Annotated in this window: 35 protein-coding genes; 18 read left to right on the top strand and 17 right to left on the bottom strand. The window is 62.2% G+C overall.

Annotated elements, in window-relative coordinates; translation table 11 throughout:
- Positions 1-149 precede the first annotated feature (149 nt).
- The gene (locus Pla123a_RS23605; protein WP_146591669.1) at positions 150-1028 is read left to right on the top strand and encodes an integrase core domain-containing protein; all 879 of its coding nucleotides are present in this window, start codon (positions 150-152) and stop codon (positions 1026-1028) included.
- A gap of 179 nt (positions 1029-1207) precedes the next feature.
- Here Pla123a_RS23605 and Pla123a_RS23600 read toward each other — a convergent pair whose 3' ends face one another.
- From Pla123a_RS23600 to Pla123a_RS23585, 4 genes are read right to left on the bottom strand one after another with little or no spacing between them, the layout of a single operon-like run.
- A complete protein-coding gene (locus tag Pla123a_RS23600; RefSeq protein WP_146591667.1) occupies positions 1208-2653 on the bottom strand; it encodes a DUF1501 domain-containing protein in 1446 nt (481 codons plus the stop codon).
- A 5-nt stretch (positions 2654-2658) separates the two neighbouring features.
- Positions 2659-5901, bottom strand: coding sequence for a DUF1553 domain-containing protein (locus Pla123a_RS23595; RefSeq protein ID WP_231956613.1), 3243 nt, complete (start codon positions 5899-5901; stop codon positions 2659-2661).
- A gap of 13 nt (positions 5902-5914) precedes the next feature.
- On the bottom strand, positions 5915-7357 hold the full coding sequence (locus tag Pla123a_RS23590; RefSeq protein WP_197528242.1) for a DUF1501 domain-containing protein: 1443 nt from the start codon (positions 7355-7357) through the stop codon (positions 5915-5917).
- A 39-nt stretch (positions 7358-7396) separates the two neighbouring features.
- Positions 7397-10429 (bottom strand): DUF1553 domain-containing protein, encoded by a 3033-nt coding sequence (locus Pla123a_RS23585; RefSeq protein ID WP_197528241.1) that lies wholly within the window; start codon positions 10427-10429, stop codon positions 7397-7399.
- A gap of 1079 nt (positions 10430-11508) precedes the next feature.
- On the opposite strand from Pla123a_RS23585, the gene Pla123a_RS23580 reads away from it, so the two are divergent.
- From Pla123a_RS23580 to Pla123a_RS23550, 7 genes are all read left to right on the top strand, one after another.
- Positions 11509-14286 carry a LamG-like jellyroll fold domain-containing protein gene (locus tag Pla123a_RS23580; RefSeq protein WP_197528240.1) on the top strand — a complete coding sequence of 926 codons (2778 nt, stop codon included), beginning with the start codon at positions 11509-11511 and terminating at the stop codon, positions 14284-14286.
- Between the two features lie 198 nt (positions 14287-14484).
- Complete coding sequence (locus Pla123a_RS23575; protein ID WP_197528239.1) at positions 14485-16176, top strand: PQQ-dependent sugar dehydrogenase; 1692 nt, start codon at positions 14485-14487, stop codon at positions 16174-16176.
- A 92-nt stretch (positions 16177-16268) separates the two neighbouring features.
- Positions 16269-17399, top strand: a complete 1131-nt coding sequence (locus Pla123a_RS23570) for a DUF1559 domain-containing protein (RefSeq protein WP_261342780.1) — start codon at positions 16269-16271, stop codon at positions 17397-17399.
- A gap of 13 nt (positions 17400-17412) precedes the next feature.
- Entirely contained in the window at positions 17413-17829 is a 417-nt protein-coding gene (locus Pla123a_RS23565; RefSeq protein WP_146591655.1) for a hypothetical protein, read from the top strand.
- A gap of 98 nt (positions 17830-17927) precedes the next feature.
- Positions 17928-18437: a sigma-70 family RNA polymerase sigma factor gene (locus Pla123a_RS23560; RefSeq protein ID WP_146591653.1), complete on the top strand. Its 510-nt coding sequence runs from the start codon at positions 17928-17930 to the stop codon at positions 18435-18437.
- Positions 18438-18511: 74 nt separating this feature from the next.
- The gene (locus tag Pla123a_RS23555) at positions 18512-20113 is read left to right on the top strand and encodes a LamG-like jellyroll fold domain-containing protein (RefSeq protein WP_146591651.1); all 1602 of its coding nucleotides are present in this window, start codon (positions 18512-18514) and stop codon (positions 20111-20113) included.
- 488 nt (positions 20114-20601) lie between these two features.
- Positions 20602-21681, top strand: a complete 1080-nt coding sequence (locus Pla123a_RS23550; protein ID WP_197528238.1) for an integrase core domain-containing protein — start codon at positions 20602-20604, stop codon at positions 21679-21681.
- Here the strand turns inward: Pla123a_RS23550 and Pla123a_RS23545 are convergent.
- The 4 genes from Pla123a_RS23545 to Pla123a_RS23530 all read right to left on the bottom strand — a co-directional run bounded on the left by Pla123a_RS23545 (position 21653) and on the right by Pla123a_RS23530 (position 27678).
- Positions 21653-23248, bottom strand: a complete 1596-nt coding sequence (locus Pla123a_RS23545) for a hypothetical protein (RefSeq protein WP_146591649.1) — start codon at positions 23246-23248, stop codon at positions 21653-21655. The two genes, Pla123a_RS23550 and Pla123a_RS23545, sit on opposite strands and share 29 nt — an antisense overlap.
- A 177-nt stretch (positions 23249-23425) precedes the next feature.
- A complete protein-coding gene (locus tag Pla123a_RS23540; protein ID WP_146591647.1) occupies positions 23426-24637 on the bottom strand; it encodes a hypothetical protein in 1212 nt (403 codons plus the stop codon).
- 297 nt (positions 24638-24934) lie between these two features.
- Entirely contained in the window at positions 24935-26044 is a 1110-nt protein-coding gene (locus Pla123a_RS23535) for a DUF1559 family PulG-like putative transporter (protein WP_197528237.1), read from the bottom strand.
- 572 nt (positions 26045-26616) lie between these two features.
- Positions 26617-27678: a LacI family DNA-binding transcriptional regulator gene (locus Pla123a_RS23530; RefSeq protein WP_146591645.1), complete on the bottom strand. Its 1062-nt coding sequence runs from the start codon at positions 27676-27678 to the stop codon at positions 26617-26619.
- A gap of 254 nt (positions 27679-27932) precedes the next feature.
- Between Pla123a_RS23530 and Pla123a_RS23525 the strand changes: the two genes are divergently transcribed.
- From Pla123a_RS23525 to Pla123a_RS23515, 3 genes are all read left to right on the top strand, one after another.
- Positions 27933-28961, top strand: coding sequence for a glycoside hydrolase family 18 protein (locus Pla123a_RS23525; protein WP_197528236.1), 1029 nt, complete (start codon positions 27933-27935; stop codon positions 28959-28961).
- A 98-nt stretch (positions 28962-29059) separates the two neighbouring features.
- Positions 29060-30067 carry a glycoside hydrolase family 130 protein gene (locus Pla123a_RS23520; protein ID WP_231956612.1) on the top strand — a complete coding sequence of 336 codons (1008 nt, stop codon included), beginning with the start codon at positions 29060-29062 and terminating at the stop codon, positions 30065-30067.
- Positions 30068-30117: 50 nt separating this feature from the next.
- Positions 30118-31962 (top strand): sodium:solute symporter family protein, encoded by a 1845-nt coding sequence (locus Pla123a_RS23515; RefSeq protein ID WP_146591641.1) that lies wholly within the window; start codon positions 30118-30120, stop codon positions 31960-31962.
- Positions 31963-32376: 414 nt separating this feature from the next.
- Here the strand turns inward: Pla123a_RS23515 and Pla123a_RS23510 are convergent, their stop codons facing one another.
- The 3 genes from Pla123a_RS23510 to Pla123a_RS23500 form a co-directional block, all read right to left on the bottom strand.
- A complete protein-coding gene (locus Pla123a_RS23510) occupies positions 32377-33444 on the bottom strand; it encodes an integrase core domain-containing protein (protein WP_146591639.1) in 1068 nt (355 codons plus the stop codon).
- A 317-nt stretch (positions 33445-33761) separates the two neighbouring features.
- Positions 33762-34790 carry a hypothetical protein gene (locus Pla123a_RS23505; RefSeq protein WP_146591637.1) on the bottom strand — a complete coding sequence of 343 codons (1029 nt, stop codon included), beginning with the start codon at positions 34788-34790 and terminating at the stop codon, positions 33762-33764.
- Positions 34791-34913: 123 nt separating this feature from the next.
- Positions 34914-36188 (bottom strand): hypothetical protein, encoded by a 1275-nt coding sequence (locus Pla123a_RS23500; protein ID WP_146591635.1) that lies wholly within the window; start codon positions 36186-36188, stop codon positions 34914-34916.
- A 426-nt stretch (positions 36189-36614) separates the two neighbouring features.
- Here Pla123a_RS23500 and Pla123a_RS23495 point away from each other — a divergent pair, with 426 nt between their 5' ends.
- The 4 genes from Pla123a_RS23495 to Pla123a_RS23480 all read left to right on the top strand — a co-directional run bounded on the left by Pla123a_RS23495 (position 36615) and on the right by Pla123a_RS23480 (position 44261).
- Positions 36615-37838 carry a M48 family metalloprotease gene (locus Pla123a_RS23495; protein ID WP_146591633.1) on the top strand — a complete coding sequence of 408 codons (1224 nt, stop codon included), beginning with the start codon at positions 36615-36617 and terminating at the stop codon, positions 37836-37838.
- A complete protein-coding gene (locus tag Pla123a_RS23490) occupies positions 37835-43348 on the top strand; it encodes an AAA domain-containing protein (RefSeq protein ID WP_146591631.1) in 5514 nt (1837 codons plus the stop codon). Before Pla123a_RS23495 ends, Pla123a_RS23490 begins: the two co-directional genes overlap by 4 nt.
- Positions 43349-43493: 145 nt before the next feature.
- Complete coding sequence (locus Pla123a_RS24865) at positions 43494-43835, top strand: hypothetical protein (protein WP_197528235.1); 342 nt, start codon at positions 43494-43496, stop codon at positions 43833-43835.
- A 153-nt stretch (positions 43836-43988) separates the two neighbouring features.
- Positions 43989-44261, top strand: coding sequence for a hypothetical protein (locus Pla123a_RS23480; protein ID WP_146591629.1), 273 nt, complete (start codon positions 43989-43991; stop codon positions 44259-44261).
- Positions 44262-44393: 132 nt separating this feature from the next.
- On the opposite strand, the gene Pla123a_RS23475 is transcribed toward Pla123a_RS23480, so the two are convergent.
- The 5 genes from Pla123a_RS23475 to Pla123a_RS23455 all read right to left on the bottom strand — a co-directional run bounded on the left by Pla123a_RS23475 (position 44394) and on the right by Pla123a_RS23455 (position 50899).
- On the bottom strand, positions 44394-45737 hold the full coding sequence (locus tag Pla123a_RS23475) for a Gfo/Idh/MocA family protein (RefSeq protein WP_261342779.1): 1344 nt from the start codon (positions 45735-45737) through the stop codon (positions 44394-44396).
- A gap of 143 nt (positions 45738-45880) precedes the next feature.
- A complete protein-coding gene (locus Pla123a_RS23470) occupies positions 45881-47062 on the bottom strand; it encodes an alpha/beta hydrolase-fold protein (protein WP_197528233.1) in 1182 nt (393 codons plus the stop codon).
- Positions 47034-48284, bottom strand: a complete 1251-nt coding sequence (locus tag Pla123a_RS23465) for an endo-1,4-beta-xylanase (RefSeq protein ID WP_146591625.1) — start codon at positions 48282-48284, stop codon at positions 47034-47036. Before Pla123a_RS23465 ends, Pla123a_RS23470 begins: the two co-directional genes overlap by 29 nt.
- Before the next feature lie 11 nt (positions 48285-48295).
- A complete protein-coding gene (locus Pla123a_RS23460; RefSeq protein WP_146591623.1) occupies positions 48296-50263 on the bottom strand; it encodes a non-reducing end alpha-L-arabinofuranosidase family hydrolase in 1968 nt (655 codons plus the stop codon).
- A 216-nt stretch (positions 50264-50479) separates the two neighbouring features.
- A complete protein-coding gene (locus Pla123a_RS23455; protein WP_146591621.1) occupies positions 50480-50899 on the bottom strand; it encodes a MarR family winged helix-turn-helix transcriptional regulator in 420 nt (139 codons plus the stop codon).
- A gap of 241 nt (positions 50900-51140) precedes the next feature.
- On the opposite strand from Pla123a_RS23455, the gene Pla123a_RS23450 reads away from it, so the two are divergent.
- On the top strand, positions 51141-52421 hold the full coding sequence (locus Pla123a_RS23450; protein ID WP_146591619.1) for an endo-1,4-beta-xylanase: 1281 nt from the start codon (positions 51141-51143) through the stop codon (positions 52419-52421).
- A 490-nt stretch (positions 52422-52911) separates the two neighbouring features.
- Here the strand turns inward: Pla123a_RS23450 and Pla123a_RS23445 are convergent, their stop codons facing one another.
- Positions 52912-53742: a fumarylacetoacetate hydrolase family protein gene (locus tag Pla123a_RS23445; protein WP_146591617.1), complete on the bottom strand. Its 831-nt coding sequence runs from the start codon at positions 53740-53742 to the stop codon at positions 52912-52914.
- Between the two features lie 180 nt (positions 53743-53922).
- Here Pla123a_RS23445 and Pla123a_RS23440 point away from each other — a divergent pair, with 180 nt between their 5' ends.
- Complete coding sequence (locus Pla123a_RS23440; RefSeq protein ID WP_146591615.1) at positions 53923-55311, top strand: GntP family permease; 1389 nt, start codon at positions 53923-53925, stop codon at positions 55309-55311.
- Between the two features lie 174 nt (positions 55312-55485).
- The gene (locus Pla123a_RS23435; protein ID WP_146591613.1) at positions 55486-57429 is read left to right on the top strand and encodes a YjhG/YagF family D-xylonate dehydratase; all 1944 of its coding nucleotides are present in this window, start codon (positions 55486-55488) and stop codon (positions 57427-57429) included.
- Positions 57430-57671: the final 242 nt, after the last annotated feature.

Genomic DNA, 57671 nt, shown 5'->3' with positions numbered 1-57671 from the left:
GGCGGTCGGCTGGGTCAACCGGCAGCAGATCGTAGCGATCGACTACCTCTGCACGGAGAACCGCGTCTTACGCGAGCAGATTGGAAAAAAGCGGATTCTGCTGACCGACGACCAACGCCGAAGGTTGGCGGTCAAAGGGAAGGAAGGGCTTGGAGTCGATCACGACGATTTTCACGCCGGACACGATCCTGCGTTGGCACCGGAAACTTGTGGCGCAGAAGTGGGACTACAGCGAGCGGCGGAAGAAGGCAGGTCGTCGCCCGATCTCCCGGGAGGTCACGGATCTGATTGTCCGCTTCGCCAAAGAGAACCGCTCTTGGGGCTACCACCGGATTCAGGGAGCGTTGGCGAACGTCGGCCACGAGGTCTCCGATTCGACCGTCGCCAATGTCTTGAAGGCCCACGGCCTGGAACCCGCACCGCTCCGGAAGAAGCGGACGCCTTGGAAGGAGTTCCTCAAAGCCCATTGGGACCAGTTAGCCGCGGTCGACTTCACAAGTGTCGAAGTCTGGGCGCCGCGGGGATTGATCACCTTTTACTTGCTTTTCGTGATCCAGCCAAAGACGCGGCGGGCTTATTTTGCAGGATGCACAACCGCACCAAACGACGCGTGGATGCAGCAGATCGGCAGGAACCTGATCGACGACGAAGATGGCTTCCTGAAAGACTCACGCCTGCTCATCATGGATCGAGATACGAAGTTCTCCGCCGCGTTCCGAAACACGGTCGGCCACGGCGGTGTGCACTCGCTTCGGCTGCCTCCCAAGACGCCCAACCTGAACGCGTACATTGAGCGGCTTATGCGGAGCATCAAGGAAGAGTGTCTCGATCGAATGATCTTCTTTGGCGAGGACGCGTTGCAGAATGCCGTCTGTGAGTACCTCAAGCACTACCACGCGGAGCGAAATCATCAGGGGCTCGACAACCGATTGATTGCAGACCCAGAAGAGCCGCCGCCGGACGGCTTGACTCGGTGTTGTGAACGGCTTGGCGGGATACTCAAGCACTACTACCGGGCGGCGGCGTGAACTCGCAAAATCTGGCGTCGGACGAGTTTCTTGACCTTACGCCGGCGAATGGGAATCCGAGAGGAGATCGGCGGGACGACTCGAGCGCAACTCGGGACCGCAGGCAGCACCCTCGCCAACCGTCCGAGAGTCGTTCCTTAGCGGGCGAGGGATCCTAGGGCCCGACGGCCCCGCGGCCGCTAGGCCAACCAGTCCCGCATGATGTTTCCGTGTACGTCCGTGAGTCGGAAATCGCGTCCTTGGAAACGGTGGGTTAGCCGAGTGTGGTCGATCCCGAGCAGGTATAGGATCGTTGCGTTCAAGTCGTGAACCTCGACGGGCTTTTCGACGATGTTGTACGAGAAGTCATCGGTTGCTCCGTAGGTCACCCCGCCCTTGACGCTACCGCCAGCCATCCAGATGCTGAAGCACCGGGGGTGGTGGTCGCGGCCGTAGTTGTTCGCGGATAGCTCGCCCTGACAGTAGACCGTGCGGCCGAACTCGCCGCCCCAGACAACGAGGGTATCATTGAGCAAACCCCGTTGCTTCAGGTCGGCAATCAGGGCGGCCTGTGGTTGATCGGTGTCCTTGCACTGCTTTCCCATATGGTTGGGCAGGTCGTTGTGCTGGTCCCACCCCATGTGGTAGAGCTGAATGAAGCGGACGTCGCGTTCGGCGAGACGCCTTGCTAGGAGGCAGTTGCGAGCGTAGGTGCCGGGCTTGTGGACGTCTTCGCCGTACATATCAAGCACGTGCTTCGGCTCGTCGGAGATGTCGGTGAGGTCGGGAACGGACGACTGCATCCGGAAAGCCATCTCGTACTGAGCGATGCGCGCCAGCGTCTCGGGGTCGCCAACCTGTTCGTGGTGGTAGGAATTCAGCTGCCCGAGGTCGTTGAGTAGGTCTCTCCGCTGCGCGCGGTTGCAACCCGCTGGATCAGTCAGGTAGAGGACTGGGTCCGCGGCGGCGCGGAGCTTGACACCCTGGTAGCTCGAGGGGAGGAATCCACTGCCCCACAGCCGATCGTAGAGCGGCTGCCCCGCGGCCCGCCCACTACCACGCGACAGCATCACGACGTACGACGGCAGGTCGTCGTTGAGGCTCCCGAGACCGTAGGCAACCCAGGCGCCCATGCTCGGACGCCCCGCAACCTGCGAACCGGTCTGACAGAACGTGATCGCTGGGTCGTGGTTGATCGCCTCAGTCTTCATCGATCTAACAATGAGCAGGTCGTCCGCGACCTTTGCGGTGTGTGGAAAGAGGTCGCAGATCTCGGCGCCAGACTCGCCATGCTTCCGAAACGGGAACAACGAAGGGACGATAGGGAAACGGTCCTGCCCGCTGGTCATGCCCGTAAGTCGCTGCCCGTCGCGCACTGAGTCGGGCAGGTCTTTGCCGGCAAGTTTGGCAAGCGCGGGTTTGTAGTCGAAGCTCTCAAACTGCGAGGGGGCCCCCGATTGGAAGAGGTAGATGACCCGCTTGGCTCTCGGCGGATTGTGGAGGTTCAGGCCGCCGGCGCTAGACGACGTGGCCGATTGGCTGGTAAGGGATGCCAGGGCCGCCCCGCCCAAACTGCCGGCGGTCTGAAGCAGGAAGCGGCGGCGGTTGCATTGCTGTGCGGAATGGAGGGCGCTATCGGTTTGCATCAGGGCTATTCCGTAGTGATCGACTCGTCGAGATTTAGCAGCAGGCTCCCAATAATCGCATAGGCGGCGAGTTCCGGTCGGTCCAGTGAGGGATCGGGGTGGGCGTCGCCCGTAACAAGGAACTGGTCGACCCGTTCTTCAGCGCCCGCAAAATGGGCTTTTTGTTTCTCCAGCGAAGCACACAGTTGGGTGACTTCGAGCTCCGAGGGCCGCCGCGACGTGACCAGTCGGAAGCCATAACTGACGCGGTCGCGAGGGTTTTGGCCCCCCTCGAGGATCATCCGCTCGGCCAGCTTTCTGGCGGCCTCGACGTAGGTCGGGTCGTTGAGCAGGGCCAACGCCTGGAGCGGGGTGTTTGTCAAAGACCTCTTAACGGTGCAAATCTCGAAACCCGGCGCATCGAATACGGCCGTGGTCGGGTGGGGCACGGTCCGCTTACGATAGGTATACAAAGAGCGTCGATAGAGGTCCGGGCCGCGTGACTGTTTGTAGGACCCCTCGTTGGCGCCACCGGCAAGCTCGTCCCACAACCCGCTGGGCTGGTAGGGGAACACCGAGGCCCCGCCTATTCGGTCGGTGAGCAAACCCCCGACCGACAATGCTTGATCGCGGACAAACTCTGCCTGCAGACGGCGCCGCGGACCCCGCTCGAGTAGACGATTGTCCGGTTCTTCTCGGTACCGTTCGGGGTCGGCGACGGTCGACTGCTGATACGTTTTGCTCGTGAGCACCAGCCGCGTAAGGTGCTGGAGGTCCCAACCCGAGTCCATGAGCTCAACCGCTAGCCAGTCGAGCAGCTCGGGGTGGGACGGAGGGTCGCATTGGACGCCCAGGTTTTCCTCCGTCTTGACGAGTCCCCTCCCGAAGAATCTCCCCCAGAGGCGATTCGCCACGACACGGGCGGTCAGGGGGTTGTCGCGGGAGACGATCCACTCGGCAAGCGCCAGGCGATCGGCGCGACCCGACGGCAGGGCCCCCAGAAACGTCGGTACTGACGGAAAGACTTGGCGCTGCAGGTCTGGTTGATTGTACTGGCCCCGGCTCAAGACAAACGTCTCGCGGGGAGTCTCACGTTCCTGCATGACCATACAGGTTGGGATGTTTTCGCGGAACTCGTCTGCCGCGCGCCGGGCTTCCTCGAGTCGGCTGCTGGCCTTGGCGTACTCGTTGCCGCCGTTGGGATCGACGATCGCGGAGTACTCAGCGAGCAAGACATTCTCGACGGACGTCTTGGTCTCTGCGGCCTGGCTCCCTGTCGACGCCTCGGCGAACTTCCTCGTCGCGGGCGCACTCAGCAGATCGCTGGCGATAATCTCACTCAGCTCATCGCCCGACAAGACGTAGTCAAAGACGCGAATACGCGCAACGCTGCCGTGCAGCATCGAGCCACCCGAACGCCGCCCGATGCGGAAGGGCTGGCCCGTTTGCAGCGGGCCCGAGAGGGAGTTGTTGTTCGTGATCGTCGGCTGCGGTTCGGCCCCGAAGAAGATCGAAACGCCCGACGGCTTCGAGCTCCCGTCGTAGGCGACCGCGACGTGGGTCCACACACCCTCGGCCAGGGGTTTCTTGGTCGTCATCTTCAGTGCGCTCTCTGGCCAGCGGTCAATGAAGTGGGTGACAAGGTGGTTCCCTTCGTCCAGCATCCAGTCGATGCCCCGATAGGCGTCGCTGTCGGCCATCTTGGAAAGTATCACTCCTCCCCCCAGTCGCTTGACCCACGCGGTCAGGGTGAACGGGCGGTCGGCGTGGGGCTCGAACAAGCCCTCGTACTCCAGCCACTGATCGCCCTCGAGCGTCGCGACGGGTCCCAGGAAGGCGTTTTCGGTCTTGGGAAGATGGCTTGCCGCGTTGGGCGAGACGACCTTTTCATGTTCGGCCACCGCCGCAAATGGAGCGCCGTCCAGCCGCACCGCGGCAGTAGTGGGAATCGCTCGGGGGAGTGGCGTCTCGACCGCCCATTCCCTCAACGAAGCTATCGCCGACGACCGGCTTTCGGCTAGCGACTTGGTCTCAAGACGCACTCGCGACTCCAGGCGAGCGAGTTCGAGCCGGTCGGCCTCGCTTAGGCACTCAACTACCGGGCCGACATTGCCGCGCACCTCGGAGTAGACCCCTTCCTCTTCGATGTTGTTGAAGAACGCGTAGAACTCATAGAACTCTTGCTGCGATATGGGGTCGAATTTGTGGTCATGGCACCGCGCGCAGCCCATCGTTAGCCCAAGAAACACGGTCGATGTGGTTTCGACGCGGTCGATCACGTTCTCCACGAGCCATTCTTCAGGGATCGATCCGGCCTCGGTGACGGTTCGGTTGTTGCGGTTGAAGCCGGACGCGATGCGTTGCTCATTAGTCGGCTCCGGAAGGAGGTCCCCCGCTATCTGTTCGATCGTGAATTGGTCGAACGGCATGTTGCGGTTAAAGGCGTTGATCACCCAATCACGCCAGGGCCACATCGTGCGACGGAAGTCGTTCTGATACCCGTTGGTGTCGGCGTAGCGGGCCCCATCGAGCCAAGAGACCGCCATCCGCTCGCCGTAACGTGGTGAGGCGAGGAGGCGGTCGATCACGCGCCCCCAAGCGTCGGGCCGGGTATCCTGAACGAAGTCGTCGATCTCTTCGATCGTGGGCGGCAGTCCGTGAAGGTCGAAAGTGACGCGGCGGATCAGCTTTTCCCTCGAGGCCCGCCCGGAGGGCGCGAGGCCCTCGCGATGCAGGCGGCGACGCACGAAGGCGTCGACCGGATGGGCGGAATACTCTCTGGGGGGTTCGGCCTTGACTGGTGGGACGAACGCCCAGTGCGGCGACCAAACCGCGCCCGCTGCGACCCAATCCTGGAGCGTCTGCTTTTCCGCGGCGGTCAATGGCTTGTGCGAGCCGGCCGGGGGCATCCTATCGGCATCGTCGTCGGCGGCAATCCGGCGCCACGCGAGGCTCTTTTTCAGGCCGCCATCGAATGCTTGGCGGATCCCCTCCGGGGTATCCATACGAAGGTCGGTCGGGCGATTCGCTTCGTCGGGCCCGTGGCAGTAGAAGCACTTATCCGACAAGATCGGCCGCACGAGGTGAGAGAGCTCGGGGACGCTGTCGTCTGCTTGCGCCGCTTCGTTTGCGATGCAGGCCGCCGCCGCAGCCAGTACGGCGGCGAGCGATTTCAACAGTAGACGACGGCGGGACGCGCGCCATTCGCGACGGGCCGCTCTGCGGGGCATGACCACCAAACCATTGTCGTAAGGGCGTCGCGAAATCATCGAGGATTCATTATTAGGAGAGTAGTTCATGCCGCACCTCGCCGTGGACATCAGTCAATCGAAAGTCGCGTCCGAGGTAGCGATACGTCAGTCGAGTATGGTTGATCCCCAAAACGTACAACAACGTCGCGTTGAAGTCGTAGACCGAAACCGGGCGGTCGACGATGTTGTAGCAAAAATCGTCGGTGGCTCCGTGCACGGCGCCGGCCTTGAACCCGCCGCCGGCCGCCCACAGAGTGAAGCATTTGGGGTGGTGGTCCCGCCCAAAGTTGTTAGGGACGAGCTTTCCTTGGCAGTAGTTGGTACGCCCGAATTCCCCGGCCCAGACCACTAGCGTATCCTCCAGGAGCCCCCGCTGCTTGAGGTCGGATACGAGCGCCGCCGAAGCCCGGTCGGTTTCACGGCAGAGGCGGGGCAATTGCTTCGGGAGGGCTTCGTGGTGGTCCCAATCCTGGTGGTAGAGCTGGATAAATCGCACGCCACGTTCGGCCAGACGCCTCGCCAATAGGCAGTTCGAGGCATAAGTCCCCGGCTCGCGGGCATCCTCACCGTAGAGGTCGAAGGTTGATTGAGACTCGCCGCTCAGGTCCAGCACCTCGGGCGTTGCCATCTGCATGCGGTACGCCAGTTCGTACTGGGCGATCTGAGATTCGATCTCGCCGTGCGGTTCGCCCCGCGCCTGGCTTTTGTGGAGGCTCGCTAGGGCGTCGAGGGTGTCACGGCGGCACTCCGCGTCTACCCCGGCTGGGTTGTCGAGGTAGAGGATCGGGTTGTCGCCGCTGCGGAACCTCGCCCCCTGATGCTCGGACGGAAGAAATCCATTGCCCCAGTAGCTCGATACGAGGGGCTGCCCCCCCTTGTGCTTGGTGGTCAGGACAACAAAGCCCGGGAGGTTCTTGTTCTCGCTTCCTAATCCGTAATCAACCCACGCCCCAATGCTGGGGCGCCCGGGGAATGGGGAACCAGATTGGAAGAAGGAAACACCGGGCCCATGGTTGATTGCCTCGGTGTGCATCGACTTCACGACACAAAGATCGTCGGCGATCTGAGCGGTGTGCGGAAGCAATTCGCTAAACCACATCCCCGATTGGCCGTGCCTCGCGAATCGGTACGGTGATCCGACGAGTGGCATGCTCGACTGGTTGGCGCTCATGCCGGTGAGCCGCTGTCCTTGGCGGACACTGTCTGGCAACTCCTGCCCCTGACGCTCGTTGAGCAGCGGCTTGTAGTCGTAGAGGTCCATCTGCGAGGGGGCGCCAGACTGGAACAGAAAAATGACACGACTCGCGGTGGCGGTCAAGTTCTTAGTAGCGGCGCCCCCATTGGCTTCGCCGGCCAGAAGTTGGTGCAGCGCGGCGGCGCCGAGCCCGTAGCAGCTCCGGTGGAGCATCTCACGGCGCGACATCCCCACCGTTGCCTCCCGGCCGGTGCAGCGTGTGTTCTGTTGGTGTTTCATTGACATCCTCTAGGCTCCGCCAGCCGGTAGATGCTCTCCTTACTGCCGCGTCACGCACTTGTCGCAGTTCATGATAACCTGCGTCACAATGGTCGCTGCCGCTACCTGCGCGACTTCCAATTGCTCGTCTCGCTTGCGATCACCTACCGAAAGGAGGGCGCGGGCATCGTCGCCTCGCTCACGGAAGTGGTCACGCTGTCGGTCGAGCAGCTCAGTGAGCACCCCCAGTTCATCTGAACTGGGCCGCTGACTTGTGTACAACCTAAACAGACGCTCGACAACCGCTGCTCGGTCAGCGCCGCACTCGGATACTGCACTCTCGGCAGAAACCCGGGCGGCCTCGACGAACTGAGTGCCGTTCAGGAGCACAAGCGCCTGCATTGGCGACTGCGTCTGCTCGCGAGACATCCTGCATACCGAGCGGTCGGGGGCGTCGAACGCGGTGAGCACCGGCACAGGCGCCGACCGCTTAAAATAGGTGTAGAGGCTCCGACGGTAGAGCCCCTCGCCCGTCTGTCTTGGCGCCGGCGAGAATGAGACCTCTACCTCGTAGGGGCGGACCGGCGGGCCCCCGACCGACATGACGAGCAAGCCGCTAACGGCCAAGGCGTTGTCGCGGAGCATCTCCGCTGGCCAACGCCGCCTCGTCGATCGACCCAGGAGGCGGTTCTCCGGGTCGATTGCGATCGACTCCGCGTCGGTGTGGGTTGATCTCTGGTAGGTCTCGGAGAGCACCATCTGTTTGATAAGCTTTTTGATATTCCAGCCGCTCTCAACGAAATCTACCGCCAGGTAATCGAGCAAATCCGGGTGAGACGGCGGATCTCCCTGGGCACCGAAGTCGCCAGGGGTGCGGACGAAGCCTTCACCAAAAACTGCCTGCCAGAACCGGTTGACCGCTACCCTAGATGTAAGCGGATTCATCGGATCGACCATCCACTTCGCCAATGCAAGCCGATCAGCGGGCGTGCTATCCGGGAGCGCTGGCAGGAACGCCGGGGTGTTAGGCTCTACAACGTCGCCGAGCTGATCGTAAGCCCCGCGCAATCGGATTCGGCTCGGCTCCGCCCCCGGGAATTGCCGCATGACCATGATGTCATCTACCGTATTCTCGACTGCGAACAACTCATGGCGACGATCGCGTAGTCTCTCGAGCGCGCGCGCGTACTCGTCGCATTGCGTCAGCAGATAGTGTTCGAGCAATTCGTCGGTCGTCGCCGCGGCGGCTCCGTCAACCGATCCTTCGCCAGCAATCGCTGAGATCTCTAGGGCTGAGAGCCGACGGTCGTAGAGCAAGAGTTCGTCAACTTCCCCACCAGTAAACCCGCGGTCGCGGTAGCGAGCGCCGACCGCGATGCGATTGACCTCGGGGTCGACTGGGCTCCTGGTTAGGCAGTCACGAACAACCTCCGTCGAGACCAGACCGCCATCCACATAGAGACGCATCCCCTCGGCGCGGCTTGATCCGTCGTACGTGACCGCCACGTGAACCCAATGGTCGAGTGGGATCGGGGAGACAGCCCGCACGCGGATTGCGTCGCCGGGCCAGAAGTGCGTCAGGGACGCGCTGAGCCGCCCGTCCTCGAGGATCAACTCGTGACCACGGCTACCCGAGTCGAGGGCGGCTCTGGTCGCGTGAACAATCACCGCTCGCTCGTGCTTCTGGTCGGCTCGCACCCAAACACACAAGGAATAGGGGTCCTCGCGATCGAATGAACCGCCCTTGAAGGCGGCGAGCTCGTCGTCACCCGTCAGGCGAACCGCCGACCCATGTCGGCCTTCGACAAGCTGGTTGGGCGGAGCAACATGGGCGTCAAAACTCGCCACCGCGGTAGGTTTGGGGAGGGGCCAGTCGGCGCTCGAAGATGGTCGCCGGACACGATCTTTCTGCTGGCTGGCTACGCGAGCGACTCCCTGCTCGGCCTCAGTGACTGCCTGGCAAAGCCGCGTAATTCTTGCCTGCTGTTTGTCGCTTGGCATCTTCAGGGTTGGCGGCGGAGTGGTCGGAGTAAAGAAGGAGATGATTCCGTTCTCGTCGATCTTGTCGAAAAACGCAGACAGGGCGTAGTAGTCTTTTAACGATAGAGGGTCGTACTTGTGATCGTGGCAGCGGCAGCACTCCATCGTGAGCCCGAGCATTGAGGTCGCGACGGTCTGAGTACGGTCTGCGACGTGCTCCATGCGAAACTCCGCGGGGATGCTCCCCCCTTCGGTGTTCTGCCCATGAAGGCGGTTGAAAGCCGTCGCTAAAATGGATTCCTTTGTCGGCGATGCAATGAGGTCCCCAGCGAGTTGCAGTCGGAGGAATTCGTCGTAGGCGATATTCTTGTTGAGTACCGAAACGACCCAATCACGCCACGGCCAGACACGCCGGTCCTCGTCGCGCTGGTAGCCGTAGGTGTCGCTGTACCTCGCCGCATCGAGCCAAAGCGAGGCAAACCGCTCTCCAAAATGCGGAGACGCCAACAGCCGATCGACCGCCCTCTCGTAGGCGTCCGGAGAATCATCCTTCAAGAAGAGGTCAATTTCCGATAGTGTCGGCGGCAGACCGGTTAGGTCGAAGGACACACGCCGCAGCAGAACCGCTTTCGAAGCAGTTGGTGAGGGGCTCAACCCTGCTGCTTTCAGTCGATGGAGAACGAATGAGTCAATCGCACTCGTCGGATCGCGTCCGGCTACGATCGGTGGGGTCACGCGACGAGGAGGGCTAAACGACCAATGCCCCGACCAAGGCGCTCCCGCAGAGACCCAGGCTTCGATTTTACGGATCTCCGATGCCGTGAGATCTTTGCCGGAGGTTGGTGGGGGCATCACCTCCCACTCATCCGTGGAATGAACCCGCCGCCACCCCTCGCTCGATTCAGCATCGCTACGGAAAGCCGACTCGATCCCTTCATCCAAGTCGAGCCTCAGGTCGGCTTCGCGGGACTCTTCGTCCGGCCCGTGGCAAGAAAAGCAGTTGTCCGAAAGAATCGGGCGGATGTCACGCGCCTGATCGTAGGCGTTGCCTTGGGCCGCGTTCAGTCGCGCCGCGGCGCTTACTAGCAGAAGACACGCCGTGGCAATCCTCACCCAGGTCAGGCACGTCCACGGTGAGCCACGATGGGAAGCCTGTCGGCAGTCTCTGCGCCGCATGAATACCCCAGGGGGAGCCGGTGGAATCGCACGAGGGTATCTCCTCGGTGCGATCCCACCGCGTAGCCCCTGCCCCACGAGCGCACAAAAAAGCTGTATGAACCGAAGGACGCCGCTCGTCGTTGAACGGGAGATAGATCGCAGACGCGTCGGCCGTCTGAGTTTTTGCATCCGTTTGTCGACGATGATACTTTCCATCGATGTGCTCAGTTAGTCCCACGTCAGCGCGCTATAGGCGAGTCTGGTATGACGCTATCGATTTGCCATGGACCATCGTCAACCGCTCGTTGGCAGCTGTGCCCTCCGACGCCCGGCTTCGAGCGCCCACTCATCGGGGCGATATTCTCAACGCTGGCCGTTCACGACACGAGCCTTTTGCTTCGCCCCCATTCGTCCCGCCAACAGCAAGAATCCTGGAAGGAGGCCCTTCCTCTTAAACGCGTGCAAGACCCGCTCAGGCTGAGTGAGTGTCTCGTCGCAACCGACGACAGCAATCAGCGCAACGGCACTGGCGGGTGGCTCGCGGCCGGATGAAGCAAGCCCGAGTAGAGCAACCGCAAACAACTGGCGTGATGTAGCCCCCACCTCAGGGTAGGGCCCAGGTAGCCTTTTCCTTACGCCCTCCCTCTGATTCGGCGGGATCCGGACCTATTCCTTCAATGGATAGTGAAATTGCCCGCGGCATTTCGTCGCATTTCTGGGAGGAATCCCCGTAAGGCGGGCGGGGAATTCGCCCTGTACGATCCGAGAGTTCATCCGCCAAGTCACGTCATGCGGTTGCTGCGAGACGCTAGCGATAGCTCTGTACCTCTCCACCAATTCCCTCTTTTCTCTCTTGAAGGCCGGCGTCAGTGAACAGCGGGATCGGGTGTCTCCCGACCTGCTGACCTCGGTCGTTGTCTGCAATCTGAAAAGGAACTCCTCCGATGTACTGCAGCTCTTGGCGAAGTCTTGCTGCCACGTGTTCAATAGCGCTGGTTTGTTTCGGTGCGTTTATCGCCCCCACGGACCGGTGCTTGGCTCAGAGCCTGGTGCATCGTTGGAGCTTCGAAAACGACTACAGCGACGCGTCAGGAAACGGCAACACGGGAACCCCGGTGGGCTCCCCCACATTCGTGCCGGGCAAGTTTGGTCAAGCCGTTGCGCTCGCCGCGACGCCTGATGAAGGAGTCACGCCAGGAGACGGGGTGGCAAACGATTTTGCGGATGGGCTACCAACGCTGGGCGACGAGAGTTGGTCGCTCAATGTCTGGACAGATTCCGCCGGGGGGTTCCTGACCCACGTCGCGGGCTTCGGCGTCAACTGGCAGTACGCCGGCGGGATCGACGACGGACGCGCCCGGGCCATCATCGACTTCAACGGTTTCCATTTCTGGGGCGCCAACGTCGACCTCAACTCCGGGGTTACCTATCCGACCGATGGCAATTTCCACATGTACACGGTGACCTACGAAGGGGCGTCTTCCGTCGTTTCGATGTACGTCGATGGGGCGGCTGTCCAGTCGAACGAAGTCGCGCCGCTGGTTGATACGTTCCCCTACATCCAGGTAGGGAACCGCTCGTTCTGGAGCGAAGGGTTCGACGGCGCAGTTGACGAGTTTTCGGTCTTCAGCGGAACGCTCAGCGAGCAGCAGATCGGGGGCCTCTACTTCTTCAACGACCACACCCAATCGGTGACGATAGACCCCACCTTCACCGTCGACCGCGACTCGGGCGAAATCGTGTTCACGAACGACTCCAGTTTCGACATCGATTTGCTGGGTTACACAGTGCGGTCGGCGTCGGGCGCGCTCAACCCGTCGATGTGGGATTCCGTGGCTGGCCGCTTTGACGGCGCCGGCGACGAGTCCATCGACGACGACACCTGGACCGTGCTGACCAATTCCGCCAAGGAGTACAGCATTGAGTTCAGTGAGGGGGCGCCGGGGACCGATGGCGGGACCATTTCGATGGGCAAGACGGTTAGTTTCGGCGCCGACACTTGGATCGCTAACCCCGGCGAGGATGTCTTCATCGACCTGCTCCTCAACGACGGCCAGGGGACGATCAAAACGATCGCGGCGACCTTTACCGGCAACGCGGGCGAGTCCTATGCCCCAGGCGATTTCGACGCAGACGGGGACATCGACGCCACCGACTACGCCCTTTTCCGTTCCGGTGCGGATGCGGACACTTCGGGCTTTCTCGCCGTGCAGACCTATCTCGGCGGGGACCTGAACGGCGACGGACGCAAGAATCTGACCGACTACGGCATCTTCCGATCACTTTATGACAACGCGAACGGGGCCGGCAGTTTCATCGCGATGGCCTCCGGCGTGCCGGAGCCGACGACCCTCGCTCTCCTGATTCCCTTGGGCGCGTTGGCGTCGAGCCTGGTTCGCCGTCGGGCCTGCCTGCTCGCGGTGCTCTGTCTCGGAATGGCCGTCGCAGGGGACGCCCACGCTCAGTTCCACGCCTACTACCCGCTCAATGGAAATGCCGACGAACTCAGCGGCAGCAACATCGATCTCCAACTGGTCGGGGGCGCCACCTTCGAGGGGAGTCTCCACCCGGGTCTCGGCAATGCCTTCAGCGGAGACGGCGTGGACGACGCCGCGGTTGGGCAGAACTTTGTGCGGGTGAGTGGAAACAGTATGTCCGCCGTCGCCTGGGTCTTCGCCAAGTCGAATACCGGCGACTGGGAGTCGATCGTCAAGAATTGGGGCTCCACCATCCAGGGGCAGTTCCACTTTGGTCTGGGATTGGCGGACGCCAATACGCTCAACAGTCAGTACGCGACCTCCGACCCCGTGGAGTTTGTGAGCGACGTCACGCCAGAAGACCTGCCGGTCGGTCAGTGGGTCCACACGGCCTTTGTTCTCGACGCCGACGCCGGTGAGCACCGGCTCTACGTAAACGGGGCGGTGGTCGCGACCTCGCCGTACGCTGGTTCGCTGCTTCAACCGGGAGACGCGGGCTGGGCCACCGGCCTTGGGATCGGCGCCAAGCCCAACGACGACGGCTCTGCAGCCACCGGCGGTTTTGGATTTTGGGACGGCTACATCGACGAGGTCGGACTCTACTCGCGGGCGCTGAGCTCTGCCGAGATCTCTCAAATCGTCAGCAACGCCCAGCAGGGAATCCAGTTGGACGGCACGACCAATCCCTACGTCGAGATCGAGGTGAACCGATCGTCGGGGCTGGTGACGCTGAAAAACAACACCGCCGGGGCGGTCAACCTCAAGGGCTACGAGATCGAGAGCCTCGGTGGGAACCTCGACGCAACCGAGCTCGACCCGCTCGCGGGTAACGCCGGGTTCCCCGTTGGGAGCGGCACGGGGAACGGCTGGGAGTCTGATGGCGCCAACGGGCCGACACAGATCATCGAATCTTACTTCGACGGCGCCTCGACCTTCGCCGCTGGAACAACGCCGCTTGGTTTTATCTACAAGGGCGCCTCGGCCGCGGACGAGGACATCCGCCTTCGCTTCTCGACCCCCGGTGGTATTGTTTCGAGTTTCGTGACCTATGTTGACAACTACCAATCACTCTTGGGGGATTTCAACGGCGACGGCATGGTCAACGCGGCGGACTACACTGTCTGGCGGGACAACCTGAACGCCCCCACGGAAGACCTGATAAACAACTCCGGAGACGGAATCAACGGGGTCGACGCCCAGGACTATGTCGTCTGGAAGAACAACTTCGGCGCCCAGGCGTCGGGGGTCTCCGCCGCGGTCCCCGAGCCATCGGCGTTGGTCCTAGGGATGTTGATCTTGACGTCAATGGCGGGCAGGTCGCCGACCCGCCAGTAGGACCATCGCGTTCCCCACTCCATCTATCAAGCGTGCTAGATGCAACTCCTTGAGCTACCCATGGACCATTTTGTTAGACGCCGTTGGATGCCGACCAGGAGGTGCACACGAACGCTCCGGCGCGTCGTTATAGGGATAGCTCTTGCGGTGCTGTCGGGCGTATCGCGGGGGCAGACTCCGATTCCGGAGGGCCCGCTAATGGTGCGACTCGAGCCGGTCGCCACTGGCATCAGCGGCGTGCTCAGCGGCAACACCGCCAATGAACGGCGGCAATTTATCCCGATCGACATGACCCCTCTCGGGGACGGTCGCCAGTTGATAATGACGCTAGGGGGCCACGTCCGGCTGCTGAACTCCGATGGAGGCCTTGCCGCTGGGGCCTACCTCGACACCTTCGACACGCAGCGTTCTCCGCTGCCGGGCGATCTCGATTTCCGAGACATCGGCAACACCGGCATTGCTGCGCACCCCGGGTTCCTCGACCCGCTGTCGAGGGGCTACGGGAAGTTTTACACCCTAACCGCTGAACTGCCGAACCTTGTCTCGGCCGACTTCGATGACGGTGTCGCGTCGGTTATGGACAGCGTCGTTACCGAGTGGACAATCACCCCGAACGCTGTGACCGGCGCCACGCAGCTATCCCTTTCACAGAACGTCACGAAGCGGGAGGTGCTTCGCTCGGCAAGGCCCGGGATCATCCACACGCTCATCGACATTGCCTTCACCAACGACGAGTATCTAATCATCCCGAGTGGCGACGGGGGCGGAAACGCCTTCCCCAACACGGAAGGGAACGCCTTTGGCGCCGATCGCTTTGCGAACGCCCAGGACCCGACCAACATCATGGGCTCGGTGCTGCGTATTGACCCGCTTAGCCTCCCAGGCGACACCCGCCCCACCGGGGGTCAGAACCAGCAGTACCGTCTCCACCCCGACAACTGGGGTCTCACCGACGGCAACCCGGCCACGCCGGGCGAGACCTTCGCCTTCGGCGTGCGGAGCCCCTACCGGGTCTCTGTCGATAGCCTGACCAACGAAATCTACCTGGGCGATGTCGGCGAGTCGAGCCGCGAGGAAGTCAGCCGGATCGAGAACGGCGGCAACTACGGTTGGGGCGCCTACGAGGGGACCCTATTGGTCCGGCCCAACCTGATCCCCGGCCCCGGCGAGCAACCCCACTCGGCCCCGCTCTGGGACCTCTACCACAACCTCAACGGAAGCAGCGAGGCCGTCAACGTGGTCGGAGGTTTCGTTTACCGTGGAGCGCAACTACCGCAACTCCAGGGCAAGTACATCTTTGCCGACACGGGAGAGAGCGAGTTCACGCAACCGACCAACCTACTTGAAATCTACTACGGCGACCCCACCACGACCGCTTCCTCGAGTCGTGACGACCTCTACCGGCTTCAGCTGCAACTCCCTAGCGGGCTTTCTTCTATTGACAGAATCTGGAGCATCGCCGAGGACGAGGCGGGTGAGCTCTATGTGCTCGCGGGCCCCCAGCGTGACGGGGACCTTTTTGACGTCGGCCCCGGAGAGACCGACGGATCAATCTTCAAAATTGTCGCTCCGCTCGGCTCGCCCAACGGGATTGACGGCGACGTCAACCAGGACGGCCTCGTCACCCCCGACGACTTGTTGGCGATGCGTAGCGGATGGTACGCAACGGGGTTCGCGAGCGTCTTCGACCAGTACACCCATGGTGACCTGAACCTGGACGGAATCACTGATCTACGTGACTTGTACCTTCTTCACAAGGCGCTGCTTTCTGCGACCCAGCAAGCAAGCCAGGCGGCGCCAGAACCGCCTGGGATCGTCGCCTGCCTTAGCGCCATCATATTGATCGCTGCACGAGGCTGTAGGGCGCAAGTCAGAAACGATCCGTATTAGCCGACATGCGCCCGCCAGGACGCCTCTCAGAACAAGAACTGCAGCGAGCAGTCGCGTCTAAAGCCAATCCCCTGATCCAATCGGAGCGATTCATGATCAATCGTCGGTCTCAGCCAGCCCGATCCATCGACGCCCCGCATCTGGGATTCACGCTCGTTGAGCTGCTGGTCGTGATTGCGATCATCGGGATCCTCATAGCGCTCCTGCTGCCGGCGGTCCAGTCGGCCCGCGAAGCGGCTCGGCGTGCCCAGTGCGTCAACGCCCTGAAGCAAATCGGGTTGGGGATGCACAACTTCCACAGTGCCAGGGGCAAGTTTCCCCACGGCGCCTACTCCGATATGGCTCCCCTCGGCAAGGCGACGCAGGAATCGTGGGGCTGCGCCTGGACCGTGTGGGTGCTCCCCTATATCGAAGGACAATCGATCTACGACCGGTTGCTTTTTGGCGAGGACACCAACGGGGCGGTCAACAACAACGGTTCGGGATGGTTCGACCCCTACAACTACCGGATCGTTGGCAACACCACAGTGCCGGTCTACCAGTGCCCGTCCTCACCGATTACCGAACGTCCTCAGAGTGGCGGCGCCTTCGGAGATCCATGGCTCCCTCGCGACATTATGCTCAACCACTTTGCCGGAATATCGGGCTTCGGGGTCCCCCAGACCGGGACTTCGGAGTTCACCCTCGTCGGCTTCAATGAATCGCGCAAAACACGCGCGCAGTTCGGCGTCTCGAGCAGCGGCGGTATCCTCTTCGCCGGCGGGGCCATCGGCGCCCGCAAGATTCTCGATGGGACATCCAAGACCCTGATGGTCAGTGAGCAGAACGACGTCCTATTTGCCGACGGGGGACAAGAGCTCAAGATCGGAACCGGACTCGGGTACGGATGGCTCATAGGCTCCAACAAGAGCTCACCCCCGAAACTGACCCACCCCAACGCTAGCGGCGACTGGCGCGCTCACCAGTGCACAACCGTGCGTTACGCAATCAACCAGAAGAGCGGTTGGAGGTACCGGGAAGAATTCGATCAGCCAAGTTCGGACAGCCGCCTGACCGGGGTGGGAGTCATCGGATCGAACATCCCACTCAACTCCGCCCATCCAGGGGGGGTGAATGCCCTCTTCGGCGACGGGTCCGTCACATTCCTGCAGGATAGCCTGGAACTCCCCGTCCTGGCGGCAATATCAACCCGCGACGAAGGCCAGATCGCTAACCACGAATGAGACAAGGAATCCTATGCGAAAACGCATCCACCGCAGTTCGATTGCCGGGGTCGTGCTTGCGCACATCCTCGCGGCTGCCTGCGGCTGCAGCCAAGGCCCGGAGACCGTCACCGTTACGGGTTCGGTGACCCTCGATGGCAGCCCGCTCGACGACGCCCGCATCGAATTTGATTCCGGCGATGGCGCCCCCCCGGAATCGCTTGTCGTGACCTCCGGCGCCTTTTCGGGCAATGTCGTGGTGGGCACCAAGACGGTTCGATTCTTTGCACTCCGGCCGAGCAAGCCCAACCCCATGCTCAGTCCAACGGATGTCCAAAATCCTTTTGAAAACATCTTGCCCGACCGCTACGGCTACGATAGCGCCATTACAATAGACCTAAGCGTCGACGACCCGACAAACCTATCCTACGAGCTCGAAAGCAAGCGGTAGGCGATCCTTGACGACCGAGCTATTCACCGGTTTAGAAGAAACCGCAGACGACCGACTCTCATTCGCAATCGATCCTACCGAAACCCGCCCCCAGTTGGATGACTCGACAGAACGAAGAAGAGTTTTTGCAGTTGATTACTCAGTTCCAGCCGCGTCTCTACGGGTACCTGCTAACGCTTATGGGTAACCCCGACGACGCCAACGACGTGCTCCAAGAGACCAACGTAAATCTTTGGGAAGGCGCTTCCAAGTACGAGCCCGGCACGAACTTCAAGGCCTGGGCCTTCCGTGTCGCACACTTTCAGGTTATGAGCTACCGCCAACGACGGGTTCGCGATCGTGTAACCTTCAGCAATGACCTGGTCGCGACGCTTGCTGTCGAAGCAAGCGCTGCGGACGAACTCCAAGAGGCGCGGCGGGAACTACTTTCCGAGTGCCTCAAAAAGCTTCCCAAGAACATGCTCACGGTGGTCGGATTGCGCTATCTCGACGGACTATCGGTTTCTGAAATTGCCACGAAGCTCTCCTTGGCCTCTAATGCGATTTCACAGAGATTGTTCCGGGCGCGACGCGCCTTGGAAGAGTGCGTCGTGCGATCTATGACCTAACCTTGAGCGCAAGTGAAGGGCGCAAACCTGTCGCCCAGCCAGGACTGGCCGTGTATCGGCTCGAGTAGCATGCCATGTCAACCGTAAAACGCGACGACGACCCAGAACGTCAGTTGGATCTGCTGCTGGCAGAGATGGTCGACGGCCAGCCCGATCCTGACCGGCATCAGAAGATCGCTGCGCTGGTCGCCGATGACAAGTACCTCCGACAAAGGTATGTCGACTTCTGCCAGTTCCAGGCGATCTTGTTAGCGGAACACGGCGTTCTCCATGCATCGATAGACGACCGCCGGGTCGAACTCTCGAATAGCCAGGACCGTGCGGCCCCATCAGCCGGCTTGCGATTTCCCACGATGGTCACGCTTGCTGCGTTGGCGCTGGCTGTTTGTGTGCTGGTCACCGTGGCTCCCTTCACGCTGCCCGATCCCGGGGAGGAGCCTATCGATCCATCACGTGGGAGCGAGGTTGCCAGGGTTCATCGATCTATCGACGCGCAGTTTGTGTTCGGTCTCGATGCGTCAGGAAAGGTCGCTGCGGGGGACCGACTCCGGGAAGGGCCCTACGACTTGGTTGCTGGTATTCTTGAACTTCAATACGACAGCGGCGCCAGCCTGGTCGTTCAAGCGCCGGCCCTCTTTGACCTGGTTGACGCTTCTACGCTTCGGCTTCACGGAGGAAAGGTTGCAGCGCACATCCCAGAAGAAGCGATCGGCTTCGTGGTCGAGACAAGCGGCGGGCGGGTGGTCGATCTCGGCACCGACTTTGCTGTCGAGTCGCGAGCCGGCGACGACACCGAGATTCACGTATTCAACGGCGAGGTGAGGGTCGAGCCGCGTGGCCTCGTTGGCCTCGAACCAAATGTCGCGATGCTGACTCTCTACGGCGGCGGAGCGACGCGTATCGATGACGCCTCAGGCACGCCCGCTGGAATCGATCTCGACTCAAACAAGTTCCTGCGTCCCAATTCTTTCGCGACCGATCAGTATCCGGCCGCTGTAATGGGGTACGCGCCGGTCCTCTACTACCGGATGGAGCCGGGAGAAGACCCAAGACGCCTCGTCGATTCATCAGCTTCGGGGATCGACGCAGAAATCGCTAGTTCTTCGGTCGGTCCCGGGTTGTGGGCTCCGGGGAGGGTGGGGATCGGGATTGATATGTCGCGGAGCGACTTGGACTCGTACATTGCTGCGCAATACCCCAGGTCAACGACCGGTAAACTTACCGCGATGGCGTGGGTGCGCGCGCGGTCACGCCCCTACTGGGGCAGCATCGCCAAGAACTGGGGAAGCCAGATCCGTGGGCAGTTGCATTTTGGGTTGTGCGGATTTACCGGAGAACTCGCCGCGCACATCACTGACGCGGCAGGGGAAGAGATTGAAGTGGTTGATCGCGTCCCGCTTCCTCTCAACCAGTGGCACCACGTGGCCTTTGTAGCGGATGGGCAAGTGCTGCGTCTCTACCGCAACGGCGAAGAAGTGGCAAGCACGCCGTGCGAAGGCCTCGGTTCTAGCCCATCCCTCAACAAGCTTGCGATTGGCGACAAATTGGTCGACGGTGAGGAGTATGCCGAGACCTACGGGAAATGGGATGGCGTTCTCGACGAACTCGCAGTTTTTCATCGTGCACTGTCGGAGGTAGATATCCGACAGCTCTATCTCCTCGGATCCAATGAATGAGCCGCTGTCAGGGCTAGAAAAATCCGATGCGATTCTTGCTCTTGTGGCATTGCTTCGTCCCGTTCAACAAGGTTCTCACTTGATCTCGACCGGCAATCGTCAGTCGATATCGATGCTGAAGCCGTGAACGAAGATAAACGAATGACACGAATCATGCGGGTCTCACCAACCCCGCATGGCCGAGCAGCGTGAAGCCACGCAACGTCTCGATAGCAGTTGTCTCTTTTATCTGGTCAGGCAGCCGTTCGTTCGTAGTGCTTCAACACGCCGCCAAGCCACTGCCGGCAGACAATCTCTTCGCCCTCGTCCGGTGGATCATCGACCTCCGGCCAGACACCGAGCAACGCGTATGGTCCAAAAACTCAGCCGACGCGAATCGCCTTGATTTGTAGACTCTTTTGGCGGGATAGTCCATCAATCTCGGCCGAGATCCCGGGTCCGGAATCGGGTAAACTGGCTGCCTTTAGCAAAGCTCGCCGGGAGGCCCGATGACCACGCCCCTGCAACCCTGGCATCTCGCCTTCGTCTGGGCGGTCGGTTGGGTGAACCGCCAGCAGAACGTAACGATCGAGTACCTCTGCACGGAGAACCGCGTCCTGCGCGAGCAGATTGGAAAGAAGCGGATCCTGCTTACCGACGATCAAAGGAGAAGGCTGGCGGTCAAAGGGAAGGATCTGGGCCGCAAGGGCCTGGAGTCGATCATGCCCCTCTTCACTCCGGATACCATTCTGCGTTGGCATCGGAAGCTGGTTGCGCAGAAGTGGGACTACAGCGACCGGCGGAAGAAAGCAGGCCGGCCCCCGGTCGCGAAGGAAGTCACGGAGCTGATCCTAAAGATCGCGAAGGAGAACCGCTCTTGGGGCTACCACCGGATCCAGGGAGCGTTGGCGAACCTCTGCCACGAGGTCTCCGATTCGACCGTCGCCAATGTCTTGAAGGCCCACGGCCTGGAACCCGCGCCGCTCCGCAAGAAGCGGACGCCTTGGAAGGAGTTCCTGAAGGCGCACTGGGACCAGCTGGCGGCGGTCGACTTCACGAGTGTCGAGGTCTGGACGCCGCGAGGCTTGCTTACCTTCTACCTGCTCTTCGTGATCGAGCCGAACACGCGTCGGGTTTGCTTCGCGGGCTGCACGACGTCACCGAACGACGTGTGGATGCAGCAAGTCGCAAGGAATCTGATCGACGACGAGGACGGCTTCCTCAACGACTCGCGGCTGCTGTTGATGGACCGGGACGCAAAATTCTCCGCCGCGTTCCGAAACACGGTCAGCCACGGCGGCGTGCACTCGCTTCGGCTACCGCCCAAGACGCCTAACCTGAACGCCCACGTGGAACGTTTCATGCGGAGCATCAAGGAAGAGTGCCTCGATCGAATGATCTTCTTTGGCGAAGACGCGTTGCGGAACGCCGTCCGTGAGTACCTGGAGCACTACCACGCGGAGAGAAATCATCAGGGGCTCGACAACCGGTTGATTGAAGCCCCTGATGAGCCGCCACCGGACGGGGTGATCCAGTGTCGCGAACGGCTTGGCGGGATGCTCAAGCACTACCACCGAGCGGCGGCGTGAACTCGCGAAATCTGGTGTCGGATGAATTTTTGGACCTTACGCGCGCGCAAAGTCCGATAGCGAAGACAGCGCCGATCAGCAATAACGTCACGGCGCCGGGTGCGGGCGCCCTATTGGCGCCTGCTACCAACGCAGCGTTGTAGGCGTCGCGCCAGACGTCGTAGTCCCCGAGCCCTACCGCGAAGTCGCCGTCACCGTCCGCGGCAAGCCCGAGCCCGGACTCCCCTTGCGTGTCCCGCCAGACGGTGTAGTCGGCCGCGTCGATCAAGCCATCGCGGTTGTAGTCACCGGGCCTGATCAGCGAACGGATCGCGTAGATCTTCCCTGAATTCGCGTTCGTGGGAGACAGGTTTCCCCCTGGGGAGATATCGGCCAAGAACAGGGTGTCGCGGGTTGAATGGAGCCCGTCGAGATGCCCGATCGCCGGCTCGTCATTGCCGATGACATGGAAGTAGGCCCCGGTCTCCGGATCGACGAACGCGACGGCGTTCTCTTCATTGCTGAGACCGCCACCGCTGTAGATGCCGTGGAAACCAGCGAAGATCCCACCGGCGAGCGAGCCGCCGAAGAGGGGCGGCGAGAACGCAATCTCGTTGATCCCTTCGGCTTCTGCCCCGTCGGGTGACGGCAGCGGCTGGAAGTTCGTCAGGGGCGCCAGCCCCGACGAGCCAACATCGACCCCCGAGCGGTACTCCTGGTAGGTAGACGGGAACCCATAGCTCTCCGGCGTTCCGCCCAGGTCGGTCGCCGGAAGGACGTTGATCTCGTCCGGGCTCGTCGGCTCGTTCGGATCAACCAGCCCGTCGATCCCGTTGTCCCCGACGTAGAGGTCGCCGGTCAGCGGATGGAACGCGAGACCCGTCGGGTTCCGCAGGCCGGTCGCTACCACGTCGTGGGAGGTTGCGACCAAGCCAGAACCGATGTCCTGCAGGGTGACCCGGTGGATTGCCTCGCCTACGAGCGTCGCCGTAAGCCCCAGCGTTCCTCCAAGCCCCACCGTGCGTCGGGTAGCCTGAAAGTTAGCATCCGACCCCAGCTGAAAATACAGCTCGTAATCGCCGTCCGTTTGGGGCGACTCGCGCAACAGCAGCGACGAGTGGGGGTGAAGCCAGCCACCGCTTGGATAGGTGAATTGCAGCTGCCCCAGCGGCGAGAGGAGCTCCGATGGTGAATCGCTTATGCGGTAGAAGGAGATCGGTACGTTCTGCCCCTGCCCGGTAACTGCCACCAAATCGCCCGCCCGCTTGAGGCTGGAGAGCCGGCCGCCAGGCACGTCCGCGACCAGTGTCTCGCGTAACTCGGCCACGCCGTCCCGGTCGGCGTCAACGAGGCGCACGATTGAACCGCTGGAACTGCCAAAGAAAGACGAGCCGTTGCTCACGGCGGCGAGCACCGACCCGTCATCAAGGCTGGTCATGCCAACCGGGAAATTCAAACCGTCCGCGAACGTTGTCACCTCGTACTGGCCTGATTCAAGCCCCGGCCCACGCAGCGTGACAGGTTGCCCCCACGCGACGCCGCCGGCTAGCCATATCAACGACCACGCGACACGGGTGCAAAACTTCATTCGGCCGGCTCGCGGAAGGCGGGGCGGGATTTCACCTTACGACGACCCGCCTCGACGCCCACGGTCAGCAGACTGAACTGGCGGAAAACGGGCTTTGCGCACTCCGCCCCGGAAGTGCGCAAGGCCCCGCGTCAGGAGATTCCGACGCGGGACCTCTGCCCCGCGCACCAAGATCGATTACGACCGACGCCGTCTCCGCAGCATTCCGAGGCCGGCGATCACCGCCAGCGCCGCCCCGGCGGGCTCGGGCGCCGTCGATCCGGCCCCGGCCCCCGGCGCCGCCTGGAAGGTCAGCATGCCGTGCGGCCATAGCGCGAAACTACTGCTGTCGTGCCAGTTCCAGATCGGCAAAAAGTTATTGGCCGCGTCACGAGTGATCATCGAAATGTTGAATCCCCACACCTCGCCAGCCTCCGGGCCGGAGCGTGCGCCCCCGTCGGTAGCATTGAGACCGGTTGGGAGCACCGCGCCGTCTCCGCGGCCGTACCCCGAGACCCACAGATCGTAGTCGGCCTCGTTGACGGTGCCATCATCGTTCCCGTCCGCACCGTCAAGCAAGCCGTCTCCGGCGTTACCAACAACGGTTCCGAACGTGTCACGCCAAAGAGTATAGTCCGCCGCGTCCTGGTTGCCGTCGCCGTTGTAGTCGGCATTAGGGGCAGGGGCTGGGATAAATTGGTCCGCGTCTAGGTCGGCGAAAGGAATCACTAACTCGGCGATGCCTGATGGCTGACCCGCGGAGGGCGAGTTGGTGTTGGTCTGGGCGACGACAATACCACTGCCAGACAATCCCGGTCCCTCGACGGTGTTCCCCCCTTGGTTCCAATTGCCCTGATCGCCAAATGGGGTGTTGACGTGCGCCTCGGTGTAGAAACCAATCCCGTCGCGATCGGCGTCGGTCGACACGTGGGTCCCAAGGTATTGGTTGAACGCAAACTGATACCCGTCGACGTTTTGGTCGGTCGACTGGCCCGCCGGGACGGGATCGCCCGCGTTGTTCGTGTTGAGGTCGCCGTCCCGGTTTGGGTCGATGTAAAGGTTTAGGTTCTCTTCTCCAAATGAGATCGCAGGGTTGCCCGGGAACAGCTCGTCCAAGAAGCCGAAGTCGTAGTCGGTCTCGTAGAGGATGTAGAGGTTGCTGGTATCGTACAGGATCCGGAAGCGGTTGTTGTCCTCGTCAACGTCGCTGAAATCCTTGCGGAGCTCTCGCCAGTCGCCGGCCTCCGCAGCGGCGGAGTCCCATTCGCCGGGAGAGACCGTGCCGTCAATCGTCGGCGGACTCGAGGTGAAGTTGACATTGTAGTTCCGGATATCTTGAGCGCCCGATTGCGAGCTCGCTGTGGCGGCCATTGCCGTGACCGCCGTCAGCACCCAACGTCGAAGAGTCATGCCGAACCCCCTAAATAAACAAAGATGACGAAACTAGACGAGCACCGCTTTGCCCCAGGCAATCTACGGTCAATCAACAACGGTGTTAGCTCTTCTTGCCTGCAATGGCTGCCCCGCCAACGCCTTTTTTCGACCGCACCAACCGGAGGGCTACTTCCCTCTCATGCACCGATCTCCCCTATCAAAACCAACGCGCTCAACGTGTAGCCTCTAAATAACTGCACGAGATCCACGCTCGCGAATCGTGTCTGTCGAAACCGCTCCCTCTCACCTCCGCACATGCCGAGGTGGAAGGGGTTAGGCGCCCTCGTTAATGATCTCTCCGTCCGAACGGTGCCCGATGCGGTTGAAGGTCTCTTGGTCGATTTCATAGCTGAGCAGCCGGACCGAGCCGTCCGCGTAGGAGATGAAGAACCCGCCCGTGTGGGCTGCGCCGGCAGTAATAAACTGGCCGTTGCCGCCGTTTACCTGGCTGACTTGCTCTTTCGGGGTCGAGTCCGAGAACGGCTGGGCGATCGTGGACCGGAGCGTGTCGTAGTCCCAGCCGTCGGACCAGCCCGCGTCGTTGTCGGTCTCGCTGTCGGAAAGCCGCTTCTCACAGATGACGCCCGTCTTGCTGAGGCCGTCGGTGATCCGGGCGATCTTGATCGGGTTGGGCGTGCCGGTCCTGACCGGCGCGAAGGCGGGGGGACCGCCGGTCCCTTTCTTGACCCACCAGTTGGTTCGCACGATCACCCCCCAGTAGCTCGTGTAACTCGTTGCGTTGTACTTTGACAGACCGGCCACGGCCGCTGATCCGGGCGCCACAGCTGGGTCGTGCCGGTAGACGCCACCGGCTCCGTCCCCCCAGAAGGCGTACTCACGGCCCGGCGCCCGATCGAGCAGCGTATCGTAGTTGCCGTAAATTCCATTGGTTCCTAGCTGGCTTCTGGCAGGCATTGGCACGAGCGCCGCGTAGTCGATCAACCACCGGCCGACACTGCTCTGGGTAGGCGCCCGCCGAGAGGGGCAGAAGTACATCTCAATCGGCGTTCCAGAGAGTTGAGGCGTCGTTGAGATGTCGTGAACCGACCCTTCTTCTAGGTAGGGCAACAGCTGGAAACCCCAGCTCAGCCCCTGCTTTCCGGCCGTGTAGGGTGTGCCCGGGTCAGAGTAGTCCTCGATCTGTGGCCAGGTGCTTATCCCGCCGGTAGGAAACACTTTCAGGCTGTCGACGTGGTTCTGCATGGCCAGCCCAATCTGCTTGAGCTGGTTTTGGCATTGCGATCTCCGCGCGGCCTCCCTGGCGGACTGGACCGCTGGCAGCAGCAACGCGATCAGGACGCCGATGATTGCTATTACTACAAGCAACTCAACCAGCGTGAACCCGCGCCGCACCGCGACGCGCGCTAGCAAGCTCCTGGACATAGTCATTGTCCTTTCGAGTCAGTCCTGATCGGAAGCCACGGGCTCGCCTGAACAAGAGATGTCCATTCGCACCAGCAGCCGGCCCGCGACCTTCGTCGCGCGGCACAACACGGTTCGCGCAAACGCAGGCCACGAAACTGCGATTCAAAAAATCGCACCCAAAAACCGCGATAAAAAACCACCGGTCAACTACTGGCGACAGAGTTGGCCGAGGAACTCGATAGCTTCAAAACGGAAACAGTTAATCGACCCGATAATCAGGTCGGTGATCTTCTTTCCCGCTAGCAAAAAAGAGGAGTTAAACTAGTTCAACTGGGCGTGAAAAAAAACGCCCTCGCCGCCCGAAATTGAGACTCTTAGTGATCCGAGCCAGTGTTTGTAGGTGAGCCGCTTCGAACCACTGGGGTTGGAATCTAGGGCTCTCGGATCATTGTGTCAAGTTTTTTTCGCCCCATTCTCCGTTTGCTTGTAACCAACCCGCTTCAATCGCGTCTCTCGTTCCACCTGCCTTGGAGCGAGGGAGCTTGATCGCTTCCCCTGCTGCAAGCGGGAAGTGGGGTCGTTGTTGTGACTCAGGGCCGACTCGTCGACGCACGCACCACCAGTTCGGGGCGGACCGAGATTACTCTGCCCGTCGCCATCGACGCTTCATCGGCTTGGCGTTCAAGCACTGCCTGGGCGGCCTGCCGCCCAATCTCGATCGGCTGCTGCCGCATCGTCGTGAGCGGCGGCGAAAGCTCGTCGGCGAAATCGAGATCCGCGTAGCCTACAATCGACACGTCTTTGGGCACCCGCAAGCCCAAATCTGCAGCCGCGCGGTAGAGAATCCGCGCCTGGTGGTCCGACACGGCGAACACGGCAGTGGGACGCGGCGAAGAAGTGAGCACCTGCTTGGCGACCTCGAGTCCATCAGAGCCCGATTCGTTGGTTTTCCAGCTTCTTACGACACTCCCACCACGGCTTGCCACCGCTTCTTCGAACAGTTGGCGTCGACGCACGGACCAACCCTGCCACTCGGTCTCGCGGGCGCCGAAGCAGGCGATCTGCTTGTGGCCCAAGCCGATTAAGTGCTCGGCGACGCAGGTCGCGCCGGCGAGCTCATCTGTTTCGATAGAATCGGCGTGCACCTCGTCCGGCAGCCGGTGATCGATGCTGACTACCGGCACGCGTCGCTCGATCAGTTCGCGGTAGTGGTCGTAATAGGCCACCGCAAAGCTCGGCCACAAGATCAGGCCGTCTACTCGCCGGTCGAGGAGCCGATTGATTTGCTCCACGCCCGCGGTGTCGTCGTCGTTGAACTCGGGAAACTCTCGGCAGTCGCCAATCCAGATCGTGATCGGCAAATAGTCGGCTTCGGCTAGGGTAATGTGGATGCCGGCAAGCACGCCCACCCAGAACGAATCGTGCGGCGGGATCATCACCCCAACCGTCTTGGAGCGTCCCTTCTGCATGCCGTCGATCAGCAGGTTGCGGCGCCACCCAAGCCGGCTCGCGGTTTCTTTTACGCGGGCGCAGGTCTCCTTGCCAAAGTTCTCGGTGTCTCCGTTGAGGATCCTTGAGGCGGTGGTCTTCGATACCCCTGCCGCGGCGGCGACGTCTTTCAGGCGGGCCGGTCGTCGATCTGCAGGTGCCATGGCACAGTTGATTGGGCGTTGAGAGGGTTGCCAAAAAAAGATAGTTTCTCGCCTTCAGGTTATCCGCTATAGTGCCGCGCAGGAATCGCCCCGGCGGAATTGACATGATTTCTCGCACCGGAGAATCTAGTACTATGCCGCGCCTGTTCGCTACCGCTTGTCTCGGTCGCTTAGTGCTCAGAGCCCTTTTCTGGAGCCCACTCGTCGTTCTCGCGGCGACGGCTGCGGCGCAACCATCGGCGGCCGAGGAGCCCATGCCGGTCGTGCTCGGCTACTACCCTGCCTACGAGGGGTTCAACGAGGCCAGCATCCCGTGGGACCGTTTCACCCACGTCTGCCACGCGTTCATCACCTCCGACAAGCAGGGACAGATCGAGACCAACGACAAGGTCCCAAGTCGCTCTCTTACCGAAAGGGCCGCAAGGCACGACACCCCGGTCATACTCAGTGTGGGCGGCTGGGGAGACGCGGACGGCTTCGAGATGGCGACCTCCTCGCCCGAGAAGATGGCCAGTTGGGTCGAGGATCTTACCCAGATTGTCGTCGAGTACGGGTACGCGGGAGTCGACGTGGACTGGGAGTTCCCCAAGGATGAGTCGACGAAGCAGCGGTTCACTCAGCTCGTGCGGGCGATCCGATCAAGCTTTGACCGCGTCACGACGACGACCGGCATGAGGCTGTTAATCACGTCGGCGGTGACCGCGCGACCGGCCGAGGGAAAGTGGATCGATGGCCCCGCGTTGGAAGGGGCTATCGACTTCCTCAATGTGATGACCTACGACTTCTCGGGCCCGTTTACCGCGGTAGCCTCGCACCACACGCCACTGTTCGGTTCCCCCGAGGACCCCGAGTCAGCATGGCGGTCGACCCAGGCGGCGATGGCGTATTGGGAAGAGACCCAGGGGTTTCCTCGCAGCAAGCTCAACGTTGGTATCCCACTCTACGGCCGGAAGTTCCCCCTCCGCCAGCCTTACACGGCTACCTCCGGGGCTCGCGCAGCCGGATTCGGCACGCCAACGTACCGACAGATCCTAAAGCTAATCGACGCGGGTTGGACCCTTAAGCAAGACGCACACGCTAAGGCGCCCTGGATTCTTGCGCCCCAAGGCGAGCTTGGAATCGTCGCCTTCGATGACGAGGCCTCTGCACGCCGCAAAGCGGAGTGGGCCCGCAGTCAAGGGTACCGTGGCATATTCTTCTGGGCGATCGGGCATGACTCCCTGCCCGAGGGCCGGTTCCCTCTGCTGGACGCGTCGATCGCCGGATGGCAGGGGGCCGAGTGAGGTCAGGCGGCCGACAATCCACTTGGTTTCGGGCGCCACGATGCTTAGACTGACGCTTTCTGAACTGGTTCAAACCCGTTGTTTTGCAAGGATCTGCTGTGCCTCCAGCACTCGCGACTCCGGCCGCCGAACTGGCGCCGATCCCCTGGGAACCCGCCCCCGACGGCTGTGATCAGGTCGTATGGAGGCACTCCGGAAATCCAGTCGTCGGCGCCTGGAACGTCCCCGGCGGGCTAGGGATCTTCAATTCGGCGGTGGTGCGTTTCGGCTCTAAGTTCGCCGGCATCTTCCGGGTCGAGAAGAAGCGGCGATTCCCCAAGCTCCACGCCGGCTTCAGCGACAACGGTCTCGACTGGCAGATCGAACCGGAGCCGATCGAGTTCGCCACGGACGTCGAACCCCGCCCCCTGAACGAGTACGCCTACGACCCTAGGGTCTGCCTGCTCGACGGTTCCTTCTACCTGACATGGTGCGCCGGCCACAACGGCCCGACCATCGGCGTCGCCTACACCAGCGATTTCCAGACCTACCACCGGATCGAGAACTCGTTCCTCCCGTTCAACCGCAACGGTGTTCTCTTCCCCAGGAAGATAGACGGCTACTACTGGATGCTCAGCCGACCGAGCGACGACGGGCACACGCCGTTCGGAGACATCTACATCAGCCGCAGTCCCGACCTGGTGCACTGGGGCGGTCATCAACTAGTAATGAAGCGAGGCGGCCTCGACCAGGGAGTCTGGTGGCAGCTCACCAAGATTGGCGCTGGGCCGACGCCAATCGAGACCCCACTCGGCTGGCTCATCCTGTACCACGGAGTGATGGACACCTGCAAAGGATTTGAGTACTCGATGGGCGCCGCCATCCTGGACCTCGAGAAGCCCTGGATTGTACGCTACCGCAAGACCGACTTGCTGCTGGCGCCCGAGGCCGAGTACGAGGTCACCGGCCACGTCGACAACGTGGTGTTCCCGTGCGCCGCTTTGCACGACGAGCAACTAGGCCGCTTGGCGATTTACTACGGCGCCGCGGACACCACGACCTGCGTCGCCTACGCCGAGCTTGACCCGCTGCTAGACTCGATTGTTAACGACTCGATTGTGTTCTGAACCACAAGTCTGTTGGCGGCACCCTCCCGCCGAACTAGATCGAAGCCCGCGTGAACACCCTCCATCCGGTCGATATCGCGATCATCGCGGCCTATCTGGTAGTGGTGGCGGCGTCGGGCGTGCTCCTCTCCCGCCGCGCGTCGACAAGCATCGAGAGCTACTTCCTCGGCGGGCGGAGCCTGCCGTGGTGGATGCTGGGCGTTTCCAACGCATCTGGGATGTTCGACATCACGGGCACCATGTGGATGGTGACCCTGATGTTCGTCTACGGCGTGCAGAGCATCTGGATCCCTTGGCTTTGGCCCACCTTCAATCAGGTCTTCATGATGGTGTTCCTCGCCGCCTGGCTGCGCCGTTCGGGCGCGCTTACCGGCGCGGATTGGCTTCACACTCGCTTCGGCGAGGGCGCGGGGCTGGTGATGGCGCACCTCAGCGTGGTGCTCTTCGCCCTGGTCACCGTAATCGCGTTCATCGCCTACGCGTTCGTCGGCGTAGGGCGGTTCGCGGCCGAGATATTTCCGTGGGGATTTTCGCCGAACGCCTACGCGATCGTCATCCTGGGCGTGACTTCGGTCTACGTCATAGCGGGGGGGATGTACAGTGTGGTGCTGACCGACCTGCTGCAGTTCGTACTGCTCGTAACCGCCGCCCTCCTCGTAACCGCCGTCGCACTCACGCGTACATCGCCTGACCAGATTTCGGCTCTCACTCCCTCCGGGTGGGATTCTCCTTGGACCGGCTGGAGGCTGAGCCTCGACTGGCCGGAGGGCTCGGCCGCGGCGATGGCGCGAGGCGGGTACGAGGCGTTTGGAGCTTTCCTTGGCATGGCGCTCGCCAAGGGCATCCTCGCGAGCATCGCCGGGCCGACCCCGGGCTACGACATGCAGCGGGTGCTCGCGGCACGCAATGAGCGAGAGGCTTCGCTCATGAGTGGCATCGTCTCGCCGGTGCTGTTCCTGCCACGCTACCTGCTCATCGCCTCAGTCGCTGTGCTGGCGCTCGTGGAGTTGAATCCCAACTCAGGAACGCCGCACCTCGACAACCTGCTACCGTCAGTTATCGTTCAGGTCCTGCCTGTCGGCCTGGTTGGCTTGATGCTCGCAGGCCTGTTGGCGGCGTTCATGAGCACGTTCGACTCCACCGTAAACTCCGGCGCAGCCTATTTGGTAAACGACCTGTACAAGCGGTACCTGAACTCCAATGCCTCGAGCCGCCGGCTGGTGCTGATGAGCTACGCCGCAAGCATCGCGGTTGTGATTGTCGGCGTCGTCGCAGGCCTCAACGCCGGCGACATCAACGACAATCTGCAATGGATCGCGGCGGGGCTCTACGGCGGCTACGTCGCTCCCAACGTGCTTAAGTGGGTCTGGTGGCGATTGAACGGCGCGGGCTACTTTGCCGGGATGGTCACCGGAGTAGTGTCGTCGCTGCTGTTAACCAGGGCCGACTGGCTGGCCGCCGCAGTCGTGTCCAAGGCGCCGTCCTGGCGGGCCTCGATCGAAGCGGTCATGCCGTTCGTTACCGCGCTGTGGATGTTCCCGGTACTGTTGGCGGTGAGCGGCCTCACCGCCGTCGCGGTGAGCCTGCTCACGCCGGCCGACAACAACCAGGTCCTTCAGGATTTCTACCGCAACGTGCGTCCATGGGGGTTCTGGGGGCCGATTCGCCGTGTGGTTGAGGCCGACTACCCGGGGTTCAAACCTCCTAGCGGCTTCGTCAGAGATATGTCCCTATGCGCTGTAGGGATCATCTGGCAGGTCGCTCTCTGCGCAGCCCCGATCTACCTGGTGCTGCAGAACTGGACGGCGATGACGGGGAGCCTCCTCGTGGTTTTCGTAGCGTCTGCTTTGCTGAAACGCTTCTGGTACGACCGGCTCGTCCCCGCCGCGGATTAGCTCGCATCCCAGCGCCGCTTAGCCTTAACGCAGTGTCTCTACCGACTAGCTAATTCAGAGAAGCTTTTGCAAGCTCGAGGGATAGATCTGCCAAGTGGGCGGGCGATCGTCCCATTCAGGAAGGTTGTCCAACGTGACCTGCCCCCAGTAGCGGAACCAGTTTCAGTGTTGTATCCCAGCCAGCTCACTTCGTGGAGGCTTAGCCGGAACGAAGTGAGCTGGCTGGGTCGCCTCCGGGGCGTCGTGTTCAAGAAGGTTGTACAACGATCCAGCCCATTGATTCAAGGTCGAGAACCGCGTTGAACGGCTCTTGGAGCGACGCCCGTCGCGAATCACCGCCGCTCTATCAACGGCGCATGGAGTCGTGCCGCGAATCTTCGCGCCGCGGCTATTCGACTTGCCTCGGCAGCTTCGTCAGGCAGCTTTCCTTTCGTAGCACTTCAGCACCCCGCCGAGCCGCTCCCGGCAGACCACTTCGTCGCCGCTGCTCGGAGGGTCATCCGAATCCGACCACACCCCGAGCAGCGGCTTGTTGTCCTTGCGCTGATGAGGGCGTAGCTCGTGATAATAGTCCACGAATTCGGAAACCAAGTAATCGAGGTGATTCAAGCCAAAGGCGATGAAGCGATTCAGGCATTCGTACTTGACGCTCTGGATCCAACGCTCCACGAATGCGTTCTGGTTCGGAGCCCGAGGAGCGGTTGGCTCAACGACAGCACCCGCGTCTGAGAAGACTCGGTCGAACCGCTTGCTGTACTTGAAGTCCTGATCCCGCACCAGGTAACGAACCGGCAACTCCATCCCCTTGGCTTGCTCCAGCATCGATTCGGCCTGCTCGACCATCCATTGGTCGTCCGCCTTGAAGGTGGCTGGCGAGCAGATCACGCGTCGAGATTGGATGTTCAGAAACACCAGCACATACGCCTGCCGTAGCCCTGTCGGAGTGACCACCATCTTCGAGAAGAAATCGACCTGCCAAAGCGTTTCGGCGTGGATCTTGATGAAATCGTCCCACGTCCCCGTGCCCCGCTTCGGGCTGGGCGAGACGCCCTCTTCCTTGAGGATCGTCCGCACCGTCGTGCGACCAACGCACTGGATGCGGAGTTTTTTCAACTCGCCAACGATTCGACCGTATCCCCAGCCAGTTTGGGTAGCAAGTCGAACAACGATCTGCCGCAAGCTCTCAGGAGTGCCCTTGCGGCCCATCTTCTTGGCGGGAGGCTTCCCCTGGCTTTTGCGCTCACGCCAACGCTGGTAGGTTCGGGGATGCACGATCGAAACCAGCTTCAGCACGTCTGAACCGATGCCGTCGCCCAGCTCCAACAGCCGCTCTCGCTCCTCATTTGAAAGGAAGATCCGACTCTGCGGCACCCGGGCCCGGGTCATCTCGAGCTCGGCTTTCAAGAACAGAACCTGCCGCCTGAGCTGGTCTTCCTCCGAACGCGCCATCAGAAACAACAGCGGCGTAAACCAACCCTTCATTAGGCAACCGTCCTTGCGAGATTTCTCGGGAAACTGGGGCGACAAACTTTCCGAACCCCTGGTGTCGCGTGATTCTCTCAGCAAAGACGCTGGCTTCAAGCATCATTCTCGGTATGGCTCTCCAAAATCTCGCAACAACCGGAGTAGCCAAGCTGGGGGACTGACTCCGCGTACCGCTTGTACCGTTTTAAGGCCGCCTGTACCGAAATACCTGACAATCCTTGATACGGTTTGATAGACTCTCACCTGCTGCGAAAGCAGCTTTCCCCCTGGTTTTGCCGAGAAATGAGCAGTTCCAAGGCTGGTTAGAAATCGCCTCATAACCTCGAGGTCGTCGCGCCGGCGACGACCCCCCAGCCGCAGATCTTGTGCAGGCCCTGCTTCGCAAACACGACGTCGCCCGGCCGCATCTCGCGTGCGAACTCCCACAACATATGGGCGACGTGCAGCGGCCCGGAGTCCTCGTAGACCTTGGGCAGGTACTCCATCATCGCTTCTTTCGAGGGGTACTTGTTGAGGTCCCCCATGCCGTTCCAGCCGATCGCCCCAAACCCCTCGGCAAACCATGTATCCCACAGAACGGCCCCTCTCCCCGGGGCGAGCAGCCAGTAGTTGCGGTCGGAAGAGGGGGCGGGGCCCACGTCTTCGTCATTGTCCGGCACGGGCTTCTCCTCCAGGGTGTTGAGATGAGCCTGGAGCGAGAACTCGCACGTTGATTTGTCGGTCTTCTGCCGAACCTCTGCGAGCCATTTCAGGTAGTCCGCCCCGCCGGCGACCTGGCGGGTGACGCCCAGCGAGGAGGCGTACTCGCGATTCTTCTTGTCGACCGCGATCCACAGTTCCGGTCGGCTCCAAAACATCCCCATGGTCAGCGACGCGGGGGCGACCTTCCGCAATGCACAGCAGGCGTCGAACAGTTCGGTGTCAAGCTCGCTGGGGGCGTCGATCTCCAGGCAGTGCCGGTAGAAACGCCAGAGAGTCGCCACGTGGTGAGGTTCGCGGCGTTTCTGATACGGCATGAACCAGCTCGATTGCAGGTTCATGATTGGCAGGCCGTCAAAATCCTGCGGCAACTCCGCGCCCAGTCGCCACTCGTCTTTGATCGCAGCAACGATGGCCCGACGGTTGTCGTAGGTCACGCCCCGGTTGAAGTTGGCGAAGAACGAGAAGGGGTCGATCTCCGCCATGGGGACCTCCTTGTCGTTCACGTCCCGATCCACGACGCTCGACACTTTGAGGCCTTGGTCGTGCAGCTTAATCATCAGCGCGACAAGCTGATCGTGCGAGTGCTCGAACTCACAAAGCTTAAGGGCGATCTCTGCGTAAATGGGCTTCCATGTGAACATGCTGTGCTCTCGTCCGTCGTCGTGCCTTACGGGTGGATGTAACCATCCGCCGCTCGACATCATTATCGCGGATCGGCGGCCACCCGCCAGGACCGCCCCCTGCGATGAGGTTGTCAGTCGCCCCTAGCGGGGCTTGCGAGGGATGTGACCCTCACGCGCGAGCAGGTCTTCATCTACCTTCTCATCGAGAACGGAATGCGGGCTGGGGCGCAGCGGGTCAAGCCGGTCCGCCTGCTCAAAACCCCACCTCACGTAGTCGGCAAGGCGGCTGTCAATCGCCACAACCCCGTCGGGGGCCTTCGCCCAGCACAGCTGGTCCAGGTATTCGCGGAGCACCTCGCTCTGACGCAACGAGTCGGCGTGATGGATCAGCTGCTCGACACGGGCACGCTCCTCGTCCTGGCGCTGCTTTAGCGCGTCGCGCAGACGCTTCAGTTCTGCCTCGCGTTCCAGACGGATCCGCTCTGCCTCGGCTCGACGACGCTCTTTTTCCTCGCGTTCACGGCGGGCAATCCGCCTCTCCCCCGCCTCCTTCACGAATCCGATCACCAAGCCCTCCAGCTTGTCTTCAATCTTCTTTGCCTTGCCGTCCATCGCGAGCGGGGAGCGGTAGCTCGACGGCCCGTCGTCCAGCAAGAGATTACCGCTGGGCACTAGGTCGAGTCGGTCACGCTCACATGAATACTGCGCGTCCGGATTCTTGGTGCGGACCTGGTTGTGCTTCTCACGGATCCGCAGAGTCGTCACGGACTCGCCGGCGAAGCGAACCACCGTCTCGTACTGATTGGCGTTGTAGTGCTTCGGCTCGACTTGAACGACTCCCCCGACTTGCTCGATCCGCTTGATGAGAGCGTCCATAATGCGCAGCGCTCTCTTCAGCAAAGCGCCGCCTACCTCCACCGACAAACCACGCGGGGCCTTGTCGCGCCAGTCGCTGGAACGCTGCGACCAAGGGAGTCTCTGCTCAGCCGCTTCGCGCTGTAGGCGTTCTTTCGTGGCCAGGATCAGGGGGTGCGGCTTGCGGAGCTTCTCGGGAACCGACACGGCGCCGAGAGACGTCGCCTTGGCGAGCAGCTGGCGAATGTCGTCATCGTACTGGAGTTCGCGTGGCGGTTCGTCGACCGTCGATTCATAGTCTTCATGCTGATGAAAGACGATCGTGCGTCGGTCCGCCTCTTCGTCCGGCGGCAGCGGCGTCTTCTTGGTCGTTTTGCCGTTGGCCAGCTTGACCCAATAGCCGGGGTAAGGCTTGGGAATGTTGTACGAACGGCAGGTCTTGCCAATGGTGACGTCCGAGCACCCTAGCTCTATTGCCAGTCGGGTCGCCGGCGCAGACCATACAAAGTCGTAAAACTCTTGGCGAGTGAACGAACGAGTTTCACATTCTGTTACTGGCAATAGTCCGCTCCCGCATTGATTAAACCTTGAGACGTCCCTGGCAACCTATCAATAAGCCGGATCTCGTGAGTAAGCAAAACATGGTGTGGCTCGATCGATGTTCAGTAGGCTGAGACTGTGCTCCAACTCGGCCGAACTCCGGGGCGATGTTGGCTTGATCTTTCAATACAGTGTGAATTCACCCCTTGGTGTTTGTTTCGAGGTCAAAGCGAAATTTGAAACCGCGATGAAGCTCCCAAGTCACCATCTCGGATGCGTTGGGGCAAGGGATAAAGCCGTCATGTTGGGCAACTCCGTGGATTGTAACAGCTGCGAGGCTTGGCAACCTGGTCAAGGGCTCACTGCATGACTACGCGGTCTTGATGAGTGGTCACAAATGCGCTCCCGCCGGGTATCATAGGCGTTTTCATACACGATCGATTCCGCATGCCCGACGAAGAGAAGCACGACCCGCGTCAGCCGCTTCCGTACCATTTTGCGATCCGCGACTACCTCAAGAACGAGGAGTCGCAGATCTGGGAGTGGTACGCGTCGAACCGCGTGCGCGCCGAGCAGAACGAGGCGATCCGCTTCGACCTGCTCAAGTCGACCTACCGCATCGACCGAGACGCCCAGCCGGCCCTCTACGACATGGCGGACGAGGTCGCAAAGAGTCTCGGGATGGAGGTCCCGGTGACGCTCTACCAGGCCCAGAACCCGCAGGGTCTGAACGCGTCGCTGGCGTACATCCCCGACGAGGCGCACGTCGTCTTGCACGGCCCCATCGCGTCTCGCCTGACCGAGCCGGAGTTGCGGGCGTTGCTGGCCCATGAGTTGGGACATCTTCTGCTCCACAGCCGGTGGGACGGAGACCTCCTGATCGCCGAGCAGGTCCTCGCGGCGATGACCCACGACCGCGACGCCGACACGCCGCACTTCGCCAGCGCCCGGCTGTTCGGGCTCTACACGGAGGTGTTCTGCGACCGGATCGCGCTCGACGTGTCGGGCTCTCCGCTGGAGGTGATCTCAATGTTGGTGAAGATCGCCACCGACCTGGACGAGGTCAACCCGGAGAGCTACCTGAAGCAGGCCGCCGAGATCCTCGGGAAGGGCCCGATGAAGACCGCCGGCCTGTCCCACCCCGAAGCGTACATTCGAGCGCACGTGCTGCAGCTGTGGCACGACCAAGCCGGCGAAGCCAACGCGCGGATCGCGGAGCTGATCGAGGGCCCGCCCGCGCTCGACGAGCTTGACCTCACGGCCCAGGTGCGCGTCATGGACGTAACGCGGCGACTGATCGACGCCATGCTGGCGCCGAAGTGGCTGCAGACCGACGTGGTCCTCGCCCACGCCCGCCTCTTCTTCGAGGAATACGCACCCGCCGACCACGACGTCGCGATCGAATCACTCCGCGAAGAGATACAGCAGAGCGACCAGCCCCTCCGTGACTACTACTGCTACGTCCTGTTGGACTTCGCCTCGGCCGACCGGGATCTGGAGGAAGCGCCCCTGGCGCAGGCGATCGGCGTGGCGGACGCCGTGGGCCTGCTGGAAGGCTTTCTCAGCATCGCCGCGAAAGAACTCAAACTCCGCAAGAAGCAGGTGGAGAAGATCTCCGGCGACCGAGAACGCATTGTCGCCGCCGCGGCCAAGCTGGAGGCGGCGTCATGACAACGTTCGTGGATTTCCTACGCGACCGCTTTGAGGTCGACGGCTTCACGACCGAAGACGCGCTGGCCAGTTTTTTGCCGCTGGCGCGGGAGGTCCTCGACGCCCACGCGGCGGGCATGGCCGCGCCATTGGATGGACTCGACGAACTCCGTGTCGAGGGCGTACGGATTTGGTTTGAAGAGGCCAAACGCCTGGAAGTCCGCCGCGCCAGCAGTGATCTGCAGCGGATCGAGCGGGCGGGCCGAGCGGCCGTCGAGATCGTCTCGGAGACGCGGATCACAACCGAACTAGACGACGGCGCCGAAAAGGTCGTCGACCTGGCGATTGGCGACGCCGACGAGACGCCGACGCGGCCGGTCTATCTGCCGGGCTACCGGTGCTGGGAGCACCGCCTGGGGGTCCAGGACCCGCTGACGGACGTCTTCGCCCTGGGCATGATCCTGGCAAGCCTGGCGTGCGGACTCGATTTCTTTGACAAAGAGCAACTCGAAGAGTTTGTCGCCCACCGCAAGAATCTCTTCGCGCTCAACCCCGGCCTCCACCCGGTCATTGCGCGCGTGATCGTGCGGATGACCCAGCTCGATCGGCGGGACCGCGCGCAGGACCTCGCGTCGCTGGTCAAGACGCTAGAGAGCTACCGCGACCAGGAAGTCGACTTCGAGTTCGATCTCGCGCACTCCTCGGAATTCGCCAAGGGGTCGAAGCGGGACCGGCAAACCGTCATCCTCGCCAAGCTCCGCGAGCGGCTCTTCGAGATTTCTCGCCGCAACAAGCTGCTGCACTTTCGCCCGACGATGCAAAGCGTGAATCTCACGCACGCGTCGGTGCCGTTGTCTTTCGATATCCAGAACATCCGCCCCGATCAGATTCTGGTCTGGAACGATTCGTTGCAGCGCGAAGTGACGGGCGGCAAACCGATCTCACTGAACAAGTACCTGAATTTCTCGGAGGTCCTCTACCTGCCAAGCCAGCTGGAGCGGTTGATCGCTGAAGCCCGGCGCGACCAATCCGAGTTCGGCTTCGCCCAGCTGCGGCTGGTGATCTGCTTCTTGCACTGGGCCAACCTCAAGGAGAAGCCGGTCGAGCAGTACGACTCGCCCCTGGTGCTGTTGCCGGTCCAGCTACGCAAGAAGAAGGGGATCCGCGACACCTACTACCTGGACGTCGTCTCGACCGAGGCCGAAATCAACCCGGTGATCCGCCACCAGTTCAAGCAGCTCTACGATATTGCATTGCCCGAGTCGATCGACTTAGCCACGTCGTCGCTCGACAACTTGTTTGAACTTTTGTCCCGCAAGATTGCGGCGTCCGAGTCGGCGGTGAATCTCACCAAGATCGATCGTCCGCGGATTGCGCTGATCCACGAGAAGGCCCGGCGCAAGCTGGACCAGTACCGCCGCCGTGCGCGGCTGGCCGGCCGCGGGGTCCGCAAGTACCTCGATCTCGACTACAGCTACGACCCGGCCAACTACCACCCGCTGGGGATCAAGTTGTTCGGGGCCAAGGTGCGGCCCGCGCAGACCCACCTCCGCGAGATCATCGAAGAGAAGCCCCGGCCCAGGACGTTTGCGACCGCCGAGCCGGACCCGCCCGTTGCCGAGAAGGAGCGACAGTTCTATGCGTTGCAGTCGGGCGGCGAAGCGAACCCCTATGACTGGACGTTCGACCTGTGCAGCGTAACGCTCGCGAACTTCAAGTACCGCCGCATGTCCCTGGTGCGGGACTATGAGGCGTTGTTGGGTGACGGGCTGACGAACCCCGCGTTCGAGGCGACGTTCTCCCTGGCGCCGCGCCCGATCGACAACCAGCCGCTCGACGCCCGCGCGTTGGCGGACCGCTTCGACGTGGTGCCCTGCGATCCGACGCAGGCCCGCGCGATCGCCGAGGCCGAGCTGGGCAAGAGCTTCATTATCCAGGGCCCGCCGGGCACGGGGAAATCGCAGACGATCACCAACCTGATCGCCGACTACGTCGCGCGGGGCAAACGCGTCCTGTTCGTGTGCGAGAAGCGGGCCGCGATCGATGTGGTCTATGCGCGATTACGGCAGTGCGGCCTGGCCGACCTCTGCTGCCTGATTCACGACTCGCAGACCGACAAGAAAGAGTTCGTGATGGACCTCAAGCAGTCTTACGAGAAGCTGCTTGAATCGCCGAAAACAAAGTCCCAGGCGGCTGGCCGGGGCGAGATGATCCAGCAATTGAGCCGGACAATTACGCCGCTGGAACGATTCAGCGCTGCGATGCAGTCAGATCGCCCGGAGCTTGGGACGACCGCCCGCGACCTGCTGGACCGCTGCATCGAGCTGCGAAGCGATCTGCCTGAGTTGGACGCGCTCACCCGCGAACAGCTCCCGACGCACGCCGAGTGGCTTGCCAGCCGGTCCGCAGTGGGGCGTTTCGAACGCGCCCTGGCCGACGCGGGGGGCGGAAAGGTGCTCGCCGAGCATCCCATGCGCATCCTGTCACCGCGGCTTGCCTCCGAGGAGCACCCGCTGGAGACGATTTCCCACTGCGTGCGTGAAGTAATCCCGCAGTTGGACCAAGCGGAACAATCGCTCGGCCGTTGCGGAGTGCCTCGCAGCGGGTGGGAACCGTTGGAGCGGGCGGTGCAGCTTACGCAATTCGCGTCTCGACTCAAGGAAGTGGCCGAGGCGGGTCTGGTGCACCTCTTGGATCCCCAGCACGAGCAGGCCAGGTGGCTGCGCGAGCAGCTCAAGGCCCTGCAAAAGTCCAAGCAGGCGGTTACAGAGGCCGAGCAGGCGAACGTCAACTGGGCGGAGAAACTGACCGCCGAGGAGACGGGGCTCGCCCTAGAGCAGGCCCGGCAATTCGAGCGAGCGCGCTTCGCTTGGCTCTCGCCCGCGTGGTGGCGGTTGCGTAGCGTCCTGAAGCGGGGTTACCGCTTCGGGGCCCACAAGATTCGGCCGCCTTGGTCGCGAGTCCTTGAGCAACTCGCCAGCGAGCATGAAGCGGTCGCAGCTCGGCGTCGTTTGTTGCAGGAGACGGCCGACCGCTTGGGGGTGGACGTGGAAGCGGCGCCGGGGCTGATCGAAACGATTGGCGAGGTCTCGACGCACGCTCCCAAACTTCCCCGATGGCTCTCCGCGGTTCACGCAGCGCTCGTGAAGTCGCCGCGGGCGGGCGAGATTGTCGCGCGGCTGCTCCAAGCGAAGACCGCCGTAGAATCCGCTCACGAGCAGCTGGCGAGGATCTCCGACTCGGCCGCTCAGCTGCCGCTTGCTGAGTTGAAGGGTTCCCTTGAGCACGTAAGCAACAACCTCGAATCGGTTCCCGACTTTCTGGAGTGCATCCGCGAACTGCGGGCGACTCCTCGGGCGGTCGCCGCCGCTCTGCGGACGCTGCCGCATACCCCGCGAGAAATTGAAGCGGCCGTAGCGGACCGCGGCCTCGCCGAGTTGTATCGGCAGGACAATCAGTTCGAGCGGTTCACCGCCCGGACCCTCCACGCGCTGGCCTCGCGCCTGGAGGGGAGTTACGACCAATGGCTCGGGCTCAACGCGGCCGAGATCCGAGATCGCGTGCGGCGCCAGTTCCTCAAGAGCCTGCACGTCACTGAGCAGCCGGCGGCGAAGCTGTCGGCGGAAGAGAAGGAGTTCAAGCGGCGCTACAACCGGGGCCGCCGGGAACTGGAGCATGAGTTCGGCAAGCAGATGCGTTACAAGGCGATCCGCGACTTGGTCAGCGACGAGTCGGGCGACGTGGTCAACGACCTCAAGCCGGTCTGGCTGATGAGCCCCCTGAGCGTGTCAGACACGCTGCCGCTCTCGCCGGACCGGTTCGACGTGGTCATCTTCGACGAGGCGAGCCAGATCACGCTCGAAGAGGCGGTGCCTGCGCTGTTTCGCGCCGCACAGTCGATCATCGTTGGCGACGAGATGCAGCTGCCGCCGACGGACTTCTTTTCCGCGAAGCAGTCGGCCGAGGAAGAGGAGGAATTGCTCGTCGAGTCGGATGGCGAACTCGTGCAGTACGACCTCGATTCGGGCAGCTTCCTCAGCCACGCTGCGAAGAACCTGCCGTCAACGATGCTTGGTTGGCACTACCGCAGCCGGAGCGAATCGCTGATCAGTTTCTCGAACTGGGCATTTTACGACGGCCGGCTGCTGACGGTCCCGGAGGAGTCGCTCGCCAATGTCCAGCGGGAGCCGATCGTCGCCGAATCTCCGGAGCACGGCGCGGTTGGCGCTCAGGAGGCGTTAGCCCGCCCGATCAGCTTCCACCTCCTGCGGCACGGCGTCTATGACAAGCGTCGCAATCGCGCCGAGGCAGAATACATCGCCGAGATGGTGCGGCAAGTGTTGACCGACTCGCCGCAGCACACGATCGGGATCGTGGCGTTCTCCGAGGCGCAGCAGGACGAGATCGAGCAAGCGCTCACGCGCCTGGCGGCCGACGACAAGCCTTTTGGCGAAGCCTTGGAGCAGGCCTACGAGCGGGAAGACGATGGGCAGTTCGTCGGACTGCTGGTGAAGAACCTGGAGAACATCCAGGGGGACGAGCGGGACATCATTATCCTCAGCGTTTGCTACGGTCGTCCCCCGACGGGCAAGATGCGGATGAACTTCGGGCCCATAAACAAGAGCGGCGGCGAGAAACGGCTAAACGTCGCCTTCTCCCGCGCCAAGCAGTACATGGCAGTCGTCAGCTCGATCGAGTCGACTGAGATCACTAACGACTACAACGACGGCGCCAACTGCCTGAAGAGCTACCTGCGCTACGCCGAGGCGGTGTCGGCCGGGGATGCGGAGGCGGCCGCAAGGGTTACGAGAAGTCTCTCCCGTTGGACGCATGACGAACAGGACCAGGCGACGCCCGCAAGGGAGCTGCTCGCCGAGCAGCTTGCCGAGCGACTCGCGGCCGCCGGCTATCAGGTGGATCACGCAGTGGGTCAGTCCCATTTCCGGTGTGATTTGGCCGTTCATCGCGAGGGAGATTCCGTCTATCGACTTGGCATCCTCATCGACGGCTGCGGTTACTACGAGCAGTCGGATCTGCTCGAACGCGACATGATGCGCCCCCGGCTGCTCCGAGCGTTTGGTTGGCGGATTGTGCATGTCCTGGCCAAGGACTGGTACGCCGACAGTCAGGATGTAATGGATCGACTTGTCGCCATCCTTGAAGGGGGTGAGATTGACGACGACGAAGACATCGACCTTGAGCTGGATGACCTCGATGTAGCCAATGTCTCTACTGCGATCGAGGGAGACGCCGACGCATCCGCAGGGGGCGATACGAATCAGCAAGGTGGCGATTCGGACGTGACTGGCTCAAGCAGCCAAGGCTCGCGCCGATTCGAACTGCGAGATGGCAAGTCGAGTAAGTTCTGGGAGATCTCTCTCGCGGGCGAGCAGCATTCGGTCACGTTCGGACGAATCGGGACGACCGGCCAGACTCGTACAAAGTCGTTCAACGACGAAGCTGCTGCTCGCAGAGACTGCGAGCGACTTATTCGCGAGAAGACGAAGAAGGGCTATGTCGAGGTGAAGTAGGCCCGTATGGTCCAAAAACTCAGCCGACGCGAATCGCCTTGATTTGTAGACTCTTTTGGCGGGATAGTCCATCAATCTCGGCCGAGATCCCGGGTCCGGAATCGGGTAAACTGGCTGCCTTTAGCAAAGCTCGCCGGGAGGCCCGATGACCACGCCCCTGCAACCCTGGCATCTCGCCTTCGTCTGGGCGGTCGGTTGGGTGAACCGCCAGCAGAACGTAACGATCGAGTACCTCTGCACGGAGAACCGCGTCCTGCGCGAGCAGATTGGAAAGAAGCGGATCCTGCTTACCGACGATCAAAGGAGAAGGCTGGCGGTCAAAGGGAAGGATCTGGGCCGCAAGGGCCTGGAGTCGATCATGCCCCTCTTCACTCCGGATACCATTCTGCGTTGGCATCGGAAGCTGGTTGCGCAGAAGTGGGACTACAGCGACCGGCGGAAGAAAGCAGGCCGGCCCCCGTCGCGTCCTGGCCCGCGTTCTGGATAAAAGCCGTCGACGAGTACTTCACACAGACGATCCCAAGGACCGAGATCGACATTTACGAGGGCTACAACTCCGACCCAAAAGGCCACCCACCAGGCCTACCACAGCTGGAAGGTCTCCCGCCAGTACGGCGATCGTCTCAACAAGACCTTCCACGTGGGCAACTACACGGGCCTCCACAGAAACTGGCCGGACGCGCCGGTCGACCTGTTCGACAACGAGTACCACACCTACGGTGGCCTCATCACGCCAGAGCACATCATCTTCACGTTCGACGGCAAAGAACTGATGAGGGCGCCCGCGACTCCCGACATGCTCCGGCCGATGTTCATCCTGGTCGACCTCGCCCTGCTACCCAAGGAAGCCGGCAAGGCCGACGGTGAGTACAAGCTCGTCGTCGACTACATTACGGTACGCCAGAAGCTTTGATGAGGCCGTCGCGCTCTACTGAGACTCTATTCGGGCACCCATTCTCTTGCAAGTACCGTCCCCGAAGAACTCGCGATCACCGGGAGCAAACGTCCAACCATCAACGGCCGCCTGTCTGCCACTCCACAAACGTTAGACCACAGGAATCTCAAACCCCGGCCTCGGCTTGCGCGCCATCATCGCCGCGGCCTGGTGGTCGCCTGTCACCTGCTCGCTCACTGGGTCCCAAGCTATCTTGCGGCCGAGTCGCGCGGCAATGGAGGAAAGATGGCAGACATTCATCGTCTGCACATGAGAGTAAACGTCCGATACCGGCGTGCCTCCTTCGCGAATGCAGCGGTAGAAATTCTCTTTGTGCCCTTCGAACGGCTTGCCGCGGTAAAGCTTCTGCAGCTCTTCGTCGCCGAATTTGCCGTCATCCCAGTTCTGCTCAATAGGCTCCCCCGAGATCCTCCCGCGGTTGACGAAGAGGCGGCCCTTCTCTCCTTCAAACAGTATCCCGTTCCTCCCACGACTCGTCAGGTGCAGCTCCAGACCGTCCTCGAACCTGCTGATAACGTTGAAATCGTGTGACGTGTTGTAGCAGTCGTCCACCGTCGGATAGCCATCGACCATGGCGACCGGGTGCTTGGCGTCAGTTCCGTCCACCTCGACCGGCCCAGTCCCCTGCTTATCCAACCCCATCGCCCAGAGTGCGATGTCGACATGGTGCGCCCCCCAGTCGGTGAACTTGCCGCCCGAGTACTCGTACCACCAGCGGAACTCGTAGTGGCATCGGCGGCTCATGTAGTCAACCAGCGGCGCCTGCCCCAACCACATGTACCAGTCGAGCTGCTCCGGAGGAATCTCTGGAGTGAACGGACCGCCGGTCGGGCTACCGTCAACGCCCGCGGTGATCTTCGTGACGCGTCCCAGCAACCCCTGCTGCACCATGTTGATAGCCCGCAGAAATCGATCGCGGTCGCTTCGCTGCTGCGTGCCGATGAAAAACACCAGGTCGGGGTGCGCCTGGAAGGCGGCCCGTATCAGCCGGTTCTCCTCGAGCGTCAGCGTCAGCGGCTTCTGGCAGAAAACGTGCTTGCCCGCCAGCAGGGCTTCGACCGCAATCTTCACGTGCCAATGATCTGGCGTGACAATGCTCACAACGTCCACGTCGTCGCGGTCCAAGACGCGTCGGTAGTCTTCGTACGCGTCTGCCCTTCCCCTTCCTATTCCGTCGTGGTGCTTGGCCCGCAGACAGTGGTGAGAATCCACATCACATACAGCCACCACATCGCCGAACCTGGCGTGATCTTGCGCATCTCCGGTGCCCATGCTGCCGACTCCGATGCAGCCAATACGGGGTCGGTCGGTGCTTGCACGATTTGCGAACGCGGGTTGCGTCCAGGCAAAGTAGGGAGCGGCTGCGAGCGCGCCAGTGGCGCCGAGGAAAGTCCGGCGATTCGGTTTAGGGCGTAGTCCTTTGTCGGTTCTCATCTCGTAATACTCAACGGTTGTATAGCAGGGACGTGACGCCAGGCCCGCGTTTGGCGAGGCCTGAGTATGGACGAATTGTTTCGCGCGATGACGCTGATCAAGACTGCCGCGTGTCTCTGATCTTTGCTCTTGCCGCCTGCTTGCTAATTGGTCGGGGTGGTTCGGTCGACGAATAGTAGCGGTGCAAGCTCTCGGAGGCTTCGACGCCATGACTGCCACTCGTGAGCGGTGTCAGGCGAAACGCAGAAGACGCTGTTCAAGCCTGCTTGCTCGAGGGCCTCAGAATCTGCCCTGGGGTCGCCTCCGCGCCGGGTGCGGCCTCCATCAATCTCCCGGCTGCCGTAGCTCACGAACACGAGCCGGACTTTCTCTTTGAAACCCTCCGTGTTCTCTACGTCATCCATCGAAATCGACCCGCCACTGAACAGACCGATATGCGAGAAAGTATCCAGGTTGCGGAGGGTGATCAGTCGAGTCTCCATACCGCCCATCGACAACCCGGCCATCGCCCGATTCGGCTGGTCCGCCAGCGTTCGAAAGTTAGCGTCAATGAAGGGGACCAGCTCCCCAACAAGAACCGTCTCAAATGGCTCAATGCTGAAGCTTCTAAGACCGCCGAAACGGACTTCGTTAGTCATCCCGTAGGTCATGACAATGATGAATGGGCGCGCTTCTCCTTCGGCGATAAGGTTATCCATGATCAAATTGGCGTGTCCCTGTTCACCCCAGCCGTACTCATTCTCTCCCCAGCCGTGCTGCAGGTAGAGCACTGGGTAGCGTTTATCTGTGTCCTGCTCGTAGCCGGGGGGCGTGTAAACGAAAGCCCGCCGAGTCGTCTCAGTGCTCTCCGAGTAGAAGAGCACTTCACGGAGCTGCCCATGCGGCGTTTGCTTCACGGCGTAGAAGTCTCGATCGTGGGCGGGGACCTCGACGCCGCTCCCCCAGCGCATCGCACCGAAGAAATACTTGCTGCCGGGATCAGGGACCTCGGCCCCGTCGATATTGATCGTGTAATAGTGAAACCCTTCGTCGAGTGGGCGGGTGTACCCAGTCCAGAAGCCCTCTTCATCCTGCTTGAATTCCTCGGAGTCGCGGAAGCTGCAAGTCACGCTCTGGGCTTGTGGCGCCCTAATACGGAACATCACCCGGCCCTCGGAATTGACCTTCGGAAACTCCTTTCCGGGCTGATTCGTCGAGGCGGGCTCCCAGTCGTCGACCGGTAGGTCGGTCTGGGCAGAGACGCAGGAACCTGATGTGGTGGCGGCGACCAGCAGCAATACGATGCATGCCCTTCGACTAATCTTCATGACTGCTTCCTTTCTCATTTGCTCCGGACTCAGAATCAGCCTGCGGAGCGGTTAGGATCACCTTCTGGAAAGCGGGCTTGGGGTTGCTGTCCGCGTCGAAGAGCAGCGGCCGACCTCGCGAACGCCATGAGTTGGCGTCATTCGCGCCCCAGAAAGTGACTACCTCGAGCGATTCCCGGTGTTCGATAAGAGCTTGGAACACGCCCTCGTAGGCCTCGGCAAGGCGCCGGTCGGCCTCGGCGACGAGACCGCCTGCAGTTGCTGCGGAGTTGCTGCTGACATCGGCGCCGGTGGTCCGCTGTCCCTGCCGAGCGCCGTTGATGTCCAGCTCTGTTACATGGATCGGCAGCCCAAGCGCCTCTATCTCAGAGAGCGACTGATCCATGCTTTTAAAACTAGCAGAGGTGACGTTCAGGTGGGCCTGCGTGCCGATCGCCATCACCGGCGCGCCGTCGGCCTGCAGCGTTCGAATCAGTGAAATAAGTTTGCCGCGTTTTGCCGCGCCTTCCAGGCCGTAGTCGTTGTAGCGGAGCACGGCGTCTGGGTCCGCTTCGTGGGCGTACTCGAACGCCTTGGCGACAAAGTCGGGGCCGATGATCTGCCGCCAGGGCGAGTCTCGCAGCACGTAGTCGCCGTGATCGGAGATCGCCTCGTTGACGACGTCCCAGACCTTGATCCTTCCCTTGTAGCGGCCCACTACGGTGTGGATGTGCTCCCGCATACGCTCCAGCAGTTGCTCCCGCGTCGCGCGGGTCCCCCCGCCCTGCCGACTCTCGTTCGATCTCGGCGCGTCCGCTCGGAAGACCCAGTCGGGCGTTTGGCTGTGCCAGACGAGCGTGTGCCCAATGATCGACATGCCGTGACGCTCGCCGAACTCCACGAACGCGTCGGCGGGCGCCCAGGCGTAGCCGTCGGCGCCAGGCCGCGGGTGCACCAACGCCCACTTGAGATCGTTCTCGGGCGAGACGCTGTTGAAATGCCGCAACACCAGTTCGCGGTCGCGTCGGACCGCGTCGACACCCCTGCGGCCAAAGCCGAATCGCCCCACGGGCCCGCCCACGATCCGCCGGTTCACGGCGGCGCCCACCTCGAAGCAGTCGGCGAACGTGTCCTTGAGCGTCGGCTGGTCGGCTGCTCGCTCCGCCGCCGGGCAGTGCGACGCCAGAATCACCAGCACGGCGGCGGCAACGAGTCTGCCCGGCTGCGGCCGGGCCGTGTACAACCCCCACTTACCCGCCATCGCGCCGCCCCCTATTGCTCGGTTGGCTGAAAAACCTGCTGTGCGAACCAGTACAGGCTCTTGCTCCAGTGCTGCGGGTCGTGGCCGTGCGTGTCGACGTGCCAGATGTGAGGCACGCCCTGCTCTTCCAAATGCCGATGCACCGCCTGGCTAACCCGGATCAGGCCGTCCTGATCGCCGCAGCTCAGCCAGAGGAGCTTGAGCTTCTCGCGGGCGGCGGCCGGGTCCGGGACCAGCTCGGCTGGCGGCTTGGTGTTGGGCGCAGATGAGAAGCCGCCGACCCAAGCGAACGTATCGAGGTTGCCCAGCCCAAAATTGAGCGACTGGCCGCCCCCCATCGACAGACCGGCCAGCGCCCGGTGCTCCCGGTCGGCGAGCACGGAGTAGCGAGATTCGATGGTGGGTATGACGTCACCCTGCAGATCGGCCTCGAACTTCGCGAACGCGGGCGCCGAGGCCATAACGTTGCCCTCTGCGCGGTCGTTCTTCTGGGCTCGGCCGTTGGGCATCACCACGATCATCGGCGCGGCTTTCCCCTCCGCGATCAGGTTGTCGAGGATCACGTTCGGGTGAGCGAAACGCTCCCACTCGGTCTCGTCGCCGCCGATGCCGTGCAGCAAGTACAGGACCGGGTAACGCCGGTCCGACGAGTAGCCGGGGGGCGTGTAGACATTCATCTTCCGCGTCGCACCCACCGACTTTGAGTCGTACTCGATCATCTCAAGCTTGCCGTGTGGCGCGTCGTCGCGCGCGACCATGAAGTCGCGCGGCGGGTCGTCGAAAGCCGGCTTGTCGTCTGCCCGCAGCTCGATCGGGCCGCCGAACCCTCCGCGGCCTCGGCGCCTGGCGGGGCCCTGGGGCTCAGGGTTGTTCTCGGCACTGCGGTCCGCCTCGCCCCCACGCGATACCTGCGTCAGCAGCCCCAGGCGATAAGGCAGCAGCTGGTAGGGCCCGCCGCTGTCGGGGTCGCGGCCCTGGAACAGGAAACGCAGGTTCTGTGGGTCGACCGTCGGCGTCTGGTCGTAGTTGTCACGCAGAAGCTCGCCGTGGCTGATGTCGCGGGTCCAGGGCTCGACCCCGTCTTCGAACGCGACATTGTTGATGCCCGCGAATGGCGACTCCCACGAATCGGCGCCCTCGAGCGGGGTCCACTCGCCGTTCAGGTCCGTTGCTGTCCACGCGCTGTAGTACCTGGCGGGGCTGAGCGCCTCGATGATCGTCAGATACCGGTCCACGCCCTTGATCTTGTAGGTCATGCTCCCTTCGAACAGGTGGTCCCGGCTGTCGTCGATGGCGACCTCCGGGGCGCTCATCCCGTTCGGGAAGTCCGCGAGCTTGGTGCGGCAGCGGTAAAAGCGGCCGTTGTCGCCGGTGAAAAACAGGTAGGCGTGCGTGTCGTCGCAGATAACGTGGTAGTCGATCGGAAGCCTTGGGGTGCTGTCGGGCAGCTTCGCGAAGAAGTTCTGCGGAGCGGTCCAGCTCTCCGGCTTGGAAGGATCGTCGGTTGTGCAGTACTGCGGTTGCTGCGACTGGAACACGAGGTACCACTTCTGCTGCGGAGCGAAGTAGAACAGGTGCGGGGCACAGTGGTAGCCGCGCAGGCCGGGGTTCACGTCGATGTGCGTCAGCGGCGCCGACGCCGCCTCGGACCAGTCCGTGAAGTCCAGGTACACCATGCTCCACGTCTTGGCCGATGTCGAATACGCCGTGGCGTACACGTGCCACCGGCCGTCGTACCGAACGACCGTCGGGTCCTTGACCGACACGATCTGGTGCGTGTCGTCCGAGACCGGCTCGATCAACGAGCCGCTTGCCTTCCACCTAAGCGGCAACTCGAAACCCGCGGTCTCGGCGGGACTAGCGTTCCCGCCTTCTCCCACTGGAACCGGCTGTGCCAGATCGACCGACGGGTAGAAAGCGGCGATGGCGAACAAGAGACAGTACGCCGATCCCCTGATAGCCGAGTCTGGCAATCTCATAGCCCAAGCACTCCGATAAGACGATTAGAATAGAGAAAAAGAGTGTAGTGACGCTTCGCGTCAACTCGATCCCAAGCTTCAGGTCGCCAACCTCACTTCGACCATGATGATCAAATCCGGCAAAGTACGCGTCACCGGTTGCCCGTTGACGAGAACCTCAACTGCCCGCCAAGAGCAGCATTGACCGGAACCGTTTGTGCCGATTCACTTCCGCTACTACCGCCCCAGACACTCGACCAGGGAATCTAACTCGGCCACCAACAACTCCGCTCGGTCTGGGCGGATTGAAGATAGGATCATTTCCTGCAGAGGCTTCACCGCGGCCGACAGCTTCGAATGAACTCGCCTCCCCTTGGCCGTAACCCCTACCGTTAGCGTCCTTCGATCCCCGACGCCTGCCCTTCGCTCAATGACACCGTCGCGTTCGAGGATAAGCAGCGACGCCCTGACGGTGTTCGCGTCGGAGAAAGCCCGCACGGCCAGTTCCCGCTGCGTTATCTCGTCACCGTCCACTAGCGTGGAGAGCAACACAAACTGGAACGGCGTGAAACCAAACTCGGAGAGTAGTTTTTGAGTCTGCCGGTGCATGGTTAAGTACGCCGATCGCAAACTCAGCGCGATGTGATGTCCGGTCATTCTCGAGCCCTGGCATGTCGAACGTGCACGTATTAAAACCGGTTGCGGTTGGGAAGTCAAATATTTCGACCACGCACAACCCGCGTAAGACCGGAAGTTCGAAGCGGCCGCGGCGCCTCCGCCCAGAAAGTAACGTTCGCACTTTCATCGGCAAGACATTAAGATCTATGCGAGCGATCAAGAAACACCCCCAAGCATCACACTAGGCGGATGCGATGCTCGAACGACTTGGTAACGCGCAATGCTGCAGGACATCACATTAAGGCGTTCTGTTCGCTGCTGCCTCTACGCAGCGGCATGGGCTTTCGCCACCACGCAATCCTCCTCTCAGCAACCCGCGTGGCGAGACGCTGCGGACACGGTGATTGGAGAAGTTCGGAAACGGGAAGTATGCATCCGCGTTGTCGACGGGCAGGAACAGGCTCTTCCCGCCGTCCAAGTTGAGATCGTGCAGACCAAGAAGTCGTTTCCATTCGGCGCCGCCCTTAGTCCGGCAGTCCTGCACGACGAGCAGTATAAGAAATTCTTCCTAACGCATTTCAATTGGGCTGTTTTCGAGAACGAGATGAAGTGGTACAGCACCGAAGCGCGTCGCGGCCGCGAGCACTACGCAACGGCAGATGCAATGGTGCAGTGGTGCCAGTCGAACGGCATCCCATTGAGGGGGCACTGCATCTTCTGGGAACCGGGCAAGTGGCAGCCACAGTGGCTGCGAACGCTCGACGCCGATGCGGTTCGTGAGTCCGTTGAGCGACGCTGCGAGAGCATCGTCGGCCACTACCGCGGACACGTCAGGCACTGGGATGTGAATAACGAGATGCTTCACGGGTCCTTCTTCAGAGACAAGCTTGGACAAGACATTCACGCCTGGATGTTCAAGCACGCTCACGAGACCGATCCGGACGCCAAGCTCTTTGTCAACGAGTTCAACATCCTGTCGGTAGACAAGGATTTCGAGACAACACAGGTCGACGAGTATGTCGAGCAGGTCCGAAATCTAATCGCCGAGGGCGCCCCAATCCATGGCGTAGGAATTCAAGGGCACATCTGGTCCGCCGAGGCCGTGGAGCACCCGGAGGCTATCCGAGACAATCTCGATCGTGTGGCAGAACTCGGCCTTCCGATCTGGATTACCGAGTTCGACTCGGCCTTCGACACGGAAGCCTTGAATGCCGACGCACTCGAAGCTGTCTACCGCACCGCTTATGGCCACCCGGCGGTCGAAGGAATCATCATGTGGGTCACCTGGAGTGGAAACTCCTGGCGGGGTCCCAACGCGGGCATCGCCCAAGACGACTGGAGCCTCAACGCGACCGGTGAACGCTATGAATCATTGATGGCGGAGTGGTCCACCAAAATATCCGGGCAGACCGACGCCAACGGCGAACTCAGCTTCCGCGGCTTCCACGGCGAGTACACTGTGCGTATTCGACGAGAGACGGCTAAGACCGTTGAGAAGACAATTCAAGTCCCTGCTGGAGAAGAAGCCCTCTGCCTGACGATCACCGTACCCACCGAGTAGAACACAATTGTTCTGCACGGGGCACAAAGCAGCGGCAAGGTGACTCCGTCACAGCGGAGTCTAGCAATTCGTAGCTCATGGAGCAGGTGACACTGTGCGAGAGTAGCCTTGCAGTGAGTGCGGCCTCAGGCAGGTACGCCATACGATTCCCGTGCGTCACAGTCGCTGGCGTTGGAAGACCGTACCGCTCATACCGATTCAATGTCGCTGTCACCCCAGTGACTGGCATGCCCCGATACAGTTTCAGATGCTTTAAATCGACTAAACTTGCAGAAAACCAATTGTTTTCCCAGAGGAATCAACAGCTCCTGCGTCGGTTAGAGATCGGCTCCAAGCTCTGAGAAAGGGGCGCCTACCGGCGATGAAGTGTTGGCCCGTGACTGCGGACATAGTTCGATTCGTTGCCGTGTGACTGCGATTCCCTTCCGGGGCACCGAATAGTCACTGAGAGACTCGGCCGCTTACCGTGTATCTTCCTGCTGTCGTATTTCTACTCCATCGGGTTGCTGATGGTGCCGATGCCGTCGATGGTTATATCGACGACGTCGCCACTGGTCAGGCTGAAGCCTTCCGGCGGGACAGTGCCGGTGCCGGTCATCAGCAGCACGCCGTGCGGGTGGGCGTTGTGGCGGAAGAGGAAATCGACAAGCTCCGCGTGCCCGCGCTTCATCTGCGAGAGCGTCGTCTCGCCCTCAAAAACGGCTTCGCCGCCGCGGTGGATCGTAAGCAGCACGCGAGACTCGGGGTCGATCGGTCCGTTCTCGGGAATTAGGATCGCCGGCCCGAGCGACGCGCAGCGGTCAAACGTCTTCGCTTGCGGGAGGTAGAGCGGGTTCTCGCCCTCGAGGTCGCGGCAGGAGAGGTCGTTGCCAACCGTGTAGCCGACAATCGTCGCGTCGCTCGCGCACACGAGCACCAGCTCCGGCTCGGGGACGATCCACTGGGAGTCCTGTCGGAGCGTCATCGCCTGGCCGTGCCCGACAACGCGGTGGGGGGTCGCCTTGAAGAAAATTTCCGGCCGCTCGGCGTGGTAAACACGATCGTAGAAGTCGCCTCCGCCGGCTTCCTTGGACTCCTCCATCCGAGCCGTGCGGCTGCGGAAGTACGTGACACCCGACGCCCACAGCTCCTGCGAGTCGCACAGCGGCGCGAGGGGTTCGGCGACGGCTTCCTCGGCGGCGACCGACGCCGAGTCTCTTAGTCGCTTCAGCGTGTCGGCCAGTCTTGGGTCGTTGACGAGCGTCTGCCAGTCTTCACTCAGCGAGAACAGCGAGTCGTCCGACCGCAGCACGGGGCCGGAGGAGGTTCGGTATAGCAGCATTGTGTGTGGCGCCTCCGGGGACAGTGATGACCTAGTGCCGATGAGAACTGCAACGCATTGTGACCTGAATGGAGCCCGCAGGCAAACCATCGGGCGCGGAGTCATTCATCCGTGAGTTGTATCGCGCGTAACGGAGAGAGTAGACTCCAGCGAACCTCTTCTCCAACTCAGGGCGACGCGATGGACCAATGGTACCCGTTTCTAGTCTTGGCCATCGGTTTGGCGTTTGTCATCGGCGGCATCGTCGTGCTCCGGGTCCACGCGTTCCTAGCGCTGATCTCCGCGGCGCTGGTGGTGAGCCTAATGGCGCCGGGCGAATGGGGGGACAAGGTCCCGCGCGTCGCGGCCGCGTTCGGCGACGGGGCGATGGGCCTGGGCGTCGTCATCGCGATGGCGGCGATCATCGGCAAGGCAATGGCCGAGAGCGGCGCCGCCGACCGTGTGGTGCGGGTGTTCCTTCACGTGCTCGGGGAGAATCGAGGCGCCACGGCGATCGCCGCCAGCGGCTACGTGGTGGCCATACCGGTGTTCTTCGACACGGTCTTCTACCTGCTCATCCCACTGGTGCGGTCGATGAGCCGGCGGACCGGCGGGCACTACGTGAAGTACCTGGTCGCGGCGGCGGCTTGCGCCTCGGCCCACGCGCTGGTGCCGCCGACGCCGGGGCCGCTGTTCGTGGCCAACGCGTTCGACGTAAACCTGGCGACGATGATGATGGTCGGCCTGGCGGTATCAGCGCCGTCGCTTTTCGCCGCCCTGGCGTTCGCCGGGATGTGTGACCGGACGATGAACGTCGACCCGCCCGACGACATCGACCACGACGACGCCGAGGTCTTCCCCGTGCTCGCCGACGACCAACTGCCGAGCATCGCCTGGTCGCTCGCGCCGATCCTGCTGCCGGTGACCCTGATCACCACCAACGCGATCATCAACCCACCGGCGCCCGCCGTCGAGGGAGAGCAGGTCGCCAAGACCGCCGTGCAGTCGGCGATGAGCGTGCTCGGCAACCCGGACCTCGCGCTGCTGCTTGCGGCGATCGCCGCGTTGGTGACGCAGCGGCTCTACCGGCGGCACTCGCTTACGCACCTCGCCACGTCGGTCGAGCACGCGCTGATGTCCGGCGGGGTGATCGTGCTGATCACCGCCGCCGGCGGCGCCTTCGGCAGGATGCTCCGCGAGGCCCAGATTGGCGACGCGATCCAGGACTGCTTCGGCGGCGCTGCGTTCAGCGGCGCGGGCCTCTTGCTGCTAGCGTTCGGCGTGGCGTCGCTGATGAAGTTCGCCCAGGGCTCGAGCACCGTGGCTATGATCACCGCCGCGGGCATGGTCGCAGCGATGCTCAAGGGCGCGACGCTCCACTACCACCCCGTCTACCTGGCGACTGCCATCGGCTCGGGCTCACTGGTCGGATCGTGGATGAACGACAGCGGCTTTTGGATATTCGCCAAGATGGGCGGCCTGACCGAGTTGCAGGCCCTGAAGACCTGGACGCCACTGCTGGCTATCCTCGGCGTCGTCAGCATGGCTATGACACTGCTGATGGCCGCGGTGGCGCCGATGACGGAGTGAAGGTTCATGCCCGAACATAGGCGAAACAGTCCACCAGACGACGCATCGCCGATAAGGGGCTGTAGTCGTTCCGCGTACTTGACGCTCGGTGAGACTGCACGGGCAACCCTGAACCGCGCATACTAGAGGCCTTGCTTTCTGATTACTGTCTATCTCCTCTGCCATTGAATCCCCATGCCCAACTGGTTCGCCACCGACCCCTCGCTGCTCGACGTGCAAACTACGGCCGAGGGACCGGCGGGCGCTTTGCCGTTGACGGACGACATGCTGCGGAACCGGCCCAGCGGCGATCTATTCGGGTGGACGCAGGACGCGGCGATGGGGTACGACCCCAAAGATCTGGGCAAGCCCGAGTACCTGATCCTTAGCACGGCCGGTGGGCTACGGGCGCCCGACGGGGCGCCAATTGCGTTGGGCTACCACACTGGACACTGGGAAGTTGGGCTCTTGGTCGAGGCGGCGGCGCGTGAGTTCCGCGCGATAGGTGCGGTGCCGTTTGCCGGCGCATGCACCGACCCGTGTGATGGGCGCACTCAGGGCACGCGTGGGATGTTCGACAGCCTGCCGTACCGCAACGACGCCGCCGTGGTGCTCCGGCGACTGGTCCGCTCGCTGCCGACCCGCAGCGGTGTGCTGGGCGTGGCGACCTGCGACAAGGGACACCCCGCGATGATGATGGCCCTGGCCGGGATCCGCGACCTGCCGGCGGTGATCGTCCCCGGCGGCGTTACTCTGCCGCCCACGCGCGGCGAAGACGCCGGCCGCGTGCAGAGCCTCGGCGCCCGCTACGCGCACGGCAAGATCTCCCTTCAAGAAGCCGCCGAAATGGGCTGCCGGGCGTGCGCAACGCCCGGCGGCGGCTGCCAGTTTCTCGGGACCGCGGCCACATCGCAGGTGGTCGGTGAGGCGCTCGGTTTATCGCTCCCGCACTCGGCGCTTGCGCCGAGCGGCCAACCGATCTGGGTGGAGCTGGCGCGATGCTCCGCGCGGGCGGTTGTCGAGCAGAAGCGGCGCGGGCTCAAGGCCCGCGACATTGTCACCGAAGGTGCCGTGCGCAACGCAATGGTTGTTCACGCGGCGTTCGGTGGGTCGACCAACTTGCTGCTTCATCTGCCCGCGGTAGCCCACGCGGTTGGCGTCGGCCGGCCGACTGTCGACGACTGGGCCCGTGCCAGCCGCAGCACCCCGCGCCTGGTGAGTGTCCTGCCAAACGGCCCAGTCGATCACCCCACGGTGCGCGTGTTCCTCGCCGGCGGCGTGCCCGAGGTGATGCTGCACCTCCGCGAGCTTGGGTTAATCGACACGGGCGTGCTGACTGCCTTGGGCGAACCACTCGGCGCAGTGCTCGATACTTGGCGCAAGTGCGAGCGTCGCGAGCGTCTGCGAGAGCATCTCCTAAAGCGCGACGGCGTCGACCCAGACGATGTCATCATGCCGCCGGACCGCGCACGCGACGCGGGGCTCGCCGGCACGATGGCGTTCCTCACCGGCAACCTGGCCCCCGACGGATCGGTGGTGAAGGCGACGTCGATCGACGCGTCGCTGTTCGAAGGCGGCAGGCTCAGCCGCGTTGGCGCGGCCAAGGTTTTCACCGACGAGAAGTCGGCGATGCGGGCGATCAAGGGCGGCGATCGGCCGATCCAACCGGGCGACGTGATCGTCCTCGCCGGCTGCGGCCCGATTGGCACCGGCATGGAGGAGACCTACCAGCTCACCGCCGCTCTGAAGCACCTGAAGTGGGGCAAGAGCGTCGCCCTAGTGACCGACGCGCGGTTCTCAGGTGTGTCGACCGGCGTGTGCATCGGCCATGTCGGCCCCGAGGCGCTCTCCGGCGGTCCGATCGGCAGAGTGCACGACGGCGACCTAATCGAGATCGTTATCGACGGGCCAGACGCGTCTGGCTCGCTGAACCTCGTCGGCGAGGCAGGCGAGGTGAAGGGTGTCGACTGGGGCACCGCTCAGCTTGAGAAGCGGCCGCTGCGCGACGACCTCGCCGAAGCCGAAGGGCTGCCCGACGACACCCGACTATGGGCGATGCTCCAATCCCTCGGCGGCGGCACCTGGGGCGGCTGCGTGTACGACGTTGACTCTGTACGCGAGGCGATAGCCCAGCGTTAGCCCGCTGTCGTGCTAATCAATCAGGTTGTCACTGAACGTCCCATTCAGGAAGGTTGTCCAACGTGACCTGCCCCTAGTAGCGGAACCAGTTTCAGTGTTATATCCCAGCCAGCTCACTTCGTGGAGGCGTAGCCGGAACGAAGTGAGCTGGCTGGGTCGCCTCCTTACGCCGTTAACCCTCTGACAGTAGTAAGATTGGTCTTGATGCGGTGGCTTGGTCGCCTTAGAGGCGGTGTGGAAGA

The sequence above is a fragment of the Posidoniimonas polymericola genome (assembly GCF_007859935.1).
GTDB classification, from domain to species: domain Bacteria; phylum Planctomycetota; class Planctomycetia; order Pirellulales; family Lacipirellulaceae; genus Posidoniimonas; species Posidoniimonas polymericola.
This window is presented reverse-complemented; position numbering and strand designations above follow the sequence as displayed.

Excerpts from the sequence above, each read along its gene's own strand:
- Pla123a_RS23600 (WP_146591667.1), bottom strand. The coding sequence starts at position 2,653 with ATGCAAACCGATAGCGCCCTCCATTCCGCACAGCAATGCAACCGCCGC.
- Pla123a_RS23595 (WP_231956613.1), bottom strand. The coding sequence starts at position 5,901 with ATGATTTCGCGACGCCCTTACGACAATGGTTTGGTGGTCATGCCCCGC.
- Pla123a_RS23590 (WP_197528242.1), bottom strand. The coding sequence starts at position 7,357 with ATGAAACACCAACAGAACACACGCTGCACCGGCCGGGAGGCAACGGTG.
- Pla123a_RS23575 (WP_197528239.1), top strand. The coding sequence starts at position 14,485 with ATGGTGCGACTCGAGCCGGTCGCCACTGGCATCAGCGGCGTGCTCAGC.
- Pla123a_RS23570 (WP_261342780.1), top strand. The coding sequence starts at position 16,269 with ATGATCAATCGTCGGTCTCAGCCAGCCCGATCCATCGACGCCCCGCAT.
- Pla123a_RS23565 (WP_146591655.1), top strand. The coding sequence starts at position 17,413 with ATGCGAAAACGCATCCACCGCAGTTCGATTGCCGGGGTCGTGCTTGCG.
- Pla123a_RS23560 (WP_146591653.1), top strand. The coding sequence starts at position 17,928 with ATGACTCGACAGAACGAAGAAGAGTTTTTGCAGTTGATTACTCAGTTC.
- Pla123a_RS23555 (WP_146591651.1), top strand. The coding sequence starts at position 18,512 with ATGTCAACCGTAAAACGCGACGACGACCCAGAACGTCAGTTGGATCTG.
- Pla123a_RS23550 (WP_197528238.1), top strand. The coding sequence starts at position 20,602 with ATGACCACGCCCCTGCAACCCTGGCATCTCGCCTTCGTCTGGGCGGTC.
- Pla123a_RS23545 (WP_146591649.1), bottom strand. The coding sequence starts at position 23,248 with ATGAAGTTTTGCACCCGTGTCGCGTGGTCGTTGATATGGCTAGCCGGC.
- Pla123a_RS23540 (WP_146591647.1), bottom strand. The coding sequence starts at position 24,637 with ATGACTCTTCGACGTTGGGTGCTGACGGCGGTCACGGCAATGGCCGCC.
- Pla123a_RS23535 (WP_197528237.1), bottom strand. The coding sequence starts at position 26,044 with ATGTCCAGGAGCTTGCTAGCGCGCGTCGCGGTGCGGCGCGGGTTCACG.
- Pla123a_RS23530 (WP_146591645.1), bottom strand. The coding sequence starts at position 27,678 with ATGGCACCTGCAGATCGACGACCGGCCCGCCTGAAAGACGTCGCCGCC.
- Pla123a_RS23525 (WP_197528236.1), top strand. The coding sequence starts at position 27,933 with ATGCCGGTCGTGCTCGGCTACTACCCTGCCTACGAGGGGTTCAACGAG.
- Pla123a_RS23510 (WP_146591639.1), bottom strand. The coding sequence starts at position 33,444 with ATGAAGGGTTGGTTTACGCCGCTGTTGTTTCTGATGGCGCGTTCGGAG.
- Pla123a_RS23505 (WP_146591637.1), bottom strand. The coding sequence starts at position 34,790 with ATGTTCACATGGAAGCCCATTTACGCAGAGATCGCCCTTAAGCTTTGT.
- Pla123a_RS23495 (WP_146591633.1), top strand. The coding sequence starts at position 36,615 with ATGCCCGACGAAGAGAAGCACGACCCGCGTCAGCCGCTTCCGTACCAT.
- Pla123a_RS23490 (WP_146591631.1), top strand. The coding sequence starts at position 37,835 with ATGACAACGTTCGTGGATTTCCTACGCGACCGCTTTGAGGTCGACGGC.
- Pla123a_RS24865 (WP_197528235.1), top strand. The coding sequence starts at position 43,494 with ATGACCACGCCCCTGCAACCCTGGCATCTCGCCTTCGTCTGGGCGGTC.
- Pla123a_RS23475 (WP_261342779.1), bottom strand. The coding sequence starts at position 45,737 with ATGAGAACCGACAAAGGACTACGCCCTAAACCGAATCGCCGGACTTTC.
- Pla123a_RS23470 (WP_197528233.1), bottom strand. The coding sequence starts at position 47,062 with ATGAGAAAGGAAGCAGTCATGAAGATTAGTCGAAGGGCATGCATCGTA.
- Pla123a_RS23465 (WP_146591625.1), bottom strand. The coding sequence starts at position 48,284 with ATGGCGGGTAAGTGGGGGTTGTACACGGCCCGGCCGCAGCCGGGCAGA.
- Pla123a_RS23460 (WP_146591623.1), bottom strand. The coding sequence starts at position 50,263 with ATGAGATTGCCAGACTCGGCTATCAGGGGATCGGCGTACTGTCTCTTG.
- Pla123a_RS23455 (WP_146591621.1), bottom strand. The coding sequence starts at position 50,899 with ATGACCGGACATCACATCGCGCTGAGTTTGCGATCGGCGTACTTAACC.
- Pla123a_RS23450 (WP_146591619.1), top strand. The coding sequence starts at position 51,141 with ATGCTGCAGGACATCACATTAAGGCGTTCTGTTCGCTGCTGCCTCTAC.
- Pla123a_RS23445 (WP_146591617.1), bottom strand. The coding sequence starts at position 53,742 with ATGCTGCTATACCGAACCTCCTCCGGCCCCGTGCTGCGGTCGGACGAC.
- Pla123a_RS23440 (WP_146591615.1), top strand. The coding sequence starts at position 53,923 with ATGGACCAATGGTACCCGTTTCTAGTCTTGGCCATCGGTTTGGCGTTT.
- Pla123a_RS23435 (WP_146591613.1), top strand. The coding sequence starts at position 55,486 with ATGCCCAACTGGTTCGCCACCGACCCCTCGCTGCTCGACGTGCAAACT.